Annotated in this window: 58 protein-coding genes (2 of these 58 only partly in view); 8 read left to right on the forward strand and 50 right to left on the reverse strand. The window is 41.4% G+C overall.

The features are described 5' to 3' along the window. A protein-coding gene (locus ACOSV2_RS08995) for a metal ABC transporter ATP-binding protein (protein ID WP_397552171.1) crosses the window boundary here: on the reverse strand, positions 1–116 show its start. It extends 661 nt beyond the left edge of the window; only the first 116 of its 777 coding nucleotides appear in the window; it begins with the start codon at positions 114–116; its stop codon lies off the left edge, out of view. 151 nt (positions 117–267) lie between these two features. Further along, positions 268–1,149 (reverse strand): YitT family protein, encoded by an 882-nt coding sequence (locus ACOSV2_RS09000; protein ID WP_113970599.1) that lies wholly within the window; start codon positions 1,147–1,149, stop codon positions 268–270. Positions 1,150–1,239: 90 nt separating this feature from the next. On the opposite strand from ACOSV2_RS09000, the gene ACOSV2_RS09005 reads away from it, so the two are divergent. Continuing rightward, on the forward strand, positions 1,240–1,494 hold the full coding sequence (locus ACOSV2_RS09005) for a DUF2624 domain-containing protein (protein ID WP_428974815.1): 255 nt from the start codon (positions 1,240–1,242) through the stop codon (positions 1,492–1,494). A gap of 55 nt (positions 1,495–1,549) precedes the next feature. On the opposite strand, the gene ACOSV2_RS09010 is transcribed toward ACOSV2_RS09005, so the two are convergent. Further along, positions 1,550–2,443, reverse strand: a complete 894-nt coding sequence (locus ACOSV2_RS09010; protein ID WP_428974816.1) for a deoxyribonuclease IV — start codon at positions 2,441–2,443, stop codon at positions 1,550–1,552. Positions 2,444–2,512: 69 nt separating this feature from the next. Next, entirely contained in the window at positions 2,513–3,820 is a 1,308-nt protein-coding gene (locus ACOSV2_RS09015) for a DEAD/DEAH box helicase (RefSeq protein WP_428974817.1), read from the reverse strand. A gap of 307 nt (positions 3,821–4,127) precedes the next feature. Between ACOSV2_RS09015 and vrrA the strand changes: the two genes are divergently transcribed. Continuing rightward, positions 4,128–4,844 carry a VrrA/YqfQ family protein gene (gene vrrA, locus ACOSV2_RS09020; RefSeq protein WP_428974818.1) on the forward strand — a complete coding sequence of 239 codons (717 nt, stop codon included), beginning with the start codon at positions 4,128–4,130 and terminating at the stop codon, positions 4,842–4,844. Positions 4,845–5,019: 175 nt separating this feature from the next. Beyond that, entirely contained in the window at positions 5,020–5,976 is a 957-nt protein-coding gene (locus ACOSV2_RS09025) for a 4-hydroxy-3-methylbut-2-enyl diphosphate reductase (protein ID WP_428974819.1), read from the forward strand. Positions 5,977–6,016: 40 nt separating this feature from the next. Here the strand turns inward: ACOSV2_RS09025 and ACOSV2_RS09030 are convergent, their stop codons facing one another. From ACOSV2_RS09030 to ACOSV2_RS09075, 10 genes are all read right to left on the reverse strand, one after another. Continuing rightward, complete coding sequence (locus ACOSV2_RS09030) at positions 6,017–7,135, reverse strand: Nif3-like dinuclear metal center hexameric protein (RefSeq protein ID WP_428974820.1); 1,119 nt, start codon at positions 7,133–7,135, stop codon at positions 6,017–6,019. Then, positions 7,132–7,839, reverse strand: a complete 708-nt coding sequence (locus ACOSV2_RS09035) for a tRNA (adenine(22)-N(1))-methyltransferase (protein WP_428975090.1) — start codon at positions 7,837–7,839, stop codon at positions 7,132–7,134. The genes ACOSV2_RS09030 and ACOSV2_RS09035 overlap by 4 nt, the downstream gene beginning before the upstream one ends. A gap of 119 nt (positions 7,840–7,958) precedes the next feature. Further along, positions 7,959–8,333, reverse strand: a complete 375-nt coding sequence (cccA, locus tag ACOSV2_RS09040) for a cytochrome c550 (protein WP_428974821.1) — start codon at positions 8,331–8,333, stop codon at positions 7,959–7,961. A 228-nt stretch (positions 8,334–8,561) separates the two neighbouring features. After that, a complete protein-coding gene (locus ACOSV2_RS09045; RefSeq protein ID WP_428974822.1) occupies positions 8,562–9,704 on the reverse strand; it encodes an acyl-CoA dehydrogenase in 1,143 nt (380 codons plus the stop codon). Positions 9,705–9,867: 163 nt separating this feature from the next. Then, positions 9,868–10,404 (reverse strand): hypothetical protein, encoded by a 537-nt coding sequence (locus ACOSV2_RS09050; RefSeq protein WP_428974823.1) that lies wholly within the window; start codon positions 10,402–10,404, stop codon positions 9,868–9,870. A gap of 118 nt (positions 10,405–10,522) precedes the next feature. Beyond that, positions 10,523–11,653, reverse strand: a complete 1,131-nt coding sequence (gene rpoD / locus ACOSV2_RS09055; RefSeq protein WP_428974824.1) for an RNA polymerase sigma factor RpoD — start codon at positions 11,651–11,653, stop codon at positions 10,523–10,525. Positions 11,654–11,686: 33 nt separating this feature from the next. After that, positions 11,687–13,498 (reverse strand): DNA primase, encoded by a 1,812-nt coding sequence (gene dnaG, locus ACOSV2_RS09060; protein ID WP_428974825.1) that lies wholly within the window; start codon positions 13,496–13,498, stop codon positions 11,687–11,689. Positions 13,499–13,542: 44 nt separating this feature from the next. Further along, positions 13,543–13,983 carry a YaiI/YqxD family protein gene (locus ACOSV2_RS09065; protein WP_428974826.1) on the reverse strand — a complete coding sequence of 147 codons (441 nt, stop codon included), beginning with the start codon at positions 13,981–13,983 and terminating at the stop codon, positions 13,543–13,545. A 336-nt stretch (positions 13,984–14,319) separates the two neighbouring features. Next, complete coding sequence (locus ACOSV2_RS09070) at positions 14,320–15,132, reverse strand: pyruvate, water dikinase regulatory protein (RefSeq protein WP_428975091.1); 813 nt, start codon at positions 15,130–15,132, stop codon at positions 14,320–14,322. Positions 15,133–15,145: 13 nt separating this feature from the next. Next, on the reverse strand, positions 15,146–15,772 hold the full coding sequence (locus ACOSV2_RS09075) for a helix-turn-helix transcriptional regulator (protein WP_113970613.1): 627 nt from the start codon (positions 15,770–15,772) through the stop codon (positions 15,146–15,148). Between the two features lie 466 nt (positions 15,773–16,238). Between ACOSV2_RS09075 and ACOSV2_RS09080 the strand changes: the two genes are divergently transcribed. Next, a complete protein-coding gene (locus ACOSV2_RS09080) occupies positions 16,239–17,612 on the forward strand; it encodes a glycine--tRNA ligase (RefSeq protein WP_428974827.1) in 1,374 nt (457 codons plus the stop codon). Between the two features lie 321 nt (positions 17,613–17,933). Here ACOSV2_RS09080 and recO read toward each other — a convergent pair whose 3' ends face one another. The 15 genes from recO to rpsU all read right to left on the reverse strand — a co-directional run bounded on the left by recO (position 17,934) and on the right by rpsU (position 30,054). Further along, positions 17,934–18,686 carry a DNA repair protein RecO gene (gene recO, locus ACOSV2_RS09085; protein ID WP_428974828.1) on the reverse strand — a complete coding sequence of 251 codons (753 nt, stop codon included), beginning with the start codon at positions 18,684–18,686 and terminating at the stop codon, positions 17,934–17,936. Between the two features lie 45 nt (positions 18,687–18,731). Continuing rightward, positions 18,732–18,875, reverse strand: coding sequence for a YqzL family protein (locus tag ACOSV2_RS09090; RefSeq protein ID WP_113970616.1), 144 nt, complete (start codon positions 18,873–18,875; stop codon positions 18,732–18,734). A gap of 111 nt (positions 18,876–18,986) precedes the next feature. Beyond that, positions 18,987–19,907 (reverse strand): GTPase Era, encoded by a 921-nt coding sequence (era, locus tag ACOSV2_RS09095; protein WP_428974829.1) that lies wholly within the window; start codon positions 19,905–19,907, stop codon positions 18,987–18,989. After that, a complete protein-coding gene (locus ACOSV2_RS09100; protein ID WP_034757514.1) occupies positions 19,900–20,298 on the reverse strand; it encodes a cytidine deaminase in 399 nt (132 codons plus the stop codon). The genes era and ACOSV2_RS09100 overlap by 8 nt, the downstream gene beginning before the upstream one ends. Positions 20,299–20,549: 251 nt before the next feature. Then, positions 20,550–20,948, reverse strand: a complete 399-nt coding sequence (locus tag ACOSV2_RS09105; RefSeq protein ID WP_428974830.1) for a diacylglycerol kinase — start codon at positions 20,946–20,948, stop codon at positions 20,550–20,552. Continuing rightward, entirely contained in the window at positions 20,923–21,396 is a 474-nt protein-coding gene (gene ybeY / locus ACOSV2_RS09110) for an rRNA maturation RNase YbeY (protein ID WP_428974831.1), read from the reverse strand. Before ybeY ends, ACOSV2_RS09105 begins: the two co-directional genes overlap by 26 nt. Further along, complete coding sequence (locus ACOSV2_RS09115; protein ID WP_428974832.1) at positions 21,393–23,558, reverse strand: HD family phosphohydrolase; 2,166 nt, start codon at positions 23,556–23,558, stop codon at positions 21,393–21,395. Before ACOSV2_RS09115 ends, ybeY begins: the two co-directional genes overlap by 4 nt. Before the next feature lie 213 nt (positions 23,559–23,771). Then, the gene (locus tag ACOSV2_RS09120; RefSeq protein WP_397552155.1) at positions 23,772–24,731 is read right to left on the reverse strand and encodes a PhoH family protein; all 960 of its coding nucleotides are present in this window, start codon (positions 24,729–24,731) and stop codon (positions 23,772–23,774) included. A gap of 3 nt (positions 24,732–24,734) precedes the next feature. Then, positions 24,735–25,922 (reverse strand): sporulation protein YqfD, encoded by a 1,188-nt coding sequence (gene yqfD / locus ACOSV2_RS09125; protein ID WP_428974833.1) that lies wholly within the window; start codon positions 25,920–25,922, stop codon positions 24,735–24,737. A gap of 11 nt (positions 25,923–25,933) precedes the next feature. Beyond that, positions 25,934–26,218 (reverse strand): sporulation protein YqfC, encoded by a 285-nt coding sequence (gene yqfC, locus ACOSV2_RS09130; protein WP_113970624.1) that lies wholly within the window; start codon positions 26,216–26,218, stop codon positions 25,934–25,936. Positions 26,219–26,280: 62 nt separating this feature from the next. Next, a complete protein-coding gene (locus tag ACOSV2_RS09135) occupies positions 26,281–26,733 on the reverse strand; it encodes a hypothetical protein (protein WP_428974834.1) in 453 nt (150 codons plus the stop codon). 29 nt (positions 26,734–26,762) lie between these two features. Continuing rightward, the gene (gene floA / locus ACOSV2_RS09140; protein ID WP_113970660.1) at positions 26,763–27,764 is read right to left on the reverse strand and encodes a flotillin-like protein FloA; all 1,002 of its coding nucleotides are present in this window, start codon (positions 27,762–27,764) and stop codon (positions 26,763–26,765) included. A 26-nt stretch (positions 27,765–27,790) separates the two neighbouring features. Further along, positions 27,791–29,101 carry an NfeD family protein gene (locus ACOSV2_RS09145; RefSeq protein WP_428974835.1) on the reverse strand — a complete coding sequence of 437 codons (1,311 nt, stop codon included), beginning with the start codon at positions 29,099–29,101 and terminating at the stop codon, positions 27,791–27,793. Positions 29,102–29,419: 318 nt separating this feature from the next. Next, positions 29,420–29,866, reverse strand: a complete 447-nt coding sequence (locus ACOSV2_RS09150; RefSeq protein ID WP_397552151.1) for a GatB/YqeY domain-containing protein — start codon at positions 29,864–29,866, stop codon at positions 29,420–29,422. A gap of 14 nt (positions 29,867–29,880) precedes the next feature. After that, entirely contained in the window at positions 29,881–30,054 is a 174-nt protein-coding gene (rpsU, locus tag ACOSV2_RS09155; protein WP_032087602.1) for a 30S ribosomal protein S21, read from the reverse strand. A gap of 335 nt (positions 30,055–30,389) precedes the next feature. Here rpsU and ACOSV2_RS09160 point away from each other — a divergent pair, with 335 nt between their 5' ends. Beyond that, entirely contained in the window at positions 30,390–31,322 is a 933-nt protein-coding gene (locus tag ACOSV2_RS09160) for a Na/Pi symporter (RefSeq protein WP_397552150.1), read from the forward strand. Between the two features lie 35 nt (positions 31,323–31,357). On the opposite strand, the gene deoC is transcribed toward ACOSV2_RS09160, so the two are convergent. The 14 genes from deoC to gpr form a co-directional block, all read right to left on the reverse strand. Then, on the reverse strand, positions 31,358–32,029 hold the full coding sequence (gene deoC, locus ACOSV2_RS09165) for a deoxyribose-phosphate aldolase (protein WP_428974836.1): 672 nt from the start codon (positions 32,027–32,029) through the stop codon (positions 31,358–31,360). A gap of 835 nt (positions 32,030–32,864) precedes the next feature. Further along, positions 32,865–34,529: a glycoside hydrolase family 13 protein gene (locus tag ACOSV2_RS09170; protein ID WP_428974837.1), complete on the reverse strand. Its 1,665-nt coding sequence runs from the start codon at positions 34,527–34,529 to the stop codon at positions 32,865–32,867. Between the two features lie 235 nt (positions 34,530–34,764). Continuing rightward, complete coding sequence (gene mtaB / locus ACOSV2_RS09175; protein WP_428974838.1) at positions 34,765–36,099, reverse strand: tRNA (N(6)-L-threonylcarbamoyladenosine(37)-C(2))-methylthiotransferase MtaB; 1,335 nt, start codon at positions 36,097–36,099, stop codon at positions 34,765–34,767. A 5-nt stretch (positions 36,100–36,104) separates the two neighbouring features. Next, positions 36,105–36,851: a 16S rRNA (uracil(1498)-N(3))-methyltransferase gene (locus ACOSV2_RS09180; RefSeq protein WP_428974839.1), complete on the reverse strand. Its 747-nt coding sequence runs from the start codon at positions 36,849–36,851 to the stop codon at positions 36,105–36,107. A gap of 31 nt (positions 36,852–36,882) precedes the next feature. Beyond that, positions 36,883–37,824, reverse strand: a complete 942-nt coding sequence (gene prmA, locus ACOSV2_RS09185) for a 50S ribosomal protein L11 methyltransferase (protein WP_428974840.1) — start codon at positions 37,822–37,824, stop codon at positions 36,883–36,885. Between the two features lie 24 nt (positions 37,825–37,848). Beyond that, on the reverse strand, positions 37,849–38,976 hold the full coding sequence (gene dnaJ, locus ACOSV2_RS09190; protein ID WP_113970634.1) for a molecular chaperone DnaJ: 1,128 nt from the start codon (positions 38,974–38,976) through the stop codon (positions 37,849–37,851). Positions 38,977–39,169: 193 nt separating this feature from the next. Continuing rightward, entirely contained in the window at positions 39,170–40,990 is a 1,821-nt protein-coding gene (gene dnaK, locus ACOSV2_RS09195; protein WP_428974841.1) for a molecular chaperone DnaK, read from the reverse strand. Between the two features lie 39 nt (positions 40,991–41,029). Beyond that, positions 41,030–41,596, reverse strand: a complete 567-nt coding sequence (grpE, locus tag ACOSV2_RS09200) for a nucleotide exchange factor GrpE (RefSeq protein WP_428974842.1) — start codon at positions 41,594–41,596, stop codon at positions 41,030–41,032. 96 nt (positions 41,597–41,692) lie between these two features. After that, positions 41,693–42,727 carry a heat-inducible transcriptional repressor HrcA gene (gene hrcA / locus ACOSV2_RS09205; RefSeq protein ID WP_428975092.1) on the reverse strand — a complete coding sequence of 345 codons (1,035 nt, stop codon included), beginning with the start codon at positions 42,725–42,727 and terminating at the stop codon, positions 41,693–41,695. A 456-nt stretch (positions 42,728–43,183) separates the two neighbouring features. Next, the gene (gene hemW, locus ACOSV2_RS09210; protein WP_428975093.1) at positions 43,184–44,341 is read right to left on the reverse strand and encodes a radical SAM family heme chaperone HemW; all 1,158 of its coding nucleotides are present in this window, start codon (positions 44,339–44,341) and stop codon (positions 43,184–43,186) included. 66 nt (positions 44,342–44,407) lie between these two features. Beyond that, a complete protein-coding gene (gene lepA / locus ACOSV2_RS09215) occupies positions 44,408–46,240 on the reverse strand; it encodes a translation elongation factor 4 (protein ID WP_428974843.1) in 1,833 nt (610 codons plus the stop codon). Between the two features lie 187 nt (positions 46,241–46,427). Then, on the reverse strand, positions 46,428–46,763 hold the full coding sequence (locus ACOSV2_RS09220) for a DUF3679 domain-containing protein (RefSeq protein WP_428974844.1): 336 nt from the start codon (positions 46,761–46,763) through the stop codon (positions 46,428–46,430). A 19-nt stretch (positions 46,764–46,782) separates the two neighbouring features. Next, a complete protein-coding gene (gene spoIIP, locus ACOSV2_RS09225; RefSeq protein WP_428974845.1) occupies positions 46,783–47,991 on the reverse strand; it encodes a stage II sporulation protein P in 1,209 nt (402 codons plus the stop codon). Positions 47,992–48,290: 299 nt separating this feature from the next. Next, the gene (gene gpr / locus ACOSV2_RS09230) at positions 48,291–49,400 is read right to left on the reverse strand and encodes a GPR endopeptidase (RefSeq protein WP_428974846.1); all 1,110 of its coding nucleotides are present in this window, start codon (positions 49,398–49,400) and stop codon (positions 48,291–48,293) included. 202 nt (positions 49,401–49,602) lie between these two features. Between gpr and rpsT the strand changes: the two genes are divergently transcribed. Further along, a complete protein-coding gene (gene rpsT / locus ACOSV2_RS09235; RefSeq protein WP_113970640.1) occupies positions 49,603–49,854 on the forward strand; it encodes a 30S ribosomal protein S20 in 252 nt (83 codons plus the stop codon). A gap of 58 nt (positions 49,855–49,912) precedes the next feature. On the opposite strand, the gene holA is transcribed toward rpsT, so the two are convergent. Beyond that, the gene (gene holA, locus ACOSV2_RS09240) at positions 49,913–50,941 is read right to left on the reverse strand and encodes a DNA polymerase III subunit delta (RefSeq protein WP_428974847.1); all 1,029 of its coding nucleotides are present in this window, start codon (positions 50,939–50,941) and stop codon (positions 49,913–49,915) included. A 293-nt stretch (positions 50,942–51,234) separates the two neighbouring features. On the opposite strand from holA, the gene ACOSV2_RS09245 reads away from it, so the two are divergent. Further along, positions 51,235–51,369 carry a YqzM family protein gene (locus ACOSV2_RS09245; protein WP_113970642.1) on the forward strand — a complete coding sequence of 45 codons (135 nt, stop codon included), beginning with the start codon at positions 51,235–51,237 and terminating at the stop codon, positions 51,367–51,369. 149 nt (positions 51,370–51,518) lie between these two features. On the opposite strand, the gene ACOSV2_RS09250 is transcribed toward ACOSV2_RS09245, so the two are convergent. The 3 genes from ACOSV2_RS09250 to ACOSV2_RS09260 form a co-directional block, all read right to left on the reverse strand. Continuing rightward, on the reverse strand, positions 51,519–53,786 hold the full coding sequence (locus ACOSV2_RS09250; protein WP_428974848.1) for a DNA internalization-related competence protein ComEC/Rec2: 2,268 nt from the start codon (positions 53,784–53,786) through the stop codon (positions 51,519–51,521). Continuing rightward, on the reverse strand, positions 53,779–54,342 hold the full coding sequence (locus ACOSV2_RS09255) for a ComE operon protein 2 (protein WP_428974849.1): 564 nt from the start codon (positions 54,340–54,342) through the stop codon (positions 53,779–53,781). The genes ACOSV2_RS09250 and ACOSV2_RS09255 overlap by 8 nt, the downstream gene beginning before the upstream one ends. Before the next feature lie 80 nt (positions 54,343–54,422). Beyond that, positions 54,423–55,028, reverse strand: a complete 606-nt coding sequence (locus tag ACOSV2_RS09260) for a helix-hairpin-helix domain-containing protein (RefSeq protein ID WP_428974850.1) — start codon at positions 55,026–55,028, stop codon at positions 54,423–54,425. Between the two features lie 80 nt (positions 55,029–55,108). On the opposite strand from ACOSV2_RS09260, the gene comER reads away from it, so the two are divergent. Further along, on the forward strand, positions 55,109–55,930 hold the full coding sequence (comER, locus tag ACOSV2_RS09265) for a late competence protein ComER (RefSeq protein ID WP_428974851.1): 822 nt from the start codon (positions 55,109–55,111) through the stop codon (positions 55,928–55,930). A gap of 126 nt (positions 55,931–56,056) precedes the next feature. Here the strand turns inward: comER and ACOSV2_RS09270 are convergent, their stop codons facing one another. The 3 genes in view from ACOSV2_RS09270 to yqeK are tightly spaced (at most 4 nt apart) and all read right to left on the reverse strand, a layout consistent with a single transcriptional unit that may run on beyond the window. Beyond that, on the reverse strand, positions 56,057–56,803 hold the full coding sequence (locus ACOSV2_RS09270; RefSeq protein WP_428974852.1) for a class I SAM-dependent DNA methyltransferase: 747 nt from the start codon (positions 56,801–56,803) through the stop codon (positions 56,057–56,059). Continuing rightward, positions 56,804–57,157, reverse strand: a complete 354-nt coding sequence (gene rsfS / locus ACOSV2_RS09275) for a ribosome silencing factor (protein WP_397552131.1) — start codon at positions 57,155–57,157, stop codon at positions 56,804–56,806. 4 nt (positions 57,158–57,161) lie between these two features. Next, a protein-coding gene (yqeK, locus tag ACOSV2_RS09280) for a bis(5'-nucleosyl)-tetraphosphatase (symmetrical) YqeK (RefSeq protein WP_428974853.1) crosses the window boundary here: on the reverse strand, positions 57,162–57,671 show its 3' portion. The gene runs 57 nt beyond the window's last position; the window shows 510 of its 567 coding nt (coding positions 58–567); its start codon lies beyond the right edge, outside the window; the stop codon is at positions 57,162–57,164.

Consider the following 57,671-nt stretch of genomic DNA (forward strand, 5'->3'; position numbering starts at 1 on the left):
ACGATCCCAAGGAAGGCCCCCCTGGGGATGCTAAGGTTAATATCCTCGAGCACTCTTTCCCGCTCATATCTGAAATTCACATCTTCTATTTTAATAATAGGATTTGTCGTATCCATTTTAATCATCTCTCTTTATAAGAATCATTACGATTTAAAAGTACATAGGGTAGTATACATGATGGGTGCACAATTGTAAATATTCATACCCAGATATCATAATAAAAGGACTGCTCAGTTTGAGTGAGCAGTCCTTCAGTCCAATGCTGCATTAATGAATGGCTGACTTGAATCGTGCACCCTTTGTTTCCTGTGTACTCATAATCGTAATGAATGCATTGGGATCTACATCAGAAACAATGGATTTCAATTTTGTTACTTCAAGTCTGGTGACCACGACATAAATGACCTCTTTATCATTATCTGTGTAGCCTCCACGCCCCTTTAACATGGTTGTTCCCCTGCCAAGTCTTTTTAGTATAGCGTCGGATACATCCAGGTAATGGTCAGAAACAATGATAACGGCCTTCGTTTCATCCATTCCCTGAATGACCGTATCAATCGTTTTAAAGGCTATATAGTATGTCATAACGGAATACATCGCTTCTTCAAGTCCGAAGACAAATGCTGCCCAGGCGAAAATGAAAATATTGATGAACATAACAAACTCCCCGACTGAAAACGGAAGCTTCTTCGTTAAAAGGATACCAAGGATTTCAGTTCCATCCAGAGATCCACCATGACGTATCACAAGGCCGACCCCAACCCCAAGGGTCAATCCTCCAAAAACAGTGGCTAACACTTTCTCTGTTACAAACGGTTCAATATGGTGTAAAAGGCTTTCAATACCTGCCAGCGCGATAATGGCAAACAGAGAAGAAACGACAAAGGTTTTCCCGATATGTTTATACCCGTAATACATGAATGGGAGGTTTAAAAAAACCAGCAGGGTTGCAAAGTTTACAAATGGAATGGTGTCTGAAACTAAATAATCCAAAATCAGCGAAACACCAATAATTCCACCATCGATGATATTATTCGGAACAAGGAACAACTCAATGGATATAGCAGCTAAGGCTGCTCCAATCGTAATAAAGATCAATCGGTAAATAAAATGAAGGGGACTTTCTTTTTTATGTACTCTTTGAGTCATCGTCAATTCCTTTCCTTTCACTTTATTTTCTTATAAAAATGTCACTTTCTGATCAGGAGTTACATATGTATCTGTTGAGGAGTGATAAACATGAAGCTATTACAAAACGTGATTAATCACAAAATCAACAATATCACAAATGATGAATTATTAAAGTACGCGAATCAATATAACATTTCATTGACGTCCCAGCAGGCAACAAGCATCGTCGCTAGTGTTAAAGGAAAGAACATCAATATTTTTGATGACAAGAAGCGCAGTAAATTGGTGAAGGACTTAGCCAGGATCATAGGACCTTCCAAGGCGAAGGAAATCAACCAACTCTTTTTGCAGCTCATCAGATAGTAAAAGAAGAGGAGGCGTCCCTATTGATGAGAGATGACCTCCTCTATTGCCTTTTTTATTGATTCAGTATTTTCGTTAATACATCTTCATCGAATGTTTGATTCTGAAGCATGTCAATTTCGAATTTGTAAGGAGGTTTTCTATTTTTCTTATCTTCCCCTACATATGGTGTTTCCAGAATCTTAGGGACCTCTTGCAGCTGTGGATGATGCACAATATAATTCAGTGCTTTGAATCCGATATGTCCGAATCCTATATTTTCATGGCGGTCTTTACTTGCTCCACGTGCATTCTTACTATCGTTAATGTGAAGAACCTTTAAGCGGTCAATCCCGACGATCTTATCGAATTCTTCCAGGACTCCATCAAAATCTTCCACAATATCATATCCTGCATCATGGGTGTGACAAGTATCGAAGCAAACAGAAAGGCGGTCATTCAGTTCTACTCCATTGATGATTTGAGCTAATTCCTCAAAAGATCTTCCACATTCTGAACCCTTCCCTGCCATTGTTTCCAATGCAATTTGCACTTTATGGTCTTTAGTCAGTACTTCATTCAGACCTTCAATGATCTTTTCAATCCCCTTATCTGCTCCTGCACCCACATGAGCACCCGGGTGAAGCACAATCTGCCCCGCTCCCAGAGCTTCTGTGCGCTCGATCTCAGAACGTAGGAAATTGACACCTAATTCAAATGTAGCAGGGTTCGTCGTATTTCCGATGTTAATGATATAGGGAGCATGAACAACGATATCCTCTATCCCATTTTCTTTCATGTGAGCGATACCCGCTTCAATATTTAAGTCTTCGATCTTTTTTCTTCTCGTATTTTGAGGTGCACCTGTATAAATCATAAATGTATTAGCTCCATAGGAAACGGCTTCTTCACTGGAAGCTAATAGCATTTTTTTACCACTCATTGAAACATGGGATCCAATCTTAACCATTCTTCTCAACTCCTAAGGAAATCTCTCTATATTGTATCGAATGTGTACAAATGAATCACGTTAAAACACTTATTTATTTCTGTTTTTCATTCTTCTCTCACGTTTCTTAATTTGGTCCATTTTGTATTGCATTTTCTTTTTATAGCCAGGCTTAACGGTTTTCGGTTTTCGAACCATTGATTTCGCTTTTTCATCAATCTCATTAACATTCGATTTTTGACGGTTCTTACGTTTGTTCAGGGGTGGTAACTCAGACCATTCCCCTTTCTTAATGTCGTGATGAGCAAAGCTGATTCCGAGCTTCTCAAGACGATTCAATGCATCTTCATCCGAAGGTGTATAAATGGTATAGGCAATTCCGCTATTACCTGCACGCGCTGTACGGCCGGAACGGTGAACATAGAAATCCAGATCTTGTGGCAATTCGAAGTTAATGATATGACTTACACCTTCTATATCAATCCCTCTTGCTGCTAAATCAGTCGCTACGATGTACTGATAATCCAGGTTTCTCGTTTGCTTCATCATTTTCTTACGCTCACGTGGGGAAAGGTCTCCGTGAATACGTCCAACCTTTAATCCTTTAGCAATCAAAGCATCTGCCACTTCATCTGCCTTTTGTTTTGTATTGGTGAAAACGATGCCTAAATATGGATTAATATCCACTAAAATATTGTACAATAAGTTAATTTTATCGCGACTCTTAAGAGGGACGATCACATGTTGGATATTCTTTGCCGATAGTTGCTCGGGCTCGACATGAGCATATTGTGGATTTTCCATATACTTTTTCAAGAATGGCTTCAGTTTCTCTGGAATCGTCGCAGAGAATACAAGCATTTGTAATTTTTCAGGCATCTTAGCGGCAATCTGATCCACGTCTTCAATGAATCCCATATCAAGCATCAGATCTGCTTCATCAATCACCAGCAGACTGGCAGTATGAACAAATAAGGCTTGATCTTTCACTAAATCATTGATCCGGCCAGGAGTACCAACCACAATATGAGGCTGGTGTTTTAATTTCTCAATCGTCCTCTGCTTGTCCGTCCCACCAATGTAGCAGCGCGAAACAATGTTGCTATCTTTCGTGATCTTTAGTACTTCTTGATAAATCTGTTGTGCCAGTTCACGGGTTGGAGCAGTAATGACTGCTTGAACCTGTTCAGAATCTGCATTCACCTTCTCAATGATCGGTAATAGATATGAATGTGTTTTTCCCGTTCCTGTCTGGGATTGACCTATCGCACTTTGCCCTTTTAAAATCAGTGGGATCATTTTCTTTTGAATTTCTGTTGGTTCATAGAAACCCAGTTCTTCTACAGCTTCATTAATGAAAGTCTGTAATCCGAATTTTAGAAATAAATTCTTTTTCATTCTTACATCTCCTTTTATCAAAATATCCTTTTATTTACGCTGTCATCGGGATGGATGACTTCTCGTACACATCATCACCATAGATATATATAAAATTTACGGGTCACTTTATCATCGCGAATGATTTTATCTTAACGTTAGCAAGCGTCATATTTAAAGAACATCTAACCATTATAATATTTTTTTGGCAAAACATCTAGTTCATACTTTATTTAATTTGAGATGATACTGTATGAATACCCTTTTTCCACCTATTGCATACTCTATACTGACGAGGAATTTATTCGAATGAAAGGAGGCTGTCATTATGCCGCCTAGAAGAATGAGGAATCAGGGCCAGGATATGCGAAATCCTTTCGGAATGAGACAGCAGCGGGGATTCAACGGGTTCGGAATGCAGCAGTCTGGGAGAAACAGCTTTGGACTGGGGCAGACGCAGCCACCTCCGTTTCAATTTGGAGGACAACGTCAAAATCAGGGATTCAATATGGGAATGAATCAGAGAGGAAGAAACCGTGGGGCAGGTAAAGGTGGTTTATTGTCTAAGCTTCTTAAAAAGGGTGATAATCAGAATGCCGGCGGAGGATTATTACAACAATTTTCCAGAGGGGATTCATCTTCCAACGCGTCTGGCTTTGAACGATCTCCCCAGGCAGCTGGCGGAATTCTCCAGAGCCTATTGAACCCCGGCAATGTGAATTCATTTTTATCCAATTCACAGCAACTGCTCCAGACCGCTCAACAGCTGGGTCCGATGTTCCAACAATATGGGCCTATGGTGAAAAATATCCCGGCACTATGGAAGTTATATCGTGGATTCAAAGATATGTCTGCCGATGATGCGTCCGACGACGGGAATAGCGAAGAAAAAGATGCGGATATCGACATCCCTGAAGTCGAATCCACCGTTAAGAAAAAAAAGAAAAAGAAACCACCCGTAGAAAGTTCTGTTGATAGTGAGCTTGACGATGATCAGGCACCATCAAAGTCTAAATCAGGATCAAAACCCAAACTGTATATTTAAAGCCAGGATCCCTAAAGGTACCGAATCACCTGTTTAGGGATTTTTTTATTTGACGGCCACTTAAAAGGCATTTCCATAGGAAAAGGTTCATATGATTATCGTTCTCTTTGTCAGGAAGACCATTCTCCTTTATAATGAAGACAAAACCTTTTCTCATGTAGGAGGATATTCATAGATGGAAATTATTAAGATTACTCCGAGAGGCTATTGTTACGGGGTTGTAGATGCAATGGTCATTGCAAGAAACGCCGCATTAGACAAATCGCTTCCTCGTCCAATTTATATTTTAGGCATGATCGTTCACAACAAGCATGTGACTGAAGCATTCGAAGAAGACGGGATCATTACCCTTGATGGCAGCAACAGAAAAGAAATCATCGAACAGGTGAATGAAGGAACGGTTATCTTCACGGCACATGGAGTCTCTCCCGAAGTGAAAGAAATAGCCAAACAAAAAGGACTTGTTACATTGGATGCAACGTGTCCCGATGTAACGAAAACCCATGATTTGATTCGCGCTAAAGAAGCGGAAGGCTATGACGTGATCTATATCGGAAAAAAAGGACATCCTGAGCCTGAAGGGGCTGTCGGGGTCGCACCTGAGATCGTACATCTCGTGGAAACAGCAGAAGATGTAGAAAAGCTTTCAATTGAAAACGAAAAAATCATTGTGACCAATCAAACGACGATGAGTCAGTGGGATGTATTGGACACGATGGATAAAGTGAAGGAAATGTATCCTCACGTTGAGCTGCACAAAGAAATATGCCTGGCTACCCAGGTTCGTCAAGAAGCAGTTGCCGAACAAGCTGGAGATGCAGATGTTCTCATCGTCGTTGGAGATCCTAAGAGTAATAACTCCAACCGGCTCGCTCAAGTATCAAAGGATATCGCAGGTACTCCTGCACATCGCATCTCAGACATTAGTGAATTGGATATAGAATGGATTAAAGATGCGGGCATCGTTGCTGTAACAGCGGGTGCGTCCACTCCTACTCCAATCGTAAAAGAAGTCATTAAATTCCTTGAAGCTTTTAACCCAAATGATGAATCCACTTGGACAAGAGAGCGAAATGTTCCAATAAATAAAATTCTCCCTAAAGTACGAAAATCTAAATTGGGAACAAAATAAAGTGAAAGGCCCCTTAGAATTTCTAAGGGGCCTTCCATCTTTACATATACGTAAATGGGTTGGTTTCAGCTTTTGACGCGAATATATTGACGATATACCCTTTTTCCGAGGATTTTTTCGCTAAATGACTGGCGACTCCATCCTTCATGACTTTTTCGATGTGATGTCCTGCATCAACGACATTCAGCCCCATCATCATAGCGTCGTGGGCGGTGTGGTAATAAATATCGCCTGAGACGAATACATCCGCTCCCTGTCTTTTCGCTTTCCCGATAAACTTATTTCCATCTCCGCCAAGCACTGCAACTTTCTTCACTTTCGCTTCCCCATCACCAATGACTCTGATTCCGTCCATACCAAATGTTTCTTTCACAACTAAAGCAAATTCCTTAAGACTCATCTCATTCTGTAAATGTCCGATTCTACCTAGGCCTAAAGCAGGCGATTCGTTTTTAAGGGAATAGATATCATAGGCAACTTCTTCATAAGGATGATGGGTAAACATCGCTTTCAACACTTTTTTCTCTAAAGAAACAGGATATACCGTTTCCACCTTCTCTTCTGCTACTTCCTCCAGGGAACCTTGCTTCCCGATATGAGGGTTCGTACCCTCTTCAGGGAGGAACCTTCCCTTTCCTTCAGCCGAGAAGCTGCAATGAGAATAGTTTCCGATGTGCCCGGCTCCTGAATTCCCAAGGGCTGTTCGAAGTTCCTTTGCGTTTTCTTTTGGCACATAAACGACTAATTTACGGAGCTCCTCATGGTGAGTAGGGACGAGTACAGACGTATCCTGCAAATGCAGCATGTCGGATAAAAGGTCATTCACTCCCCCCGTCGCCACATCAAGATTCGTATGAGCCGCATACACGGCTATATCATGCTTGATTAACTTCTCAATCATTCGTCCCTGATAGGTGTCCGTTTGCAGGGACTTTAATGGACGAAAGAGCGGTGGGTGGTGGGCTATGATTAATTTCACATTGTTTTTAATTGCTTCATCCACCACATTCTCCAATACATCAAGGGTGATCATCACATTCTCAACCTTTTCGTTCAGCTTACCAATTTGAAGACCAATCGGATCCCCTTCTTCTGCTAAATATTTTGGTGAAAATTGTTCAAACAGTTGAATGATCTCATGGCCGTTTACTGTCTTCATGGGATAAGAACCTCCTCCACCATTTGTATTTTTTGAATAAGTTCCCGTTTTCGTTCTTCCAACGCATCGGTTTTTTCCGCTTTTTCCATGTTATTCAATATATTCTTCCATTGATGAAGCTCCTGATTCCATTTTTTCAAAAATGCATCGTTGCGCTCCTTTATCAAAAAAGGACCGAGCAGCAACTCTTTTTCAAGCTCACCAGAGTAGTGGCGTCTCGGATTTCCTTTCTCCGCTACTAAAATTTCATATACCTTATCATCTTCTTCAAGAATTTCTTCCCCTACTAAGTCCCATTCATTGTCCATGAGCCACGTTCGGATGGACCTTGAACTCACATTCGGCTGAAGAATCAGTCGCTGATTGGTCAGCTTTTCTTTCCCTGCCTCTAAAATAGAAGCAATCAATGCGCCCCCCATTCCGGCGATCGTAATACAATCCACTTCGCCTGGAGCGATCACTTCCAAACCACTTCCAAATCTCACCTCTACCTCCTGAGTTAATTGGGCATCTTCCACTTGTTTCTTGGCAGAAAGATATGGCCCTTTCACTACTTCTCCTGCGATTGCAAAGGAAGCAATCCCTTTATTGACGGCATAGCACGGTAGGTATGCATGATCTGAACCGATATCAGCGATTTTCGATTGCTTGGGTATGTATGACACAACTGTTTCTAGTCGTTTTGATAATTGTTGAATATTCATTCGTTCACCTATAATCATTTTTTTATTGGGTAAATCATGTACGATAATCATTCTAACCAACTTTTCCCGATAAAAAAAGTCCTTTGCCCAAAAGACAAAGAACCTTTTTCAATCATTGATTATTTAAGTGACTTGATCCAGTCTGCCATAGCATCCAGATTTCCTTCTTCTACTAGACCAGCCGGCATCATACCTTTACCGTTTTTGATCGTTTCTTTGATCTCGTCTTTAGACAGCTTTGTTCCCTTTAGAGCAGGACCGGCGCCACCTTCATAGTTTCCACCATGACAAGATACACAAGACTCTTTGTACTTAGCTTCCGGATCGAATTCTCCGCTTGAAGCCTGTTCGCCTTCTTTACCTTCCATTTCCCCGTGACCTTCTTCTTTTGCTTTTTCGCCAGCGTTATTAAGGCCTTCTAAAGATAAGAAGAAAACAAGACCAATTCCAAGAGCCATGATCAGTACGAATGGAATGATTGGATTACGATTCATGATTTAACCTCCTTTATGTACAACATCCAAAATAGTGCTCTTTTCAACACTTTATATTTTACTGTAAAAAACGACAAAGTAAAAGTACTATCAATTAACTTTTCCATCTTTCTCACAAATTAGACACATTTCGTGTGAAATTTGGTAAGTTTTCATTAAAAGGAGGAGAGCCCTATTGCCCCGGAGAGGACCAATAGAGCTCCTGATTGATGTTATGGCGTTTCCACCTTATTGACATCCTATAAGCCTTGAAATGACCATTCTCTGGACTTCTGAGGTACCTTCTCCGATTTCAAGGAGTTTGGCATCCCGTAGATATCTTTCCACATGGTATTCTTTCATGTATCCGTATCCACCGTGAATCTGAATGGCTTCATCAGCTACTTCCATACTGATTTCAGAAGCATAAAGCTTACACATCGAAGCTTCTTTCGAAAATGGTCTTCCCTGATCTTTCAGCCATGCTGCCTTATGGACCATATTCCTTGCCAGTTCAATCTTCATTGCCATATCAGCAAGCTTAAATTGAGTGACTTGAAATTGTGATAAGGTTTTGCCAAATTGCTTTCTTTCCTTGGAATACTGCAGTGCTTTATCAAAAGCAGCCTGTGCCACACCGACAGCCATAGCACCGATTCCGATCCTTCCACCGTCAAGGGTGACAAGGAACTGCTTGAAACCTTCTCCTTCTTTACCTAATAGGTTTTCCTTCGGCACTTCTACATCTTCAAGAACCAACTCAGTCGTGTTTGATGAATGAAGCCCCATTTTTTCATAATTATCAATGACCGTAAATCCATCTGCCTTAGTCGGAACGATAATCGCACTAATTTCTTTGTTCCCATTGTTTCTACCTGTAATCGCTGTTAAAGCGAGATGATTCGCATAGCTTGCATTGGTAATATAGCACTTATTACCGTTAATAACCCATTTATCCCCTTTATCTTCTGCAGTGGTTTGGGTGCCGCCTGCATCAGAACCTGCATTGGGTTCAGTCAGACCGAAAGCTCCAAACGATTCCCCTGTACAGATTGGCGTCAAGTATTCCTGCTTTTGTTCATGAGAACCAAATAAGTTAATAGGTGCTCCTCCCAGTGAAATATGCGCAGAGTACGTAATACCTGTCGAAGCACAAGCCCGGCTAAGCTCTTCGGTTACGATTGCGAAACTGACCGTATCGGCACCTGCCCCTCCATATTCCTCGGGAAACGGAAGTCCCATCATCCCCAGATCAGAAAGCTTCTTGAAAATCTCTTTAGGAAATTCCTTTGTACGGTCCCGATCCAATGCACCAGGAGCCACTTCTTCTTCAGCAAATTCCCTGATTGTCTTTTTAATCATTGTTTGTTCTTGTGTTAAGTCAAAATTCATTCTTATCCCCCTTGTCTAACTTTGATGACTGAAAGCCCTAACTCCACTTCCATAATAGCGCTTTCAAGCATAATCACTGCACTCTATGAATGCGCTCTCATTCTTATTATAAAAGGGGATAGTGAATTTTCTCAACTTTAAAAAACTTTTAAATTTTCAGAAGTTATAGTAATATAAAAATAATTAGGAGGATTCCCCCTGCCAATCCCGAAAGAGAAAAATAACCCATCTTCCATTTCAAACCTGCACTGATCCAAAGGAAACAGTTCAGAAATAAGGTTATGTACATTCCGAAAGAACTCCCACCGAATAGCTCTTCTGTTATTTCCATGGAGGCTAGAAGAAGTATACAAGCGGCAGCCATATACAAGAGTATAGGTGATAATTGTTTTTTAGTATAATAAATTCCTGATACTACTAATAATCCGACAAAACTTGCCAAAATCGTTGTTTGCAAAACGATTGACAATTCAGTAAAATAAATGACAAATAATGAAATAAATATCGCACAAATTGAAGCTAAGTCTTTAAGCATGGTCTTCTTTTTGACACTCTTTTGATCACTGTGTTCCATACCATCTCCTTCGGTATATAATGCAAGGAGATAGTCACAATAGTGCTCTGGCAGCATATTGGCTTGCTTCCAAAGTTGTATTTCATTCACAATCAATTCTTTTCTTGAATTTTTCACTGTTTTCACAGCTGTCACACCTTTATCTGTTAAATCTTTTAGCTACATTCGTCAAAGGTGATGGAAAACCCTTTATTTCGAGCAAAAAAAACCACCTCTATCACAATAGAGGCAGTCAATGGGGTTTCTATTCTAAAAAGTCCTTTAGTCGTTTGCTTCTGCTTGGATGACGCAGTTTTCTAAGAGCTTTTGCTTCTATTTGACGGATACGTTCCCTTGTTACACCAAAGACTTTCCCTACTTCTTCAAGTGTGCGGGTTCTGCCATCGTCCAGACCAAATCGTAAACGAAGAACATTTTCTTCACGATCTGTTAAAGTATCCAGTACATCTTCAAGCTGTTCCTTTAATAGTTCGTAAGCAGCATGTTCTGAAGGAGATTGAGCTTCTGCGTCTTCAATGAAGTCACCAAGATGAGAGTCGTCTTCTTCACCGATTGGTGTTTCAAGAGATACTGGCTCTTGAGCAATCTTAAGGATTTCCCTAACCTTTTCAGGTGTCAGATCCATTTCTTCTGCAATTTCTTCCGGTGCCGGTTCACGCCCTAAGTCTTGCAATAACTGTCTTTGCACTCGAATAAGTTTGTTAATGGTTTCAACCATATGAACCGGAATACGAATCGTTCTGGCCTGGTCAGCGATTGCACGTGTGATGGCTTGGCGAATCCACCAAGTTGCATACGTACTGAATTTGTACCCTTTACGGTAATCAAACTTTTCTACCGCTTTAATCAGACCCATATTACCTTCCTGGATAAGGTCTAAGAATAACATACCGCGACCAACGTAACGTTTGGCAATACTGACAACAAGTCGCAGGTTCGCTTCAGCAAGACGTCGCTTAGCTTCCTCATCGCCTTCTTCAATTCTCTTGGCAAGATTTATCTCTTCCTCTGCAGATAAAAGATCAACTCTTCCAATTTCTTTCAGATACATACGAACAGGATCATTTATTTTAACTCCTGGAGGAACGCTTAAATCATTCAGATTGAATTCTTCTTCCTCTTCTTTCTCTAACTCAGTAGCACCCGGATCATCATCTTCATCATTTTCATTGATGATTTCTACATTTTGTTCACCTAAGTGTTCGTAGAATTCATCCATTTGATCGGAATCTAACTCAAACCCTGATAATTTATCGGCAATATCTTCGTATGTGAGGACCCCTCTTTTTTTACCTTGGTTAACTAAAAATTCTTTCACCTGATCAACTGTTAATTCTGACGCTATTTGTTTGGAACGCGCTGACTTTTCAGCCATTTGTTCCCCTCCTTCCAACTTCCTTACAAAACTTTATAGAGACTTACGCAGCTGTAAGATTTCCATTGCTATTTGTGCTTCTTTTCGGTAATCCTTTAGTCGTTCTGCTTCTTTTCTTTCCACTTCTTTTTCTTTTATTCTCAACATCTTTTGATGTTTTAACACCTGATTGACATAATCTACTAATTCCTGGTCCGTACTTTCTTCGCTTATTGACATCATTTCGATGTCCGTTACGATCCTTCTTAACCTCTCATCGGGAAGATACCCGATAAAGGCACTGGCACTTGGAGGTAGACCTTCTTCATAATAACCCAATAAATAAGTAATAATAGCCTGATGTTCATCAATATTAAGGTTGGTACCTGCAAGCCACTCCTGAATCTTATAAGCGATGTTCGGGTCCTTAAGCATATAGGCAATCAATCTTCTCTCAGCCGTTTGGTAAGCGGGTAATAGTTTAGACTGAGTCTGCCTGGAGAAATTACCTTGCATACCTACCTGTTTAGGCGGTTTAGAATTTCGTTTATCAGGGCCTTCCAGTTCAAAGAGCTGCTGTTGAAGAGCCTCAAGAGATAATTCGAACTCATCTGCCAAATACCTTAAATAATAATCCTTTTCAACCGCTTTACTCAGTTGGGTAATTTCCTTAAGTATGTCTTCTATATACTTAAGGCGATCTCCTTCATCATTTAAGTTTTTATTCAGCTTATAGTACCGAAGCTTAAATGCCATGAACGTTAAGCTTGCCCCTATTACATCTTGTTGAAACCTTGTTGGTCCATATTTTGAAATGTAGTCATCAGGGTCTAATTGTTCCGGTATTGTTGCGACACGAATGTTCAGCTGATGCTTGTGAAGAAGATTTCCTGCCCGGAATGCGGCTTCCACTCCAGCAGAATCACCGTCATAACAAATGATCACGGAATCAGTCAGCCGTTTAAGCAGTCCAATTTGCTGCTCTGTTAATGAAGTACCCATAGTGGCTACGCCATTTTCCACCTCTGCTTCACTGGCTGATATGACGTCGGCAAATCCTTCAAACAGAATCGCCTGCTGTTTTCTTCTAATCATTGAACGCGCGCCGTGATAGTTATAAAGAATGCTGCTTTTGTTAAAAATTTTCGTTTCCGGGCTGTTTAAGTACTTCGGTTCATCATTCGAATCGATGCTTCTTCCTGAAAAAGCGATCGTGTTTCCTTTCGTATCAACAATAGGAAACATGATCCTTCCCCTGAAGCGATCCAAGAAAGAATTGTCTCTTTCTCTTCTAACGAGTAAGCCCGCCGCTTCCATCAGCTCCAGGGAATAGCCTCGTTTCTGAAGAAACTTAACCGTGAAATCCCAGCTGGGAAGAGACCACCCAATCTGAAATTTAGTAATGCTTTCAGTCGTAAACCCCCGAGCCAATAAATATTCGAGGGCTTCCTGACCTTCTTTTGTGTTTAGAAGGAGATGATGGTAAAATTTACTTAATAACCCATGAGCTTCCATCATTTGCTTTTCATCTTCTTGAGGGGGAAGCTCCCTTTCAGACGAAGATGTCGGTATGGAGATTTCTTCTCCTACTTTAGAACCAAGCTTTTGCGCTGCTTCGAGGAAGCTTAAACCATCAACATCCATTAGAAACGTAAACGCATTTCCCCCGGCCCCACATCCGAAACAATGAAATATTTGTTTGTCAGGGGAAACAGAAAAAGATGGAGTATTTTCTCCATGAAACGGACACAAACCAAAATAATTGCGTCCCTGCTTTTTCAGTTGTACATAATCACTGACGACATCTACGATATCGGTTGACGATAATATTTTATTTAACTTATCTTCAGGGATTCTTTCAGACACAATTTATCACCTGTTTTTATTTACCCTCTTAATCCATTCTGTACTTATTCCGATTCTCCTGCAATTTCCGACAAGATTTTATCGAAGGAAATAGAAAATGTTTCTCTGTCTTCATTTGTAAAAGGTTTAGGACCTTTACCATAGTTTCCTCTACGGCGTTCTTTTGCTGCGACGTATCGATAATCGAGTGCCGTGACTATACTCTCTTCCCTGTAGGCTATTCCCCTGGGAGAGATGGCATAAACTTTTTTCGGCAAAACCAATGACGCGAGTCCAATATCCTGGGTAACCAGTACATCATGTACCCTGACATGGTTCATGATGTATAAGTCAGCCGCTTCTTTCGAACTATCGACATATACCCACCTGCCTTGATCAGGCGTGTTCTTTCTATGGGCATTAGAAGCAACAAATACAACGTCAAAGCCATATCCTCTGGTAATTTTAATGATTTCCTGCTTTACCGGACAAGCATCTGCATCCACAAATACGGTAGACTTATGTTCGCTAATACTAACTATTCTACATCACTCCGTATTATCCTTCTCTCTTTTGAACTTTCCTGGAGAATTGATTGAAATTGTCGAATTTTAATTGAGACGAGACTTGACATATCACAATAATTAGTTTATTCCTTAAGGGTTTAGTCTAAACCTATTTTAAATATTTTTATCACAATTTTTTATTATAGTATAATCGGACAAGTTTGACCACTATAAAAACTCAATTTATGAAACCTTTGATTGTTTCCGTTTCAATTCAATAAAAAAGAATGATTCTTTCCCCTTTTATTCAGGGAAAGAATCATTCTTTTTTAAATGTTAATTGCTTGAGTGCTGATAGATATTCGTGATGACATTGGCTGTTTCTTCTACTGCTTTGTTCGTTACGTCAATCACATGGCAACCGATGCGATTGGTTATTTTCTCGAAATATTTCAACTCATCTTCAATGCGTTTAATATTTGCATAGCTCGCCTGGTCATTCAATCCCAATGACTTCAATCTTTCCCGGCGAATCGTATTCAACTTCTCAGGACTGATCTTTAATCCAAAGCACTTCTTCGGAGAAACCATAAATAATTCCTCTGGTGGATCGACTTCCGGTACTAATGGTACATTGGCAACCTTAATCCTCTTCAGTGCAAGATATTGTGATAATGGTGTCTTTGATGTTCGGGAAACACCTACAAGCACAATATCCGCTCTAAGGATGCCCCGGGGGTCCCGCCCATCATCATACTTCACGGCAAACTCTATCGCTTCCACTTTCTTGAAGTAATCATCATCCAGCTTTCTTACCGTTCCCGGCTCGAACAACGGCTCCTTTTGGTAAGCTGATTGATATTTATCCATTAATGGACCGATAATATCAAACGCGTACAATTCTTCTCTTTCAGCTTCTTTTTTAATATACGCACGCATATCCGGCTTTACGAGAGTGTACACAATCAGTCCCTGGTTTAATTTCGCCAGGGAAATCACTTCATCGATATGCTCTAAGTCCTCTACATACGGAAAGCGTTTAATGACCGTATTGGAACCATTGAATTGGCTAATCGCCGCTTTTGTGACTAGTTCAGCAGTTTCACCCACCGAGTCGGATACAACATAGATGATCGGTTCTTTCACGATCGTTCACCACCTTCTAATATTCATCTGCTAACGCTACAAATGCTTTCGTGATATTGGTTTTCGTAATTCTGCCTATGACCTCTAAATCGCCTTTTTCTGTTTTCTTAATCACCGGAACAGAGTCGATTTGCTTATGAATCAAGTCTTTGGCCACGCCTATTAGCTGATCATCCTTTTCACAGACCGTAATATTAGGCATTCTCGTCATAATGATATTCACCGGCAAGGTACTAAGTTCCTGCTTCCCGATGCTCGCCCTTAAAAGATCCTTACGGGACAGGACGCCAACTAAGTACGTATTTCCATCCACTACAAATAATGTTCCTACGTCCTCCAGGAACATTGTCACTATGGCATCATACACAGAAACATTTTCGTTTACCACCACAGGAATCGATTGATAATCTTTAACATATATTTTGTTAAGGTTTTCTGTCAATAGCTGCGTTCCTGTTTTCCCTGTATAGAAATACCCCACTCTGGGACGTGCGTCCAGGTAACCCGCCATGGTTAAAATGGCTAGATCTGGCCTGAGAGTCGCCCTGGTCAAGTTTAATCGATCGGCGATTTGTTCACCAGTGATAGGTCCGTTGTCTTTAACTATTTGTAAGATATGTTCTTGACGCTTATTAAGTTCGATTGTTACTCACCACCTAACGGACAAACTATTTATGTTATACTTTATATGAAATATTATATACTATTTAAAAAAAATGAAAAGAGCATATTATCATTCATTTGTGTCAACACTAAATTTTAAATTTCACCTAACACAGAGTATCTTTTTTTAATACAAACATCAAATCTTTTCCCTTCTACTGTTCAGTAGTTGTTTTTATTTCTTTATCATGATAAAATGTCTTCATCTTATAATCAATAATGCTACGACGGATCAATAAGTACTTGCTGCACTCAAGCGACCAGGGACGGTGAAAGCCTGGAGAGCAGGGAAACGGCAATCCCGAGCTATTTAACATTTAAAAGTGGGTATACTTGACGTATATCAACTAGGGTGGAACCGCGAGTATCAAGCTCGTCCCTAGGCTATAAGCCTAGGGACGAGCTTTTTTATTTTATTACATACATGATGAAAAGGAGTGACTTTTATGTCAATGGAAAAAGTAGTGAATTTAGCGAAGCATCGCGGATTTGTTTTCCCGGGTTCTGAAATTTACGGAGGACTTGCTAACACGTGGGATTACGGTCCATTAGGTGTAGAGTTAAAAAACAATATTAAAAAAGCATGGTGGAAGAAATTCGTTCAGGAATCCCCTTACAACGTGGGTCTTGATGCAAGTATTTTAATGAACCCACAAACTTGGGTAGCTTCTGGTCACGTTGGAAACTTCAACGACCCAATGATCGACTGTAAGCAATGTAAAACACGCCATCGAGCAGACAAAATCATTGAAAATGCCCTTGAAGAAAAAGGCATCGAGATGATTGTTGATGGGCTTTCGTTTGAAAAAATGGAAGAAATCATCAAGGAGCACAGTATCGCGTGCCCTGATTGCGGTAGCCAGGATTTCACGGATATCCGCCAATTCGACTTAATGTTTAAGACTCATCAGGGTGTGACAGAGTCGTCTACAAATGAAATCTATTTACGCCCTGAAACAGCACAAGGTATCTTTGTAAACTTCAAAAATGTTCAGCGCTCCATGCGTAAGAAAATGCCATTCGGTATTGCTCAAGTCGGAAAAAGCTTCCGAAATGAAATTACACCTGGGAACTTCACATTCAGAACTCGTGAATTTGAACAAATGGAACTGGAGTTCTTCTGTAAACCTGGAGAAGACCTGGAATGGTTCTCTTACTGGCGTGAATTCTGTAAAAACTGGTTACTTAACCTGGGAATGAACGAAGAAAATATGCGTTTACGCGATCATGATCAAGATGAATTATCTCATTACAGTAATGCAACTACGGATATTGAATACAAATTCCCATTCGGTTGGGGAGAGCTTTGGGGTGTAGCAGATCGAACAGACTTTGACCTGAAGCGTCATATGGAACATTCAAATGAGGACTTCCACTACATGGATCCTCAAACAAATGAAAAGTATGTACCATACTGTATTGAACCATCCCTTGGTGCAGACCGTGTCACTCTTGCATTCCTATGTGACGCATTTGAAGAGGAAGAGCTTGAAAATGATTCACGTACAGTGCTGCGCTTCCATCCGGCACTGGCCCCATTTAAAGCAGCTGTCCTGCCACTTTCTAAGAAATTATCTGATGATGCATTCAAGGTGTATGAAGAATTATCACAGGATCTTATGATAGACTTCGACGAAACAGCATCAATCGGCAAACGCTACCGTCGTCAAGATGAAATCGGTACACCATTCTGTATCACATTTGACTTTGACTCGGTAGAAGATGGTCAAGTGACCGTACGTGACCGTGACACGATGGATCAGGTAAGAATGCCAATCAGCGATGTTAAAGCATTTTTGCAGGAAAAAGTTCAATTTTAAAACCTAAAGCGGAGGCGGCTCGTTCAGAGGCGACAAGCATAAGACAGCCCTGCCGGAAAGGCGTTTTTTGCCTTTTTGGCAGGGTTGACTTATGACCTCGAGCCTCTAGCCGCCGGAGCTAGCAGAAACCTAAAGCGGAGGGGCTTGCCCAGAGGCGACAAGCATAAGACGAACATACCAGAAAGGCGTTCTTTGCCTTTTTGGTATGTTTGACTTATAACCTCGAGCCTCTAAGCCCCGGAGCTAGCAGACACATAAAAAACAGGCCCATTCACACATCGTGAATGGGCCTTTCCGTATAATCACAAGCAGCATTATAAGCTAGAATAAGTCCTTCAGGTTATCCATTTGGTCTAAGAACCTCCTGGATTTTAATGTTAGACCTGAATTTTCATCGTAATAAGTCCTGATTACCCGCTTCAATTGACGTTTTGTTTCATCTTTCACCGATATATTTCCCAATCGATTGATATCGAAATAGTAAAATACCCTCAGAAGCTTCACAGTGCTCTGCGAGATCGGAAAATGATGAGGATCTTCATTTAAACAACGATGACAGATGAATCCATTTTCTTTAAAGGAGAAAGCGAATTCACCATCCGCTTCCCCGCATACACTACATCCATTCAGATGGGGATACAGCCCTAATACAGGAAGCATCTTCATTTCAAATATATGCATAAGAATTTCGGGGTCATAGTCTTCATTTAAATAGTGAATGGTCTTGTAAAGCAGTTCAAATAGAAATGGGTTCGGTTTCCGGTCCTCCGTCGCTTTATCGAGAAGCTCGACGATGTAAGTGGCATAAGCCGTCTTAAACAAATCTTCCCTCACATGCCTTAACGATTCAACCATCTCTCCCTGTTGAAGTGTACCTAGTCCACTTCCTTTAATAAAAAGGAAATAACCATATGTAAACAATTGTGAAATGGCGGATAGACGGCTATTAGGTTTCTTTGCCCCTCTAGCCATCAATCCAATCTTTCCGAATTCTCGTGTGTATATGGTAACAATCTTGTTCGACTCACCGTAATGATTCGTTCTGATCACGATTCCTTCACACTTCTGCAGCATATAGCCACCTCCCGACATCAATCCATCCGGGTGATGACAAGCTTATCACGTTAAAGGAAAATCAACTTCCGCTATTTCTTCTTCAAAGCTGTAAGGATCCTCAGTCGTCTCCTTTTCAAGCTCCTTAAAAAGTAAATAGGTGTCTATACTTCCTGTCTGCGAAAAAAATTTCCATGTTAAGTCTAACATAAAAAACCCACCTTTCTGGATTTAAACTAGCAAGACTTCATAAGCTTTCTTGTGATTAGAATGAGCATTTTCTCTCTAAAAGATGCGGCCTAAATATTGTTAATTCAGCCATCAATATTCGTCGTCACTGAATCCAAAGTCACGAAGGTTAGAAGATCGGTTTCTCCAGTCCTTCTGTACCTTCACCCATAGTTCAAGATATACCTTTGATCCCAACAGGTTCTCAATGTCTACACGGGAACGCTTCCCTACTTCCTTTAGCATCGACCCCTGTTTTCCGATGACAATCCCTTTTTGCGAGTCTCTCTCCACAATAATGGTTGCGATCACGTCAATAAGATCCTTCTCTTGCTTTCGCTCCATTTTATCGATCACGACTGCAATGCTGTGGGGAATCTCTTCCCTTGTCAGGTGCAGGACCTTCTCACGTATGAGTTCTGAAACGATAAAACGTTCAGGATGGTCTGTAATCTGATCAGCAGGATAAAATTGAGGTCCTTCCGGCAGTTGATCCTTTAATAATTGTAGAAGGCTATCTACATTATTTCCTTCAAGTGCTGAAATCGGAACAGTTGCCGCGAAAGGAAACAGGTCATTGTATTGTTGAATCATCGGCAATAACGCATCCGGGTGAATTTGATCAATCTTATTAAGAATAAGAAAAACAGGTGTTTTGACCCCTTTTAACTTCTCGATGATGAAGTGATCTCCTTTTCCTAACCCTTCTTCTACGTTGATCATAAACAAAATGACGTCCACTTCTTTTAAAGTGTTCTGAGCAATCTTCATCATGAAGTCTCCCAGTTTATGTTTCGGTTTGTGTATCCCTGGAGTATCGATGAATATCATTTGTGCATCATCTGTCGTGTAAACTCCCTGAACTTTGTTTCGTGTTGTTTGAGGCTTATCACTCATAATCGCTATCTTTTGACCGATTACATGGTTCAAGAAAGTGGACTTCCCAACGTTTGGACGTCCAATGATGGAGATGAAGCCTGATTTGTATCCTGTATTACTGCCTATATTACTCATTTAAATCCTCCGGTGAAAAAGCTCCTGGTAATAGTTCTGCAACGGTCAGTTCTTCCACATCGCCTTTAAGGTTTGTCAGTACGACCTTCATCTCTTTCGGACATAACTCTGAAATGACCTGACGACAGGCACCGCATGGCGGCACCGGTCTTGCCGTGTCTGCTACAACAGCAATCATTGAATAGTCTGTATCGCCCTCTGAGTAAGCTTTGAATAGTGCTGTTCTTTCGGCACAATTACACATACTGTAGGCTGCGTTCTCGATATTACAACCGTGATAGACCTTACCATCCTTTGACAGAAGGGCCGCTCCCACCTTAAATTTACTATAGGGTACGTATGCTTTTTCTCTCGCTAGTTTAGCTTCTTGTATCAATTGTTCTGCATTCATTCGTTTAACTCTCCTTTTAACCCTTACAAATTCATTTTACTACAATTTTCATAAAAGAAAATGGGCTGTTATCATTTTGTAATAAAATAGTTAGATAATTCAAACTATTTATCGATTTTGTCCTTTGCTCCACTTATTCTATACAAGTATAAGAACGTTTTCAAATGAATTAAAGGCTGCAGGAAAGAAATCGTTCAATTTCTCTCCCGCAGCCTTTGTTTTTCAGGTATTTGAATCTTCTTTGCATCCCATCATAGAGCCGTGATGAGTTCAAGCAGCTTTGGAATAAAGATAATGGCACCCACAATCGCCGTGCAGACGGCAAAGAGTAATACGGCAGCCGAAGCAAGGTCCTTTGCCGCTTTCGCCAAGGGATGGTAGTCTGAAATTGAAAGATCCACTGCCTTTTCGATCGCCGTATTCATGGTTTCAAGTGCCAGTACGGAAAACACCAATATGATCAGGATGATCCATTCCATGGCAGATACGGAAAGCAGATACGCTAGGATAAAAACAATGATCCCTACACATGAATGAATCCTGAAATTCTGCTCCGTGGACCACACAGATTTAATCCCATCTGCCGCATACCCAAAAGACTTCAAGAACCTGAACAGACCGAACTTAGTCCCTTTTGAGTCCATACTCATCTAAGATATCCTTTTGTCTCTGAAACATTTTCTTTTCATCCATTTCCTCCACATGATCATAGCCTAATAAATGCAGGAATCCGTGCAGAGCAAGAAAACCCAGTTCACGGGAAAATGAATGATTGTATTCTTCAGCCTGTTCTTTGGCCCGATCGATGGAAATGATGATATCACCGAGAACCCTGGGAAATTGTCCACCTACTATTTCGACTTCGTCCTCCCCCAGTTCTTCAAGGGCAAAGGAAATGACATCCGTCGGCTGGTCCTTATGGCGGTATTCACGATTAATTTCCTGAATTCTTTCGTTCGTCACAAACGTAACCGACACTTCGCTGTCATCTTCGACCTCTTCTTTATTTGCTGCAAAGTTTAAGATGTTTTGCACCAAATTTGTTTCCTCTTCGGATAATGTTTGAGTTTCATCAATAAAGTCGATCAATAATGTCATACTTCTTCTCCTTTTGCTTTAAGTTCCGGATATTCTATTCTTGGATGAAAGATTCCATTCAGAGTCTCACATAGAGACCTCTTGACTGTCTCTAATTGCTTCAATGAAAGATCGCATTCGTTAAACTGACCGTCCTGCAGGCGGTCTTGTACAATGGAATGAACGAGCTGTTGAATCTCTCCCTGAGTGGGAGATTTCTTGGATCTGACAGCCGCTTCCACACTATCTGCAATGCTAATAATGGCCGCTTCCCTTGTTTGTGGTTTAGGACCGGGATATCGATAATCTTCTTCCTTAACATCTTTCCCTTGTTCCTTTGCCTTATAATAAAAAAATTTCAACAAGGTTGTCCCATGATGCTGCTCGGCAATATCGACGATTTCCTTTGGAAGCTTATGTTTCCGAAGCATGTCAGCACCATCTGAAGCATGACTTATAATAACATCCCTGCTCGTCTCAGGCGAGACCCGATCATGAGGATTTCCCATATTAAGCTGATTTTCAATGAAAAAGTGTGGCCTTTTTGACTTTCCGACATCATGATAGTAGCAGCCGACTCTCGCTAATAGTCCATTTGCACCAATGGATTCACACGCGGATTCTGCAAGATTCGCTACCATGACACTGTGATGATAGGTACCGGGTGCATCGGTCAGCAGCTTCTTTAATAATGGTTGTGTAGGGCTTGAAAGCTCTACCAGCCTCATGGAAGAAAGTATGCCAAACCCCGCCTCGAAAAACGGCAGAAAACCGATTGTTAATATAGAGGAACTGATTCCTGACACCAGGGCAAACACGAGATAATACACATATTCACTATTGGAATAAGAAGTACCGCTTAACAGGACCAAAAACGCCAGGATCAATATATTTACAAGAGCTACGTAAATACCCGCTCTTAAAATATTCGAGCGCTGATTGCGGCTCACTAGGAAAAGAATCCCTGATACTCCACTGAATAACGTATAAATAGCGATCTCCATATCGATTGAACCTGAGAACTGCTGGTGAAAAACGATACTTGAACAAGCTGATAAAATAAACACCATCATCATGGCAATCCGCTCATTCAATAAAATCCTCAGGATCATTCCCGTGAATGCAGCAGGGAATATAAAGGCGATATCATTGATTTCCAGCTGTTCTATCAATCCTACAATCTTCATGATCAACAGTGAGATGACAAACACGATACTCGTGAGGATCAAATAGTTTTGTTTTCGTTCCTCGGTTACTTCCAATGTATAGAAGAAATAATAAAGTGAACTGATCACCACAATCACAAAAAGCGCCAATCCGATGTATGGGCGGAAGGAGAACGTATTTTCCACCATCCCCAATGATTTCATGATCCGGTATTCTTTAGGAGTAATCAATTCCCCATCTTCTACAATGACTCCGCCTTCAATGATTTCAACTGATTGAACATTCGCCACGGCAAGTCTCTTTAATTCATCCGTTTTTTCAGAGTCAAAATATTGTGTAGGTTCAAGTGCCACATTCCCAAGCTTTACGGCAGCATTGGATAGATCCCCCCTAAAGGTATAGTTTGTGATCCTTTGTTCTAAATTTAATCTCGCTTCACTCAATTCCTCTTCTTTCACACCATTTTCCATGATAATCTTCATTTGCGTAGAAACGATTGTCTCTACTCGTTCCAGATCTTCCTCTGACGCTTCCAATAGAGTTTTTAAAACCGTATCATTCAATTGGTTGGTTACATTATTATTCTTATCTTTAGGCAGCTTAGCTTTAAGCTGTTTTAGCTGCTCATTTATTTCCGCTTCAGCTGGAGGCTTCAGTTCCTCTGATCCAGGTTCTTGAGTTTCAGTTTCCTTCTTCACTTCTTTTACACTTTCCATAAGGGAACGAAGTAACGATATGGAGTTGTCGATCGCCCCTTCTTTAGGGGTATAGACATTCCCTACTTCTTCTTTAGCTTCCAGCTGCTTCTTCTCAGTAGCCTCATCATCAACAAATTTCTTCGGCGCCCTAATTGTAGTAGGAGCTTCTTCATACAAATTAATATCCAGTGTTTTCGGTTTTACATTTCCATATAAAACCCCGAAAACAATAATACCAAGTAACACAAATAAAAGATTAGTAAAGAGTCGGTAGCTAAGAAAGCTCCTTATTTTGAGTAAAAATGGGTGCGTTTGCATAAAGAACCCCCTGTTATGTAAGTACAATTTCAACCTGTTCAAGGTATAGAGCTCACGGAAAGAATGAGAAAAAACAATCTAGCAATTATGTAAAATGATAACAGTTTTTCACTTAATTATCCATGTTAAACCCTATAAAAAAAGATTGACCCCTGCATGCGCCGCTTGTATTAACAAGCGACATGAACACATTGGGTCAATCTCTTTATTGCATTACTTTTCGATTGTTTCATAGGCATCGATTATTTTAGCGACTAATGGGTGACGAACCACATCCGCTTGATCAAGATAAATAAACGATACGCCTTTTACATTTTTTAATATTTTTTCAGAGGAAATCAGTCCTGACTCGCTTCCTCTCGGTAAGTCCACTTGAGAGCGATCTCCTGTAATAATCATCTTTGAATCAAAGCCAAGCCTGGTTAAAAACATTTTCATTTGTGCTTTCGTTGTGTTTTGTGCCTCATCGAGGATGACAAACGCATCATCCAGTGTACGGCCTCTCATATAGGCAAGAGGAGCGATTTCAATGGTTCCTCTTTCTATTAACCGAGCTGTATGCTCAGCCCCCAACACATCATGCAGAGCGTCATATAAGGGGCGTAGATAAGGGTCCACTTTTTCCTTCAGGTCACCCGGAAGGAAGCCGAGACTCTCTCCCGCTTCAACAGCTGGCCTTGTGAGAATGATTTTCTTTACCTGCCCGTTTTTCAACGCATGTACCGCCATCACCACAGCAAGATAGGTTTTCCCTGTACCTGCCGGACCAATCCCAAACACCATATCGTGTTTTTTGATAGCCTGAATGTATTGACGCTGCCCAAGGGTTTTCACCCTGATGGATTTACCTTTTGCATTTTTCGTAATTTCTTCATTGTACAAGTCAGTAAAGTATTCAAGTGTCCCTTGCTTGCCCATTTCCAGTGCATAATGGACATCTCTTTGGCCAATATTGATCCCTTTACGTATTACAGCCACGAGTCGATCTGAAACATCTAGAGCGAGACTTACATCTTCTTCCTTACCTGAAACCAGCAATTCTTCGCCTCTTGTTACGATTGAAACGTGTAATTCCTGTTCGATTAATTTAAGGTGAGAATCTGAAACGCCAAACAAAGCGATGGCTTCATTAGGGTTTTCAAGTTGTAATTTCATTAAGATTTCATCTGACATTCGTTAGTCTCCTTGAATAATTGGTTGTCCTACTGCAATGTTTTCTAATACTTTGAAGTGAATTGTTACCCTAACTTTACCATTCTCAACCTTTTCTTGCAAAATTTTTTCACCTATGACTTCGGCATCCTCAGGGAGGGTGGACTCCAAATTACTCTTGGCCAGCTTCCTCGCCGCATCGATGGCTTCTGATTTCGTATAAGTTCTCTCTACATCCTCTTTCTCTTTAAAGCTTTTATCAATATAATATATCGGCAGCTCCCATTTCAAAAAACGCAGGTTCTTTTTATTCTCTTCCTCGATGGACTCTTCATACTCAACTTTTCCGAATCCCCAAATCGGAATATTAATAGAGCCGACTCCGACATAATGCTTTCTTTTTTCATCGCCGCTAAAAACCACAAATTGGGATTTCAAAGGTAAATCAACGTTAGATTTATACCATGTTTCCCCGAGGATTTTTGCTTTGGCCGGGACCCCTTTAGGATCCTTTTCATTCCCTATCAATCCTGATACGAGAAGCTGACCTTTGTTCACATAGTCATTGACGTTCACCTGGGGATCTCCTTCTTCTACGAACATTTGAGTGATGATCGCTTTCTTCTTCGCTACGATATGCTGCAGACCAGAGGATTCAGAAGGTTCAGGGGCGTTCTTCTCAACCACTTGGAAGTGAAAGGTTGTCCCTTGCAATTCCACCCCTACCCACGTAATATTATTCATTCTGTAGGATAGCTCCCGTTGGATATTTTCCACATCCGGCAGGGAGAATTGCAGCTTCCCTTTCGACACTCCCATTTCTTCCAGCTCTTTTCTGATGCTGTGCTCCGTTTGTGGGGATGCCCCTTTAATTTGAATGTCCCATACCATATTGGAAAGCAGGAAGACGATGACGAAGAAAGCAAGTCCACCTATCATGAACCCTGAGTTCTTCAGAGATCGCTTAAACAAAAATGGAACTCCCTGACCTCTTAGAAATGTCACTTTACACTCGGATGTCCGCACCGCTCTTCGGAAGTTATGTACATCCTCTAAGGATAAGTAAAAGGTGATGGTCTCCGTTCCAGCTCTCTTCACATTCCAAATCGTGATATTTGCACGAAGCAATTGATTGATGACCCTCTCAACTAATCTGCCTTCCATTTTCACAAATACCTTTCCCCTTAGAAAGGTGAACCATTGATTCTTCAAATCCGTCCCTCCTATTGTTCCAAATAGATCACTTCTACGATCTTCCCCTGAAGAAGAATTTCTTCCGGAAGAATCATCTTGATGACAAACTGTTCACCTTTTATTAAAAGTTGACCTTGTTTTAGCAGAAGTCGTACCTCTCGATCTGTGAACGTTAACAGACCACGATGGTTTTCTATATAGATGTGAATTTGTCCAATCATGGTGACGCGAGGAAGGTCCATCATGACATCTTCAGGTAAATCCATTTTCTGTGTCATCCATTTACGCGCATGCTGTAAAAAGCTTTTTGCCATAAAAAAGAACCCCCTTTCATCTCATATTTATGAAATGAAAAGGGGTTTCATCACTCTTATTTTTAATGATGACGTTTTTTTGATCTTGGAGGTCCAAATACCTCTGAAAAGATAAATCCTTTTACGATATCATCTTCCTTGTTGAAATCAATGTTGAGAGTTGAGCCTTTTTCCCGTATCTTCTCTGCCCTGGTTTGATGAGCTTCCAGTCTGCGGGAATAACGTTCTTCTTTCTTTTGTAAATCTGCATAGGTTGATTCCGTTTCCTTCTTCTTTTCTTCAAACCGGGTTTGAATAGAAGAGGCTGCGTCTTTCAATGGTTCTTTGTATTCTCTTGGCACTCTGTTCCGTGCCGTTCTCTCCCTTTCTCTTCCTCTTTCATGAGGTTCGGAAGGAGGGGGAGACGCCGTTTGAATCGGCTTTTGCCTTACCGGTTTATTAGAAGGAGACTCTTTCACTTTATTGAAAATCGTAGTGATAAGTCCGATCAGTATGGCAATGATTAACGGTTCCATGGAGAAAACTCCTTTCTCACAAGGGGAAATTACTTATCTTTAGAATTTTTCGGATCATTTTTATCCCCGGTTAGTTTCCCGATCGAGTCTCTCATTTCCGTATCAGCGTCGATATTCTTTAAGTTCATATAGTCCATCACACCGATATTTCCTGATCTGAGTGCTTCAGCCATGGCAAGAGGTACTTCTGCTTCTGCTTCCACAACTTTCGCTCTCATTTCTTCTACTCTTGCTTTCATTTCCTGCTCATTGGCCACGGCCATTGCTCTTCTTTCTTCAGCTTTCGCCTGTGCAATGTTTTTATCAGCTTCCGCTTGTTCTGTTTGCAGTTCTGCTCCGATATTCTTGCCGATATCAACGTCCGCGATATCAATCGAGAGGATTTCAAATGCTGTACCTGCATCCAGGCCTTTCGAAAGGACCGTTTGAGAAATCAAATCCGGATTTTCCAATACCTTCTTATGATTGCTGGATGAACCGATTGTTGATACAATCCCTTCCCCTACACGGGCAACGATTGTCTCTTCCCCGGCCCCCCCGACAAGGCGGTCAATGTTCGCACGAACCGTAATACGCGCTTTGGCTTTCACTTCAATTCCATCCATTGCAACACCGGCAATAAATGGCGTTTCGATTACTTTAGGGTTAACACTCATTTGAACCGCTTCAAGTACGTCACGACCAGCAAGGTCAATCGCCGCACAACGTTCAAAGGTCAGTTCAATGTTTGCACGATGGGCTGCAATCAGTGCATTGACCACTCTGTCTACATTACCACCAGCTAAATAGTGACTCTCCAGCTGATTGATCGTTACCGTGATGCCTGCTTTATGAGCTTTAATTAATGGGTTAATCACACGACTCGGGATAACACGTCTCAACCTCATCCCCACTAGTGTGAAAATACTGATTCTTACTCCTGCTGCGATGGCTGAAATCCACAGCATGACTGGTACAAATGTAAACAATACTGCTAATACAATCACTCCCACCACAATGGCAACGAGCAATAAAATCGTACTTGGTCCTATAACCATATTCTTTACCTCCTAAGTAATTATGAAATGTCTCTTACAACAATCCGCGAACCTTCTACTTTCACAATCTTAACTCTTTCACCTGCTTTAATAAAGCCACCCTCTGTCACTGCATCAATTCTTTCATCATCCACAATCACGGTTCCGGATGGTCTTAAAGGTGTTTTCGTTACACCTTCTTTACCGACCAATTCTAATCGATTGATGTTTGATACATATCCACTTTCTGTGCTTGTTGAATCTTTTAAAATGATTTTGTTAAAAAATTTCATTTTTTTACCAAACACCTTTACAAATATAATCATTGTCGCAACGGCAATAAGTAAAGCGATAAGAAGAGAAATGCCCATTTGCACTACATCGCCCCCTGCCAACATAATACTTGCGAGAATAGCCCCGATCCCAAGTCCGCCTGCAATGCCCCCAGGGAGGAAAAATTCCGCTACGATAAGAGCGACCCCAATGATAAAGAGGATTATGGTTTCGTAACCGGCAAGTCCCGCCACTAAGTGTCCATAAAAGAATAATACAAGGGAAATCAATCCGATAGAACCGGCAATCCCAAAGCCTGGTGAATACAATTCGACAATCAACCCAAGGCTTGCCAACGAAAGAAGGATTGGTACCACGACCGGATTGGTTATAAATCGTGCCAGCTTCTCTGCAAAGGTCTCTTCGACATTTACAACAGAAGATTTATCGACACCAAGGGTTTCATATAACTCATCCAGGTTCGCAACGGTTCCTTCAGAGTAGCCGACTTGCTTGGCTTCTTTTGAACCGAGAGTCAATAATTCCCCTTTTTCTATCCCCAATTCTTCGATCACTACCGATTCATCCGCCATGGCCAGGGCAACTTGAGGATCTCTCCCATTTGATTCAGCCGCACTCTTCATGGCAGAAAGCCAGTAACTCTGAGCTTTCTTATCAGCGGCATTTCCAGCTTGATCAATCACAGCCGCAGAACCGATTTGACCATTTGGAACCATATAGATCTCATCTGCATGAAGGGAGATGAAGGCACCTGCCGATAAAGCGTGATTATTCACAAAGGCAACCGTCTTCGTTTCTACGCCGTCAAGGAGCTGACCAATATCTCCAGCTGCAGTGACCAGACCTCCCGGCGTATCAATATCAAAAACAATCAGTTCAGCATTGTTTTCCTCTGCATCACTTATCGCTCTCTCCAGAAATGCATGAAGCCCTTTTTCAACTTCCTTGTGAATAGGTATGACGTATACTTTCTTTGTATTATCCGCGGAGCTTAACAAGGGCTGAAGAAAACTGAACCCAAGAATCATCATGAAAAATATTAGTAGACCTTTTTTCAACGCAACCCCCTCGTTTCAGGTAATATTCCTTGATACTCTATGTACGTTTGACCTTTAAAAAAGTTTCAACTTTTTTAAAAATAGTATGTGGTTGGGGCGGAATTTACTAATATAGTAAAAAAACTTGAAAAAGAAGGATATTTTTGATGGATTGAAGCTTGGTTATGACAATCTTTCACCTTTTATTATCGACTTCCTCAAACTTATTTTCAACCTCAAACTGTAATCTTAACTTCCCCTATAAATCTTCAAACCGCCTCCCTTCTTAACGCTATTAAAAAAACCGGAAAGCATGATGGCTTTCCGGTCTCTTTAATCTTATGATAAATGTTGAAGAACAAGTTTGTTGACGAGAGCTCCATCGGCTTTCCCTTTTAATTTAGGCATGATTGCTCCCATCACTTTGCCCATGTCAGCTTTAGAAGTAGCACCTACCTCCGCTACCGTCTGTTGGACAATGGCAGAGACTTCTTCTTCTGAAAGCTGCTTCGGCATATATATTTCGACGTAAGTCAGTTCTGTTTGAATTTTTTCAACGAGGTCTTCGCGACCAGCGTTTTGAAATTCATGGAGGGAGTCTTTCCGTTGCTTCACTTCTCGAGAAAGGACAGTCAACTCTTCGTCTTCAGAGAGTTCCTGTTTCCCATGTTTAATCGCTTCATTTTGAAGTGAAGCTTTAAGCATGCGGATAACAGAAAGCTTCTCTTTTTCTTTATTTTTCATCGCTTGTTTCATATCATCATTTAAACGATTGAGAAGACTCATGCTTACACCCTCTCTTAGAACTTACGCTTTCTTGCAGCTTCTGATTTCTTTTTGCGTTTTACGCTTGGCTTTTCATAAAATTCGCGCTTTCTAAACTCTTGTAAAGTTCCTGTTTTAGAAACTGAGCGTTTGAAGCGACGAAGAGCATCTTCAAGCGATTCGTTTTTACGAACAACTGTTTTTGACATCTCTCTTTCCCTCCCTCCGAACACACTACACTTACATGTTAAAGTCAAGAAATGGTTTGTACCAAATTCTTAAGACGCAGAGTTTCCTAGCGTCCTTTACTTCACCAATAGGTTATGGCTTTGCCCTTGGATTATTGTCACAAGGGGACAGAAAGTGTATGTCTTTCTTGGATGAACTCTTTATTAATATAAAGAAATCCATGTACTTTGCCATTATAATATATGATATGTAATAGGTCAACAATTTATCATAAAACACCTTATATAAATAGGCATGTCTCACTCAATTCTTCCATACATTTGTATAAAGCAGGCTGGTGTGTGGGAGGAATGTAATGATTTTACATGGAATCGCCTTTATTTTTTTCATCTTATGTTTTTTACTGGGGATGACTTGGCTGCGGTCAGGGCTTTTTAATATTGCCAATCAGAAAATTAAGAAATGGCTTCATTATTTAACGAGCACTCCTGCTAAGGGTGTCCTTACAGGAACGATTGTAACAGCCTTTATCCATAGCAGTTCTGCCGTTATGGTTCTCACTGTGGGACTGGCCTCTTCCGGCTTGATACCGTTCAGACAGACGATCGGAATCATGCTTGGGTCTAATATCGGAACAACCTTCACCCTTGAAATGTTCACACTGGATATGAATTATCTTATTGTCCCATCCATGATCATCGGATGCATTCTGTATTTCTTCCGCTCACCCTCCATCCGAAGTGCGGGAATGATATTTATCGGGTTTGGATTAATCTTTACGTCGATCCGGGCGATTCAGTGGTTAGCTACTCCATTAACGACTCACGAATCCTTGCGCACGTATATCATAGAAGTGAACGAGCATGTTGTACTCGCGCTGCTTATTGGTTGTATATTAACGGCGATCATCCAGTCCAGCACCGTTGTGACAGGAGTGACGATGGGATTTCTGGCTGCAGGTTCCATTGATCTTCATGCGGGAATCACCATTATGCTTGGCGCAAACGTCGGGACATGTATTACAGCTTTTATTGCAAGCATCGGTGGGGGTACTCAAGCAAAACTGACGGCGTACGCTCACATATGGCTTAACGTTATTGGGGTCGCTCTTTTTATCCCCTTCATCCCATTACTCGGATTGGTGGCTCAATCTTTAGCAGGCTCACCCGATTTACAATTGGCCCACGCCAGTGTCCTATTTAACCTTTTATGCTCGATCCTTGTGTTGCCATTTGCGAATCAATTCGCCCGTTTCATTGAAAGGATTCACCAGCCAAAAAAAAGCTGAACGAGGATTGAATTCCTCGTTCAGCTTTTTTCTTATTAATAATCAGAGTCGCTTGTCAAGCCTTGTACGATTTTCACACCAGAGCTTGCTCCCAGGCGGGTAGCCCCTGCATCAATCATAGCTTGTGCGTCTTCGGAAGAACGTACGCCTCCAGAAGCCTTCACACCGATATCAGGTCCAACTGTTTTTCTCATAAGAGCGATATCTTCTATAGTCGCTCCCCCAGTAGAGAATCCTGTAGATGTTTTCACATAATCTGCTCCAGCTTCTACAGCTAATTGGCAAGCTTTCACTTTTTCTTCATCCGTCAGCAGGCATGTTTCAATGATTACTTTTGAAAGTGCTTTACCTTTAGATGCTGCCACAACTGCTTCAATATCGCGTTTAACCAACTCATGATCGCCACTTTTCAATGCGCCGATATTGATGACCATATCCACTTCTGTAGCACCTTTTTCGATTGCATCTTTAGTTTCGAATGCTTTCGTTTCAGGCGTAGAAGCTCCAAGTGGGAACCCGATAACCGTACACACTTTTACTTCAGTGCCGCTTAATAATTCGCTTGAATATTGAACCCATGTCGGGTTAACGCACACAGAAGCAAATTTAAATTCTTTCGCTTCCTGGCAAAGTACTTCTACTTGGTCTTTCGTTGATTCTGGTTTAAGTAAAGTATGATCAATCATACTTGCAATGTTCGTAGTCATTCATTATCTCTCCTTTAACAGTTGTCCGTACCTCTCTTATCATAACAAAACAAAGAGAAAAAGACGAGCATTTCTTATTAGCATCTCCCAAAAAAGAAAACCTTTTCATTTTTTAATTCTCTTTTCACAAAGTTTGTTGTTTTCTAACATAAAGTCTGCCAAGGTGCTCCGTCAACCAGTGTGTGCTTAGATGGTGAGGGGAACCGCTTCGCTTTCCGCGGACGTACGGCCGAGCCTCCTCAGCTTCGCTTCCGGGGTCTCGGCACGCCCGTTCTTCCGCAGGAGTCTACGCAGTTCCCCTCACCATCTATAAGAAATATTCGTGACAGAGCTTATAGGGACAAAAAAATAATCTTAAGAAAACAGAATTACACAAGAGGAAATCGACCACTACTCTCTTTAAATGAGGTTGTTTTTCAAAGAAATTTATATTGATTTTATTAGAATTACTTCAAGTTGAAAAAGTTGATTAGATTTATCAGGGACCTTCTACTTACGTTTCGATGTCCTTCTTGGTTTTAATCCAAAGCAACCGTAAATTCAACCCAAGCCCGTCTATCTATATTATTAGGCATTCAGAATGTAGAAGAACAGAGTGGATTGTAGCGGAAGGCACTTGACTCCTGCGGGATATAGAGGAAAGGTCGAGACCCCACAGACGGAACGTCGAGGAGGCTCGACTTCCTCCCCGGGGAATCTTGTGCCTGGAGCGGAAAGGAACGGTCTAAGTTTTGATCACTCTACCTGTTTCCTTCTCTTAAATAACAACAATTTTTAAGAATAGTGCCAAATAAAAACAACCCCGGTATTCAAATACCAGGGTTGCAACCTTCAATTATTTTAAACGGTACACTCTCGCTTCGTATGGCTTAAGAGTTAACTTGCTTACATTTTCATGGCTGTCTGCATCATAGTTATTCAACAGAAGATTAGAAGAGGAGACTTCCAATTTACCAAGGTCACAAACGGCATTCTTAGTGGAAAGGTTTGTGATCACGATCATGGATCGATCTTCACCTGTGCGGGTATACGCATAGATTTGCTTGTCTTTTTCAAGAAGCAGGTCATAGATCCCGTACGTGAAGACATCTTCCTTTTTCTTTAGTTGAATCATTTTTTTATAGAAGTTCAGAATGGAGTTTTCATCCTTTTCCTGAGCTTTTACATTGATTGTTTTATAGTTTGGATTGACTTTCATCCAAGGCTTGCCGTTTGTAAATCCACTGTTTCCTTCATCCGTCCATTGCATCGGTGTTCTGCTGTTGTCACGGGAAGAAGCCCAGATGATGTCCATGATGTCTTGGTGAGGTACTCCTTCTTCACGCTTCAGACGATATAGATTCTTGACCGCTACATCATCATAATCTTCAATGGAAGGGAATTGAACATTAGTCATCCCGATTTCCTGGCCTTGATAAATAAAGGGAGTCCCCTGCATTAAGAAGTACATGGTTGCCATGGCAGTGGCACTTTCTTTCCAATATTCTTTATCATTGCCCCAAGTGGATACAACTCGTGGTTTATCATGGTTTTCGATGAATAGGGCATTCCAGCCGTTGCCTTCGAGGCCTTTTTGCCAGCGAGTGAGCACCTTCTTCAATTCGACGATATCAAGGTCCGGGTTAGTTTCGGCGTCCCAAAGACCGAGATGTTCAAATTGGAAAATCATATCCATCTTACCGTTTTCTTTTCCAACCCATAGTTCCGCTTCATCGGCTTTTACACCATTTGCTTCTCCAACGGACATGACATCATAGTTTGCATACGTCCGATCCTTGAATTCTTGCAGGAACGTGTGAATCCCTTTTTGATTCATATGCATATCGAAAGAAGAAACATACTTTTCCTTTTTAGGATTTGGCATATCAGGAAGTCCTGGACGTTTCTTAATATGGCTGATGGCATCGATCCTGAAACCATCAATTCCTTTATCAAGCCACCAGTTGACTGTGTCATACAGAGCGTCGCGGACTTCTTCATTTTCCCAGTTCAAATCCGGCTGCTTCGTAGAGAATACGTGAAGGAAATATTGATCTGTTTCTTCGTCATACTCCCAGGCTGATCCCCCAAAGATACTCTCCCAGTTATTCGGTTCCTTGCCTTTTACGCCATCTCTCCATATATACCAGTCACGCTTTGGATTTTCTTTAGAGCTTTTAGACTCAATGAACCAAGGGTGCTCGTCACTTGTATGATTAAGTACAAGGTCAATGATCAATTTCATATCTCTCTTGTGAACCTCATTAAGTAGCTGATCGAAGTCCTCCATCGTACCGAAGTCTTCCATAATATCCTGATAATCAGAAATATCATATCCATTATCATCATTAGGTGATTTATACATTGGACAAATCCAAATCACATCGATACCTAATTCTTTAATATAATCCAACCGCTGAATCACGCCCTGCAAGTCACCGATTCCGTCGCCGTTTGAATCCTGAAAACTCCTGGGATAGATTTGATAGCCTACCGCTTCTTTACGCCATGCCTTTTTCATCGTAACACCTCATCAAAGTATAGTAAGATACAAACGCTTACATTTAATGCAATCGTTTGCACTATTAGTTTAAAAAAAAACCTGTTTCTTTTATTATATTGACATTAATAGTTTACAACCTTCCTCTTCACTTATCAATAGATAAATTGATTCTGTACAAAAAAAGAAAGTGGTTACAAAGAATTATTGTGCAAAAACAAAAAAGCACCCAACCATTGTCAGGTGCCTTGATCTATTAAATTGCGGCTTTTTCGTCTTGCTCTTCAAGGACACGTACAAATTGACCTTCGTTTAAAGGATAACCGGCTTTCGTGATTTTCACTTTCACCAGTTTCCCTACCATATCTTCCGTTGCCGGGAATACTACTTTCAGGTAATTATCCGTATATCCAACATAGTGATCGTCTTTGTAAATTTCTTCAGGGATAACTTCTAATACTTCATTTTCAAACCGAGAAGCGTATTCTTTCGCTAATTGGTTTGAAAGTTCAATTAGACGATGAACTCTTTCGTTCTTGATATCTTCATCGATTTGGTCGTCCATCCGTGCGGCAGGAGTACCTGTCCGCTTAGAATATGGGAACACATGAAGCTCTGAGAATTTATGTTCATTGATGAAATGATAAGTTTCCATAAATTCTTCTTCCGTTTCACCGGGAAAACCGACAATGACATCAGAGGTAATGGCAAGTCCTGGTAAAGCCCTCTTAAGCTTTTCCAAGCGTTCTGCAAAGAATTCCATCGTATATTTTCTGCGCATTCTCTTAAGGACCGTATTGGATCCTGATTGAAGCGGAACGTGTAAGTGTCTGACAACGATATTCGATTGATCGATCACTTCAATGACTTCATCCGTCAGTTGACTGGCCTCGATGGAAGAGATACGAATTCTCTTCAGACCTTTCACTTTTTGCTCCAGATCTTTAAGAAGCATGGCAAGATTGTAGTCTTTCATGTCCTCTCCGTATCCACCTGTGTGAATGCCTGTCAGGACAATCTCTTTATAGCCTGCATCCACAAGCTGTTGAGCTTGATGAATGACTTCTTCAGGATCACGGGATCTCATCAGACCGCGTGCCCATGGAATGATACAGAACGTACAGAAATTATTGCAGCCTTCCTGGATCTTAAGAGAGGCACGTGTACGATCTGTAAACGCCGGGACATCCAGTTCTTCGTAGACACGGTTCTTCATGATGTTCGTGACGCCATTGATCGGTTGTCGTTCTGTTTTGTATTCTTCGATATACGTAAGCATTTTTCTTCGATCCTGCGTTCCCACCACGACATCGACGCCTGGTATCGCCATGATTTCAGCAGGGGATGTTTGAGCGTAGCATCCAGTTACACAAATCACTCCGTCAGGATTCTTACGGATGGCACGACGAATGACCTGTCTGCTTTTCTTATCTCCTGTATTCGTTACCGTGCACGTGTTAATGACATACACATCTGCAATCGAATCATATTCTACACGTTCGTATCCTTCTTCTTTAAATAGTTGCCAGATGGCTTCTGTTTCGTAGTGGTTCACTTTACACCCTAGAGTGTGAAACGCTACTGATGGCATTACAATCACCTCATAAGTTCTAATTGATAGCTGATGGCTGAGAGGACATACAATGGAGCAGTCTCCGTCCGTAAGATTCTTGGGCCAAGGCCACATGGGATAAAGCCCTCGTTCTTACACATCTCTACTTCTTTTTCTGTCAATCCACCTTCAGGACCGAATACGACCAGGACACTTTGTCCATGTTCAATCGTCGATAACACCTTTGAAAGATTTCCTTTTTCTCCGGCTCTTGCTTCTTCTTCATATGCAATCAGTTTGTAATCAAACTGTGCCTGTATTAATTGTTTCAATGAAATGGGGGCAGATACGTCGGGAACAAGGAGTCTATGAGACTGTTCCGCTGCTTCCTTGACGATTTTCTCCCATCGTTCAACCTTTTTCTTTGCTTTTTTATCGTCCCACTTCACAATGGAGCGATCCGCATTAAAAGGGATAAATTGAGTGGCTCCAAGCTCTGTTCCCTTTTGGAAAATCAACTCCAATTTATCCCCTTTCGGCAGTCCGCTCGCAATGGTTACTTTAATTGGTAATTCTTTCGTCGTTGTTTCCCATTTTACTATTGATAGTTCTACTGAGTCACTGGAAATCGTTTCAATTCGGGCAATTGCTGATGCTTGATCCTTAAAAACAGCATAGACTTCATCATCTTCCTTCATTCTCATGACACGAACGATATGATGATAGTCATCCCCTGTTATCGTAATCGGATCATTTTCTCGATATGTGTCATTAATAAAATATCGTTGCATACAGTTTCAACTCCACCGTTTTTACTTACATTCACATAGGCTTCTTGGCAATAATAGCGACCCAGTCTTCCATGACCATAATTTCTTCTATTATAAATCCGGCAGACTCCAATGCATCACGTACTTCTTGCTTCTTTGGCTGGATAATCCCAGAGGTGATAAAAGATCCACCCGGTTTCACAAGTTCGAAGGCATCAAGTGTAAAGCGTAAAATGATTTCAGCCAAAATGTTCGCTACAATCACATCCGCTTGCCCTGTAACTCCATTCAATAAATTGTTCTCGTCAACCGTCACAGTTTGTTGAACTTTGTTCAGCTTCACATTCAATCTTGCTGAACGAACAGCCACTTCATCCAGGTCATACGCTCTTACATTGTCTGCTGCCAACTGTGCAGCAGCAATGGATAATACACCTGAACCTGTTCCTACATCGATGACAGTATCATGTTCTTTCACGATTCGCTCGAGTGCCTGGATACACATGACCGTTGTAGGATGAGTTCCTGTCCCGAATGCCATGCCTGGATCGAGTTCAATGATGAGTTCGTCACTGTGAACCGGTGTATATTCTTCCCAAGTAGGGACGATCGTAAATTTATCGGAGATCTTCACAGGATGGTAGTATTTCTTCCACGCCGTTGCCCATTCTTCCTCATTCACTTCTGAAATCTCCACTTTGTTTTCACCAATGTCTATATCATAGGTAACCAGGTTCGTAATGCCCTGCTTGATCTCGTCAACGGTTTCACCAAGAAAGCTATTTACGGGTAAATACGCTTTGACTAAGACACCTTCACTCGGATAATCATCAGGATTGAGTTGGTAGATCTCTCCAAACATATCTTCTCTTTCCTTAATTAATTCGGCAGGGTCTTCAATGACCACACCGCTTGCTCCAGATTCATGAAGAATGTTTGAAATAGGTTCAATCGCTTCATTCGTAGTAAGAATACTGATTTCTGACCATTTCATTGATCTACCAACTCCGTCCTTTAGTTATTCGCCTTTAAAGGCTTTTTTTACTTTATCAAAAAAGCTTTCATGCTGTTCGTCTGGTACCTGTCCGCTAATATCCGCAAATTCTCTTAATAATTGCTTTTGCTTATCTGTTAATTTAGAAGGGGTAACCACCTTCACCTGAACATGCTGATCACCTGTACCGTATCCACGTACATTCGGTACTCCTTTACCTTTCAAACGGAATCTCGTGCTTGTTTGAGTTCCAGCAGGCACTTTCAGCTTAACTTTCCCGTGCAGGGTCGGTACTTCAATTTCATCACCTAATGCCGCTTGTGCAAACGTCACTGGCATTTCACAATAGATATCGTCTCCGTTACGCTCAAAGAAATCATGAGAGCGAACGTGGAATACAACGTACAAGTCACCGGCAGGTCCGCCATTTATACCTGGTTCACCTTGACCTGTCACACGCAGCTGCTGTCCATCATCGATACCAGCCGGGATTTTAACAGAGATTTTACGGCGCTTCTGTACTTTTCCTGCTCCTCCACAAGTTGAACATTTCTCCTTGATTTGTTTACCCGTACCGTTACAGTAGTGACAAACCCGTCTGTTCACAATGCGGCCAAACGGTGTATTCTGTTCTACATTCAATTGACCCGATCCATTACAGTGAGAACATGTATTGACCTTTGTTCCCGGCTTCGCACCTGAACCATGGCAAGTGTCACATTCTTCTTCTCTCGGAATCTCGATTTCTGTGTCTTTTCCAAAGACCGCTTCTTCAAATGTCAGTGACATCGTGTACTGAAGGTCGGCACCTTGTCTAGGTGCGTTCGGATCTCTTCTGCGGCCTCCGCCGCCTCCGAAGAATGTATTAAAGATATCTTCGAAACCACCGAAACCGCCACCGCCAAAGTCAGCTCCGCCGCCAAATCCCTGGTTAGGGTCAGTATGTCCAAAACGATCATATTGAGCACGCTTTTGATCATCACTCAATACTTCATAGGCTTCCGATATTTCTTTGAATTTTTCATCCGCATCCGCTTCTTTATTAATATCCGGATGATATTTTTTGGAGAGCTTGCGGTATGCTTTCTTCATTTCGTCTTTTGAGGCATCTTTTCCGACACCAAGAACCTCATAATAGTCCCGTTTACTCATTAAAACACCACTCCCGAATCCTTTGCATAAAGGTTATTTTAACATTGAGCTTTGACTATTATCAATAAAAACTCAACATTCCTTCTAATTGATTGTGTCTGATAGATGAATGTAACACATTCTGTTTCTTTCAATCATAGAAAAAGTCAAAGCCAAGAACCGCCCTGACTTTGACTTTTTCGTACATACTGGATTATTTCTTGTCGTCGTTTACTTCTTCGTATTCAGCATCGACTACATCGTCGTCTTTCGAAGCTTCGCCTTCTGCTGCTTGAGCTTCAGCTTGAGCCTGCTCATAAAGCTTCATCGTTAAGCTTTGAACGATTTCTTGTAATGCATCTTTCTTTTCACGGATAAGATCCAGATCATCTTTCTCGATTGCTTCTTTTAATTCAGCTTTCGCATCTTCCGCTTTTTTCACTTCATCTTCTTCTACTTTGCCTTCAAGGTCTTTTAACGTTTTTTCCGTTTGGAAAACAAGTTGGTCTGCTTCGTTGCGAAGTTCGACTTCCTCTTTACGTTGTTTATCCGCTTCGGCATTTTCTTCTGCTTCTTTCACCATGCGTTCTACTTCATCATCTGAAAGACCGGTAGAAGACTTGATTGTGATGTTTTGCTCTTTACCTGTTCCCAAGTCCTTCGCACTTACATTCACGATACCGTTCTTATCAATATCGAATTTCACTTCGATTTGTGGTACGCCACGTGGTGCAGGCGGAATGTCCGCTAATTGGAAACGACCAAGCGTTTTGTTATCAGCAGCCATTGGGCGCTCACCTTGTAATACGTGGATATCAACAGCTGTCTGGTTATCAGCGGCAGTTGAGAATGTTTGTGATTTAGACGTAGGGATCGTTGTGTTACGCTCGATCAGCTTAGTTGATACGCCACCCATTGTTTCGATACCAAGTGAAAGTGGTGTAACGTCAAGTAAGACAACATCTTTCACGTCTCCAGTCAGAACTCCACCTTGAATCGCTGCACCCATCGCTACCACTTCGTCAGGGTTAACGCCTTTAGATGGCTCTTTACCTGTTTCTTTTCTGATTGCTTCTTGTACAGCCGGGATACGAGTTGATCCACCAACAAGAATGATTTTATCGATTTCATTTGCAGAAAGACCAGCATCTTTCATCGCTTGACGAGTTGGTCCCATTGTACGTTCTACAAGATCTGAAGAGATTTCATCGAATTTCGCTCTTGAAAGGGTCACTTCCAAGTGAAGTGGACCAGCTTCTCCAGCCGTGATGAATGGAAGTGAGATCTGAGTCGAAGTCACTCCTGAAAGATCTTTCTTGGCTTTCTCAGCTGCGTCTTTAAGACGTTGAAGTGCCATTTTATCTTTAGAAAGGTCGATGCCGTTCTCTTTTTTGAATTCTGCTACAAGATAATCGATGATCACTTGGTCAAAGTCGTCTCCACCAAGACGGTTGTCACCGGCAGTAGAACGTACTTCGAATACACCGTCACCAAGTTCAAGGATGGATACGTCAAATGTACCGCCACCAAGGTCATATACCAGGATGGTTTGGTCTTGATCCATTTTATCCAGACCATATGCAAGTGCAGCAGCAGTTGGTTCGTTGATGATACGCTCAACTTCTAGACCCGCAATTTTACCAGCGTCTTTTGTTGCTTGACGTTCTGCATCATTGAAGTAAGCAGGTACTGTGATGACTGCTTTTTCAACTGTTTCTCCAAGATAGTCCTCTGCATATGATTTTAAGTGTTGAAGAATCATAGCTGAAATCTCTTGTGGAGTGTATTCTTTTCCTTCTGCTTCCACTTTGTGAGCTGTTCCCATATGACGTTTCACTGAGATGATCGTGTTTGGGTTTGTAATGGCTTGACGCTTTGCTACTTCCCCAACTTGCTTTTCTCCATTTTTGAACGCAACAACTGATGGAGTTGTGCGGTTTCCTTCTGCATTTGCAATAACCTTTGGCTCTCCGCCTTCAAGTACTGATACACATGAGTTTGTTGTACCTAAGTCAATACCGATAATTTTACTCATAGTAAGAAACCTCCCTGTTTTGTATATGTAATGTCTTTATTATTGATTGACCTTCACCATGGAAGGACGAATTACTCTGTCTTTCAGTTTGTATCCCTTTTGGAATTCTTCAACAACTACATTGCTATCGAAATTTTCATCTTCTGTTTGCATAACTGCTTGATGCAAATGTGGATCAAACTCTTGACCTACCGCTTCAATTGGCTCTACTCCCTCTTTCTTAAGGGCTTCAACAATACTTCTATGAACCATTTCCATTCCTTGAAGCAGTGTTTTTGTTTGATCATTATCAGCATCTATATTTAAAGCACGCTCGAAATTATCAAGTGCCGGCAATAGTTCAGTGATCAGTCCTTGAGCACGATATTTCTCCTTCGCTTCGCTTTCTACATTGACGCGTCGGCGGAAGTTATCAAAATCAGCTCTTAAACGAAGATAACGATTCTCAGACTCATTCAGCTTATCTTCCAATTGTGAAAGCTCATCTGATTCATGTTGTTCTTCTGCTACTTCCTCTGCTTGAGGTTCTTCAGCGAACACTTCTTCTACCGCTTCGCTGTTTTCTTCTTTCGCATCATGCTGCTCTTGTTTTGTTTTTTCAGACATAACATTCACCTCCTTAAAAATCTACGAACACTTGTAGGCTCCAGATGACGATAAAGACGGCATCAGAGCCTTATTTTCCTTTATACAATATGTCCACTAATCTTCACTTTGATACAGTTTCGTAAGTACCTTGGACATATCATTTGAAAAGAAATTAAGTAAACTCACGACACGGGAATACTCCATTCGAGTAGGTCCGATAATCGCAATGGATCCTAATTGTTCTTTACCAATAGAATAAGTAGCGGTTATGAGACTGCAATTCTCCATAGCAAGATGATCATTTTCTTTCCCGATTTTAATGTTCAATCCTGAAGCGGATGGACGAATCAAGTTGTAGACGCTCTCCTCTTGTTCAATCATTTCAAGGAGCATGCGAACTTTATGGACGTCATTAAACTCAGGCTGGTTGAGTATATTGGTTTTCCCACCAAAGAACAGCTTATCCGTGACCGTTGGATTAAAGGAATCCGTGATCGAGTGAAGGATAAAATCATAGTTCTGAATATGCTCTCTCAGCAAGAGAGCGACTTCCTTGAAAATTTTATCGTTTAACTCACTGATAGGAACACCCGATAATCGGTCATTTAAGATGTGCACAAGCTTCTCAAGCTCTGCTGCATCCATTGTCGGAGGGATATGGAACAGTTTATTTTCAACATGTCCGTTATCCGTCACGATGATGGCAATCGCTGTATCCTTGTTCAAAGGAATAAGTTGAATCTTCTTCAGCCTATTTTCCTTCAAATCGGGACCTAATACGATGGTCGTGTAATTCGTCAGCTCGGAAAGAATCTTTGCCGACTTCTGAACCACTTTCTCCAATTCATATATTCGCTCAGTGAAGATGGAGCGCATGGCATGCACGTCATTCTTCTCTAATTTCTGTGGAGAAAGCAAGTGATCCACATAATAGCGATAACCCTTTTCAGATGGAACACGTCCTGAAGAAGTATGCGTCTTTTCAATAAAACCCAAATCCTCCAAATCAGCCATTTCATTTCGAATCGTTGCTGAGCTGAAGGAAATTTCATCCTTCTTGGACAAGCTTCTCGAACCGACAGGCTGAGCTGACAGGATAAAATCATCAATAATCACTTGAAGAATTAGAAGTTGTCGATCTGTTAACAACATTCATCACCCCTGTTAGCACTCTATTGAGATGAGTGCTAAATCTAATTAATAAATTATCAAATCAGAAAAGGGATGTCAATATATTAGATTGGCTCTTTTCAGAAAGTCTGTTGCTTTTGAAATAGCCAGTAGTGGTTGATTTCCGCTCCAGGTGCTCGCTTTCCGCGGGGCGTGAGTTGAGCCTCCTCGGGCTTTGCCCTGCGGGGTCTCAACTGTCTAGCTCCGGCTGCTAGCCCCTCGAGGTCATAAGCTAAATGGCCCAAGAAGGCAAAAAACGCCTTCCCGGTCCATTCATCTTATGCTTGTCGGGGCTGGTCGAGCCGCCTCCGCTTTTCGTACTTTCCCGCTATTCCCGCAGGAGTCGAGCACCTTCCGCTCCAATCAACTTTCTAAGCTTGAGTTACTTGCTGTAGACTAATATAAACACCATACACCTTTAGTAGAATACAACCATTAGATTACACCCAGAAAAGATTGAAATACCTCGTTTCCTAGAAAGCGCCCCTGTTTCGTAAGTGCCACACGTTCCTCATCTACTAAAAGCAGTTCTCGCTTCTCCATTTCCGCGATGGAGGTACCAAAAACGGACTCCACGCTGCAATCAAATTTCTGTTGGAATATGGATTTACTCACGCCCTCTACCTTACGTAATCCGAGGAACATTTCTTCTTCCATTCTTTCTGCTTTCGTTACCTCATGTTGTTGGATGGTAGGCAGGGAACCTTCTGCAATCGGGTCCATATATTTTTTCAGGGGACCGTAATTGGAATAACGTACTCCGTTTATATATCCGTGAGCACCGGCTCCTAAACCATAATATTCATTATTGTCCCAATAAACGAGATTATGTTTGCTTTCGAATCCACGTTTAGCAAAATTACTGATTTCATATTGATTGATCCCGTATTTCTCCATCGTTTCGATCAGAATCTCGTACATAGCCGCTTCCTGGTCTTGAGAAGGTAATGACAGCTTCCCTTTCCTCATCAGGTTGTAGAAGACCGTTTTCGGCTCTACGATGAGTGAATAAGCCGAGTAATGAGGAAGATCAAGGTCCAGTGCTTTCTTCAATGTATCTTGAAAATCTTCCTCTGTTTGCTTAGGCAGGCTATAAATCAGATCAATGCTGATATTCGAGAATCCAACTTTTTGAGCCTTTTCAACGGACGTATACACATCCTCGCTTCTATGTGTCCGTCCGATTCCTTTTAGAAGCTCATCATTGAATGACTGAACACCAAAACTCAACCGGTTTACACCGTGGTCCTTTAACACTCGAAGTTTGTCTTCCGTCAAATCGCCGGGGTTTGCTTCAAAGGTGAATTCCCCCTGATCAAAGGGCAGATGAGTGTTGATCGATTCGCATAATAGATCAAGCTGGCTTGCATTCAATGATGTCGGAGTGCCGCCACCGACAAAAATCGTATCCAGTTTGTCAGGAGACATGACTCTTTGCTTCATTTCTTTGCCCAGGCTGATTAAATATTCATTTACGGGCTGTCCTTCTAAAAAAACTTTATTGAAATCACAATAGTGACAGATATGTTCACAGAAAGGTATATGAATATAAGCTGATTTTACCAAGTATATCCCTCCTTTTGGGGCATTCATAGAGAAAAGGGGGTAAGCAGCGCTTGTATGGTACAAGCCACTTTCCCCCCTTTATCATGAAGACAATTATTTTTTATCCGTATCGTCCATTTTCAGGACGGCCATGAATGCTTCTTGCGGAACTTCTACATTCCCTACGGACTTCATACGTTTTTTACCTTCTTTTTGTTTATCAAGAAGTTTACGTTTACGTGAAATATCTCCACCGTAACATTTTGCCAGAACGTTCTTCCGAATGGCTTTAATAGTCGATCTTGCGACAATCTTCTGCCCGATCGCTGCCTGGACGGGTACTTCGAATTGTTGTCTCGGAATTAATTCCTTCAATTTCTCTACAATCAACTTCCCGCGTTCATAAGCGAAGTCACGATGAACGATAAAGCTAAGGGCATCGACATTTTCAGCGTTCAACAGGATATCCATCTTCACAAGCTTGGATTCCTTGTATCCGATCAGCTCATAATCAAATGAAGCGTACCCCTTCGTATTCGATTTCAATTGATCGAAGAAGTCATATACGATTTCAGCAAGCGGGATTTCATAGACGATGTTCACTCGGGTATCATCCATATACTGCATATCGATGAAGTTCCCGCGCTTTCCTTGACAAAGTTCCATTACGGCACCTACGTAGTCGTTCGGAACCATGATCGTTGCTTTGACATAAGGTTCTTCAACATGATCGACCTTTTGAGGATCCGGCATCATGGATGGGTTATCCACTTTCACTTCTTCACCGTCCGTCAATTTCACATGATAGATAACGCTTGGTGCAGTCGTGATCAGGTCGATTTTGAATTCCCGTTCGATACGTTCCTGAATGATCTCCATATGCAGAAGACCGAGGAATCCACAACGGAATCCAAACCCTAATGCCTGTGAAGTTTCAGGCTCGAATTGAAGGGCAGAGTCATTTAATTCAAGCTTTTCAAGTGCTTCTCTCAAATCGTTATAACGATTTGAATCAATCGGATATAGACCGCAATAAACCATCGGGTTCATTCGGCGATAACCAGGCAATGCTTCCTGTGCAGGATTTTCGGCAAGTGTGATCGTATCCCCTACACGGGTGTCCCCGACGTTCTTGATCGCTGCAGTCAAATATCCAACATCCCCGACGGTCAATTCCTTCTGACCCGTCGCTTTCGGTGTGAAGACACCGATCTCGGTCACTTCAAACTCTTTCCCTGTCGCCATCATACGGACTTTATCCCCTACCTTGACGCTTCCATCCATTACACGGATGTAGGCAACGACTCCTCGGTAGGCGTCATATAATGAGTCAAAGATCAGGGCTTTCAATGGTGCATCGGGATCTCCTGTAGGGGCAGGCACCTTTTCAACTACCTGCTCAAGGATTTCCTCGATTCCGATTCCGGCCTTGGCTGATGCAAGGACCGCTTCAGATGCATCCAGACCGATGACATCTTCCACTTCCTGACGAACTCTCTCGGGATCGGCTGCCGGAAGATCAATTTTGTTGATGACGGGCAGGATTTCCAAGTTATTATCCAAGGCAAGATACACGTTTGCAAGCGTCTGGGCTTCAATACCCTGAGCGGCGTCCACTACAAGGACAGCTCCCTCACAAGCCGCTAAACTGCGGGATACTTCGTATGTAAAGTCTACGTGCCCCGGTGTATCAATAAGGTGGAAAATATATTCTTCCCCGTCCTTTGCCTGATACTTTAATTGCACAGAATTTAATTTGATGGTGATTCCACGCTCTCTCTCAAGGTCCATGGAATCCAGCAATTGGGCTTTCATTTCACGTGCCGTCAATGCTTTCGTCTTTTCTAATATACGATCGGCAAGGGTAGATTTCCCATGGTCGATATGAGCTATAATGGAAAAGTTTCTTATTCTCGATTGTCTCTCTAATTTCTCTTCACGGTTCATTATACGTTCAACTCCTGTTATTTCCACACATGTACACTATTTTGAATTATAGCAGTAGACTATATATTATTCAATGTAAACTAAAAGGGCTATACGGAATTGTCCATTTTAAAAAGCAAATCACTTAAGTTCTCAGAGAAAAAGCCTTAAAAAAAGAGAAGGCTGGAACATTCCCGAAAGCCTCCTCTTATATTAACGAAGCAATAAAGTTCACTATTTCATTGGTGATACTTTCAATTGTATTTGCAAGCGCCTTTCCGATCGAGGAAAACGCATTAAAGGCTTTCATGTCTTCTAATTTCTCTTTCTTTTCGCTTAACGTTTTCGATTCCACTTCATTCCCAAGGAAAGACGCTTCCACGTTTCCTTCCCCGTCCTGACTCACTCCCACCGGCGAAGTGAATTTTTGTTGTTCATGTCCCTTCATTTCCACGATGCCTTCATTCGCATACTGCATTCCGATCAGTACCCCGATAAATAAGGCAGATATAAGTAATGCACATTTAAAAAAGAATTTGGTCATTTCTCATCCATCCTTTTGATTACTGACTTGAAGCAGGAGTGACAGGTGTATGATTCACCTTTTCAGCCTGCCAATAATAATCTGCGAATACTTCAGCGAAAGCCTGTGCTGATCGCTCCAATTCTTCAAACGTATTATCGACTCCGCCAAACTCCAGTAACATGGCATTGCTTGAAAGATCCTGGTTGAACTTCCCGTTGGTCCCGCTTCCCTTTTTCGCAATCACTCCACGTGAGATCCCTTTATAGTTCGCTTCCAATAATTTATGAAGCTCTGTTGCCACCTTTAAATTCTGCTCGTAATTCGGATGCTCTTCCCCAACGACAAATGCGAGCTTGGCATAAGATTTCCCATTGATCGTCCCCGTCGTGATAGCCCTTCTTTGTGAATCACGATGGATGTCAACAAGATAAAGTAAGTCTTTATTACTCGTCATGGCAGCCTGCACTAATGGTCTCGACTCCTGGTAGGCAGCCCAATAATCCAATCCTTTATTGTTCAGGTTCGCTATCACATCGGTTTTATCGATGGTCGTTCCAATCCCAAGTCCCTCTAAGTTCCTCTTCACCATGTCACCCACTTTGGTGACATTTACTTCCGAATGCATGGCTGAATCCGGATTGGTCACCCCCTCCAAGTAGGGCAGATAGGATTCACGGGTGTGGGTGAAGTAAAGATGAACCGTCTTTTTATTTCCGGTTGATAACGGCGGGGCCACATCCCCACTCTTTTGATCCGATTCTTTTAAGTTCTCTACATTCTTGAGTGGAGCTTCATTTTCTGCCTCAAGTGCTTCGGGAGGCGGGACAGATTCGATCGGCATATTCGTAAAATCCGTTCCTTCCCCGGCCACGAGGATATCCCCATCGAAAATCGAGAATCCCGGAAGCTCTCTCCCCAGGAAACTTCGGGGGTCCTCAAAGCTCACATTGGTAGCCACCTGGAAAAGGAGGGAGGACAAATTCGGTAAATCCTGCTCTTCTTCAGTCAAAACTTGATTAAAAGACCGGTTTTCTAATGCTAGGATCTTATATAATGCTTCACCCTTCACATTGGAAGCTACTTGATTCAAGGAATTCGATGTAATTCTATACTCAGGGTTCAGGGAAGTGAGGATGCCCGTTATCGAAAAAATCGAGAGCAATCCTGCCACGAAGATCAACATCCCTTTCAGTATCGTTGACATATTAATCGCAACTACATAATTAGGCGCTTTATACGACCTCATTCTCCCACCCTTTCCTTTAATCTACTCTAGTACAACGTATGTCATTACTAGAGAAAGTAGAACAATATTTAGTAGTCATTATGAGGTTATTGGCGGAAAGTTAAACAGGGGAATCTATTATTTTTATAATGATTGGCAAGGTGGGGGAGAGGTTCGAAAGCTAGGATGAGATGAAGTGAGGTGAGTTGGAAGTTTCAATTTTTGGAGGGAGAACTGCGATTTTTAACGAATGAATCCACTACTAATAAAACGCCTCAAGGATCATTCCCTACCCCTAAGGCGCTATTTTCACCTGCTATCTATCTCGTCTGATATCCCGTATTTTCCTGATCGACCGCCTCATGAAGTGCAGCATTCAAGCCGCTTGCGATAAGGTTGGCCATGTCTTCCATGAACACGTCCACTTCTTTAGGTGTGACCATCAGATTATGGCCGATGGGAGCCAATACTTCATGAATCAGTTTTCGTTTTTCCTGATCATCGAGTGTTCCGACAATTCCCATGTAGGTTTGACGATGCTGCTCTTCCGGAAGATCTTCTTCGGTTAATTTCCTTCTCTCACCGAAGCTTAACCCTGCAGGGGCAAGGGATCTGGATGGACGGTCTCCTTCTCTCATTTCTTTGCCAAAATGCTTTAATAGAAAGTCGACAGTATCACTTACGATTGTGACAGCATCGAGTACGGTCGGAACGCCGATGGCAATAACCGGAACCCCTAATGTTTCCTGATCCAATCCTTTTCGTTTGTTTCCTACACCTGACCCTGGATGTATCCCTGTATCCGAAATCTGGATGGTTGAATTGACTCGCTCAATGGATCGGGAGGCCAGGGCATCGATGGCGATGATGAAGTCGGGTTTGGATTTCTCTACTACACCAAAAATGATATCGCTCGTTTCAATGCCCGTCAGCCCCATCACACCAGGCACGAGGGCACTGACCGGTCGATAGCCCTCCTCCACTGATTCCGGCTGCAGTTCAAAAAGATGTCTCGTCACAATGATATCTTCACAGACGCGTGGCCCTAATGAATCGGGGGTTACATTCCAGTTGCCAAGCCCAACAATTAAACAGCTTGCATTTTTACTGATTTTATTATTAATTAAAAATTGATTAAATTCATTGGCAAATACTTTTTCAACCCTTTGTTGCAGTTCTGCATCTTCCTGGCGAATTCCATGGGCCTCGATGGTTAAGTAATTACCAGGTTTTTTACCGATTTTCTCTTCTCCTTCAGGTGTAACGGTGACAAGGGAAACTTTTACTCCATCTTCTTCTTTCTCTTTAATCATGACTCCTTGGATGGATGACGTATCTTCCGCTTTATCAGTGACGACCATTTCTCTTGCTTCAACGGCAAGATCGGTACGAATGGAATATTTACTATAATCGATTTCTTCGTTTTTCATTTCGACTCTACCTCCAGGCTTGGGATGTTATCTACTATTTTTTTATGTTTACCTTTTTCGTATGTGTTCATTCACTCGTTTAATTTCACTACATAGTATTGCAATATCACTGTTCGTTTGATAAAATATCATTTGTTCTTATTGTTTAGGAATTTAAATCGAGTCACATAGAATCTCGATCCTTTTATAGGAGGTGACAGGAATGCCAAATATCAAATCAGCTATCAAACGTGTAAAAACTAACAACGAGCGCAACGCTCAAAACGCTGCTGTAAAATCTACAATGCGTACTGCTATCAAGAAAGCAGAAGCTGCAGCTGCTAACAGCGCAGATAACGCTAAAGATCTAGCAACAGAAGCGGTTCGTCAATTAGACAAAGCAGCTCAAAAAGGTCTTATCCACAAAAACGCTGCGGATCGTCAAAAGTCTCGCCTTATGAAAAAAGCGAACTAATTGAAAAAAACCACCCAGCCTTATGGCTGGGTGGTTTTCTTTTGATTTAGGGGTATCTTCAAGTAAAACTCTGATCATGAAGTTTAAAGAGAAACATTTCAATCATCAGCTCTTTTTTGATTTTTCCTGTTTTGATTTCATAATCTCCTTGAGACAGCAATTCGATGATATGGGCAAGTTGTTTATCGTTGAAGTGCTTTGCCTGACCTGCTGCAAGTTTCACTCTGAAAGGGTGTACTTTTAGGTAGGAAGCAATCTTTTGCTGACCGTATCCTCTTCGTGATAGTTCCTTCGTTCCGTATATCAATCTGAACTGTCCTGCCAGGATCGATAGAATCTTCAACGGTTCTTCGTTTTGTTTGAGAAGATCGTAATAAATTCTTAATGCCTCATCAATTCTTCGGTGAACAACCTTATCCACTAATGTGAAAATGTTTTGTTCCAGGGACCGGGCTGTTAATCGTTCCACCACTTCCACATCGATTCTGTTTGTATCGCTTGCGTACAAAGAAAGCTTGTCCAGCTCCTGTGTCAGCATCATGAGGTTTGTTCCAGCAAGGGTCAGCAATAATTCAATGGCATCTTCATCTATCTGAACACTATTAGAGGCAGCCCGTTCTCTTACCCACGACTTTAATTCAGGCTCGTTCAGCTTTTTGGCTTCTACGACTTCTGCCAGTTTCTTTAAGGACTTCGTAATCTTCTTACGTTCGTCCAGTTTTTCGTAATTCGCTGTAATGACCAAAATCGTATAGGGAGCAGGGGATTGTATGTATTGTTCCAGTCGTTTAATATTGTGCTCTACCTTCTCTTTTGTTTTTTCAGCTGTCAAGAACACAGGGTTTTGTAGGATGACGACCCTTTTCTCCCCCATAAATGGAAAGGTTTCTGCATCTTCTATCGCCACTTCCACAGGAGTTTCCTCCAGGTCATAACTGGAAAAATTAAAATCCATTTCTTCCTCTGAAAGGGCACTTGATACAATTCTTTGTTTCGTTTCATTAATAATAAATGACTCATTTCCGTAAACTAAATATATAGCTGCGAATTGAGATTTCTCTATTTTCTTCCAAATATCAATAACCAAGTCAGCACTCTCCATTAATTCTTTTCTCTACTCTATGGTAAAAAAGCTTTTTGGTTTTGACAAGGGGTAAAGGGGACATCCGTCAAATGGGACACCCCCTATATCTATATTAACGTTAACGGAGAAGACCTAGGAACCTTTTCCGAAAACGGTATTTCCTTTGTAATGATTAGTGTCACCCCCTTTCAGGATCTTATAGGTGACAACTCTTGTCAGTAAAGGAAAAAGTAAAGTGAAGTATAGATTTTTCAGTAGCGATGTTCTATACTAGAATAGAAATAGGAGGGGTAGTTGTGAACCAATTTGAAAAGAATGTACAATCAAAAAGAAATGATGCAGTAGATTCAGGCGTTGGGTTTATTGTTTCTTTTGGATTCTTTGCGACAATGTTCGTTATTGCAACTGTTATTAAGTTTATCGGCTCTTAATGAATATAGGAGGCAGACCTTAAAGATTCCGGTTTCTTCAACTTCCATATATGGTACTGGTGTATCATACAGATGGCTTGAAGGTGCCTGACTTCTTGTAGCAGGTCTGCCCCTTTTTCATTAGCGCTTAATTTGTTTTGTCATACATCCTATGGCAGGTGGGCTGAAAACGTTCCTTTTTTATCCCAAAATCGATAGGTGATCGCCCCATTTTCTCCCGTGCTATATATAGTTATTCCTCTTCTCTTCAATCGTTCCACTACTTCAGGATGAGGATGGCCAAAGCGATTGGTTTCACCCGCAGAAATCACCGCCACAGACGGTTTCGTGTCAACGAGGAACTCTTCGGTTGTACTCGTATTACTTCCATGATGACCCACTTTTAACACATCAATCGGCAGATCGAAGTTTCGGATGAACTCATTCTCCCCTTGCTCTTCTAAATCTCCAGTAAATAACCATTTCAATGACCCGATTTCTCCATATAACACAATGGAATCATTATTTCCTTCATACTCTTCATCCTGCGGGGAAACAATATGCAATCCATCTTTATCACCAGCCCAGCTATATGGATACCAGGCATCTTTAACAGGAACTCTCTTTTGTCCGGCGATTTTCATGATTTTCTTCATTTCGCCTTTCTCGTCGCTGTTAGGGCTAATCAGCACTTCCTTCACTTTCATTTCCTCAAGAACCGCTTCTGATCCCCCAATATGATCGAGATCTCCGTGTGTTAAAATCAAGGTGTCAATGGACGTGATGCCTTTACTTTTCAAAAAAGGAACGACGATATCTTCCCCTACAGAAAAACGATTCTTCCTCTCTTCCCATTCTTCTTTCGAAAACTGAACTTCCCCACCTGTATCGATCAGATAGGTTCCTCGATTGTACGGCAGCTTGATCAATGTAGCATCACCTTGCCCAACATCCACAAATACAATCTCTCCATAAGGATTATAGGTATTGATGAGCACGTGAGTGGATACCCAGAAAATCAAAAGAAGACCGGAAAGCATATATTTCCTCTTTTCAAACCAAACAAACACAATATAAATAGCGATGAGGTAACCAATCATTAACAGAAATGGAGGCTTCCCCATCACAATGGTGCTAAATGGAAAAGAAGCGATAAAGGTAGATACCCATTGTATTCCATCCATAAGATGTTTATGGAGCAATATCAACCACTCAACTGACAGAATATAGACGATGATGGTCATGGGAAGAACAATGAATGAGAAGAGGGGTACATAAAGAAGATTCGTGAGAAAGCCCAGTAAAGAAAATTCATAGAAATGATAAAGGATGATCGGTAACGAAGACAGCTGGGCAACGACAGTTACTTTCACCAATTGTGCAATGGATGAGGAAGTATTTAGAATAACGGCTGAAGAAACTACAATAGAAAAACTCACCATAAATGATAGCTGAAACCCAACATTGAATACAGAATATGGATCATATAAAACCAACATTCCAAATACAATGGACAAACTGTCGATCGTACTTAACTTACGTGCCACTTTTCTACTGAGGAGAATCACGATCAGCATGGAGGATGCCCTCATCACGGAAGGTGATACCCCCGTCAATACAACATAACATAGGAGAAAAACAATCCCGATCCATGTCACCGATTCCTTTGTGACGCCGATCCTCAATAGACAATAGTAAAGAATCGCAAAGACCAACCCAACGTGCAGACCTGAAATTGCCAGTAAATGAACGACACCCAACTCTCTGAATGCCTTCATCGTGTCTTCTGCAATCATCTCTGTTTCTCCAAACAGTAACGCTTGGGTCACTCCTACTGTTGAAGATGGAAATTCCCTTTCGATTTTTTTCAATCCATTGAATCTCAGATTAATGAGGGCATGCTTCCATGTTCTTTCATCTGCACACTTCTCGAATACGTTTACGCCAAGAACCCAATACACTCCTCGATGGGCCAAATAATTTTTATAATGAAACAGGTTTGGATTTTTATTCGGTTTGGGTTCAGTCAGCTGCCCCTTCACCTTACACACAAATCCGGGTTTCATATATTGGAATTTTTGTTTTTCTTCCTCTGAAGAGAAATAATAGCGAATGAGAACCTTCTCTTTCTTTATTTGAGCGAGGGTGACAAAAGAATTCCCATCGATGGCTGGAATATCATTGATCACAATTTGTAAATCGACCGGTTGGGGTTGTGACGTCAGAACGGTTTTCTGTCTCTTTTCTTGAATAGTGGTGTTGAGAAAGGAAATAAAGAGGAATACGAAGCAGAGAAAAAGGATGGTGAAGGTCATTTTTCTGAGGAAAAGGGATGCCAGAAGCAGAGCAAGAACGACGGCACCCCAATGGAATTGAAGTGCCAGTAATGTTCCTGAAAGTACTGAAATCGCGGGATAGAGGTATAATCCTCTATTCATTAAATAATTTTATGTATTCTTGTTCATAGTAAGCGAGCTTCTCGTCTTCGGCACCTTGTTTTCTCAAGTCTTCGATTAATTGAAGCATCATGGAGGCTTTTTCTTTGTGCTTTACGTCAATGCTGCTTTCTTGAAAGGGCACTTTCTCTACATGGACGTTTGCCTTTTGAAAAAGTTCAATGGCATAAGGATGATTTTTATAATCCTTTGCATAATAAACCGTTTTGATTCCTGCCTGGATAAGAGCCTTACAGCATTGAAGACAGGGGAAGTGTGTAACATAAATATCCGCATTCTCCGTTCCGACCCCAAACTTTGAACATTGCAGCAAGGCATTCATTTCAGCATGTATGGTTCTCACGCAGTGATTGTCAATCACATAACACCCTTCATCTATGCAATGATCCCCTCCTGCAATGGAGCCGTTATAGCCTCCTGCAATGATTCGTTTTTCACGAACGATGGTTGCCCCCACCGCCAGTCTTGTACACGTGCTGCGCAGGGCAAGGAGCTGACTTTGGGCCATAAAATATTGATGCCAAGCGATTCTTTCCATCACCATTCCCCCTTCTATGTTTTTAGGTGCATTATCATTTGCTTGTTTAAGTGTATAAAGACTTTCTATGTTTCGTCAATTCATTGAACATAAATATATTCTTTTAATTTCTCAAACGTTTTTTCTCCGACTCCAGAGATGTTTTGAATCTCTTCTATAGCCGCAAACGGACCATGTTCTTCGCGGTATTGGATAAAGGTTGAAGCTTTCGCTGGGCCAATTCCGGGCAGTGTTTCGAATTCCTGTTGAGTGGCTGTATTAATGTTGATTCTATCCTTTGCTGAATCGATTCCAGGCATGGAAGGAGCAAACCCGTGCATTTCTATTTCTCCGACTTTAGGGACATAAATCATCATTTCGTCTGATACCTTTACCGCTAAATTGATCACTTTCTTATCTGCTTCCGGGGTGAAACCACCGGCTCGATCGATCACAAACTTCAACCTGTCTCCTTGCCTGACTTCATATAATCCAGGATTAACTACCTCTCCTTTTACGTCTACAAATACTTTTTCGACTATTTTCAATTCTTCAGGCTCCTTTTCTTTCTTAACGGGAGCCGCTGTAAAAGAAGCCTCTTTTACAGGAGCGGCGGAAGCACTTTTTAAAATATATGCAATCAGGACAATGGCACATATGACAAGAATCACAAGAACCGTTCTGTATTTTTCAATTAGGGATTGCACAGGAAATCACCTCTGATGGAATATTCATTGAAAGGAATTCATAAGTTTTAGGAGAGAGTGTGATAGAAGGAGGGCTGCACATGAAAGTGGGTATCATTGGAACGGGGAACATGGGGAAAATCATTATTGAAGCTCTCATTGAATCTAAGGCGATTTCTCCTTCACATCTTCATATTACGAATCGTTCACTAAAAAAAGCCGAGGATATAAAGGAAAAATGGAATAAAGTGAATGTCAGCCATTCAAATGGAGAAGTAATCAAATCATCTGACTTAATCTTCATATGCGTGAAACCTCATGATGTTTATGATGTGATTCAGGAGAATAAAAAAAGTTTTACCAGGGATAAATGCGTAGTTTCAATAACCAGTCCAGTAAGTGTGAAACAATTAGAATCGATCCTGACCAGTTCCTGTGCCCGATTCATTCCAAGCATTACGAATCGTGCATTAAGCGGAGTGTCACTTTTAACGTATGGAAGTCATTGTTCAGATAAATGGAGGCAGGATTTAATGACATTGGTTGAGCATATCTCCACACCGGTGGTCATTGATGAAAATGTGACACGAGTCGCTTCAGACATTGTCAGCTGTGGACCTGCTTTTTTCAGTTATGTTACACAGAGGTTTATTAACGCTGCTGCAGAAGTGACAGAAATTGATAGGGAAACGGCCACTGTTTTAGCTTCTGAAATGCTTGTTGGTCTTGGGGACTTATTGAAGAAAAACATCTATACATTACCGACACTTCAAGAGAAAGTTTGTGTAAAGGGCGGAGTGACTGGAATAGGAATTTCCGTAATGGAAAGAGAGCTGGGAGATGTTTTCGAGAAATTATTTGAAGCCACACAGGAAAAGTTCGTGGATGATATGGAAGGAACGAAATCACAATTTGGAGTCTAGTAAGGCTCCTTTTTTTATATTTCGACACGAATTGATTTTTTCCTTCTTTTTTTATAAAAAGCTTTTATATAAAATCATAAATAAAAGCCGGATCATTCTCTATTAAAGAGACGATCCGGCTTTTTATCATTTCTTCTTACACGTAAAGAAAATTCTTTCGCTATGGTCTGTAGGAGCTTCTTCTGTGAAGTCTGCAGAGACGTTCAACACTTCGAACCCTGCATCCTTCAACCATTCCGTTAAGGTCAGAATGGGGTATGTGCGCTGTTTATGAAGCTCTTCTACTCTTTCGTACTGATTCGTTTCCTCATCTTTCACGAAAAAAGTCAGCTCATGCTCTACACTATTGGGAACTTCTCCAGGGAAGCAATCCCAAATGTACGAGACATGTTCATCGGTCAGGGTAAACGTCTGGTTTATAAATGTTTGCGTCATTTTATAAATGGAATGCACATCAAATAAGAATAAGCCATCCTGCTTAAGATGAGCATATACACTTTTGAACGTATTTTCCACGTCTTTTTCGTCTTCCAGGTAATTCAGGGAATCACAAAAAATCGTAATAAGGTCGTATTCACCAAGTGAATCAAGCTTTGACATATCCTGTTGAAACAGATTAAGCTTTACGTTCATTTCTAAAGCCTTTTCCTGAGCTACCATCAGCATATCCTGGGAGAGATCGACGCCTGTCACATCGTAGCCATCCCGGACAAGGCGAAGCGATAGTTCCCCGGTGCCACAAGCAATGTCAAGGACGCTTTCCCCTTGGATTGAATAGGCTTTAGCTTGTTTATTGACAAACTCCAACCAGCCGTCGTATGGGACGTCCTGCATTAAATAATCGTACACATAAGCAAAACGTTCATAACTCATTTAGCGACTCTCACCTTGTCCTACTTCGACGAAGGATGCATCTCCCCATAAACGCTCTAGATTATAGTAGCCTCTTTCCTCTTTATGGAACACGTGAGCAACGACATCACCTAAGTCAACTAAAATCCAACGTGCTTGATCAAAGCCTTCCAACCGTTTGACCGTATAGCCGTTTTCCTCTGCTCTGTCCTTTAATTCCCGTGCAATGGCCTGCACCTGTTTGTCTGAGTTCCCGTGACAGATCAGAAAATAATCCGCAATTAAAGAAACACCTTTCATATCTAATACAACAATATCTTCAGCACGTTTATCATCAGCGGCATTAAACGCTAATTCTACTAAATTTTGTTCCATTCCTTCATCTCCTCTTGTTTAAAATTAATCCGTTATAAAAACGAAATGTATCCGGGTAGATCGCTTGATTTTTTTTCATAAGAAACGTCATTGTATTTTGAAGTGCCTTCAACAGCCCTTGATCTAATGACTCTTTGGCCAGTTCCCTCACTTCTTCCACCCCGGGAAATTGACGATTTGGCTCGATGTAATCAGCTAAATAGATCACTTTGTCAAGGATGGTCATCTCTTCTTTACCTGAAGTATGGTACCGGATGGCATTTAAAATATCTTCATCCCGTATACCGACTTCACGCTCTACCAGTAACGCTCCTACCGGTGCATGCCAAAGCTCGCTATTATATAGCAAAAGATCCTGATCCAGCTTCTCTTCTACAATGATTGTTTGCATTTCTTCTTTATCGCGGAACTTCGCATAGTCATGGAAAATCGCCGCTATTTCCGCCTTTTCCTCATCGGCTCCATATCGTTTTGCAAGCTCTATGCTTGTTTCCATGACTCCACAAGTGTGTAT

It is taken from the genome of Rossellomorea sp. DUT-2 (assembly GCF_052665285.1).

What these genes read in the sequence shown, in the direction of transcription:
- ACOSV2_RS09000 (WP_113970599.1), bottom strand. Translation starts at nt 1,149, where the DNA reads ATGACTCAAAGAGTACATAAAAAAGAAAGTCCCCTTCATTTTATTTAC.
- ACOSV2_RS09005 (WP_428974815.1), top strand. Translation starts at nt 1,240, where the DNA reads ATGAAGCTATTACAAAACGTGATTAATCACAAAATCAACAATATCACA.
- ACOSV2_RS09010 (WP_428974816.1), bottom strand. Translation starts at nt 2,443, where the DNA reads ATGGTTAAGATTGGATCCCATGTTTCAATGAGTGGTAAAAAAATGCTA.
- ACOSV2_RS09015 (WP_428974817.1), bottom strand. Translation starts at nt 3,820, where the DNA reads ATGAAAAAGAATTTATTTCTAAAATTCGGATTACAGACTTTCATTAAT.
- vrrA (WP_428974818.1), top strand. Translation starts at nt 4,128, where the DNA reads ATGCCGCCTAGAAGAATGAGGAATCAGGGCCAGGATATGCGAAATCCT.
- ACOSV2_RS09025 (WP_428974819.1), top strand. Translation starts at nt 5,020, where the DNA reads ATGGAAATTATTAAGATTACTCCGAGAGGCTATTGTTACGGGGTTGTA.
- ACOSV2_RS09030 (WP_428974820.1), bottom strand. Translation starts at nt 7,135, where the DNA reads ATGAAGACAGTAAACGGCCATGAGATCATTCAACTGTTTGAACAATTT.
- ACOSV2_RS09035 (WP_428975090.1), bottom strand. Translation starts at nt 7,839, where the DNA reads ATGAATATTCAACAATTATCAAAACGACTAGAAACAGTTGTGTCATAC.
- cccA (WP_428974821.1), bottom strand. Translation starts at nt 8,333, where the DNA reads ATGAATCGTAATCCAATCATTCCATTCGTACTGATCATGGCTCTTGGA.
- ACOSV2_RS09045 (WP_428974822.1), bottom strand. Translation starts at nt 9,704, where the DNA reads ATGAATTTTGACTTAACACAAGAACAAACAATGATTAAAAAGACAATC.
- rpoD (WP_428974824.1), bottom strand. Translation starts at nt 11,653, where the DNA reads ATGGCTGAAAAGTCAGCGCGTTCCAAACAAATAGCGTCAGAATTAACA.
- ACOSV2_RS09080 (WP_428974827.1), top strand. Translation starts at nt 16,239, where the DNA reads ATGTCAATGGAAAAAGTAGTGAATTTAGCGAAGCATCGCGGATTTGTT.
- recO (WP_428974828.1), bottom strand. Translation starts at nt 18,686, where the DNA reads ATGCTGCAGAAGTGTGAAGGAATCGTGATCAGAACGAATCATTACGGT.
- ACOSV2_RS09090 (WP_113970616.1), bottom strand. Translation starts at nt 18,875, where the DNA reads ATGTTAGACTTAACATGGAAATTTTTTTCGCAGACAGGAAGTATAGAC.
- era (WP_428974829.1), bottom strand. Translation starts at nt 19,907, where the DNA reads ATGAGTAATATAGGCAGTAATACAGGATACAAATCAGGCTTCATCTCC.
- ACOSV2_RS09100 (WP_034757514.1), bottom strand. Translation starts at nt 20,298, where the DNA reads ATGAATGCAGAACAATTGATACAAGAAGCTAAACTAGCGAGAGAAAAA.
- ACOSV2_RS09105 (WP_428974830.1), bottom strand. Translation starts at nt 20,948, where the DNA reads ATGAGTATGGACTCAAAAGGGACTAAGTTCGGTCTGTTCAGGTTCTTG.
- ybeY (WP_428974831.1), bottom strand. Translation starts at nt 21,396, where the DNA reads ATGACATTATTGATCGACTTTATTGATGAAACTCAAACATTATCCGAA.
- ACOSV2_RS09115 (WP_428974832.1), bottom strand. Translation starts at nt 23,558, where the DNA reads ATGCAAACGCACCCATTTTTACTCAAAATAAGGAGCTTTCTTAGCTAC.
- ACOSV2_RS09120 (WP_397552155.1), bottom strand. Translation starts at nt 24,731, where the DNA reads ATGTCAGATGAAATCTTAATGAAATTACAACTTGAAAACCCTAATGAA.
- yqfC (WP_113970624.1), bottom strand. Translation starts at nt 26,218, where the DNA reads ATGGCAAAAAGCTTTTTACAGCATGCGCGTAAATGGATGACACAGAAA.
- ACOSV2_RS09135 (WP_428974834.1), bottom strand. Translation starts at nt 26,733, where the DNA reads ATGGAACCGTTAATCATTGCCATACTGATCGGACTTATCACTACGATT.
- ACOSV2_RS09150 (WP_397552151.1), bottom strand. Translation starts at nt 29,866, where the DNA reads ATGAGTCTTCTCAATCGTTTAAATGATGATATGAAACAAGCGATGAAA.
- rpsU (WP_032087602.1), bottom strand. Translation starts at nt 30,054, where the DNA reads ATGTCAAAAACAGTTGTTCGTAAAAACGAATCGCTTGAAGATGCTCTT.
- ACOSV2_RS09160 (WP_397552150.1), top strand. Translation starts at nt 30,390, where the DNA reads ATGATTTTACATGGAATCGCCTTTATTTTTTTCATCTTATGTTTTTTA.
- deoC (WP_428974836.1), bottom strand. Translation starts at nt 32,029, where the DNA reads ATGACTACGAACATTGCAAGTATGATTGATCATACTTTACTTAAACCA.
- ACOSV2_RS09170 (WP_428974837.1), bottom strand. Translation starts at nt 34,529, where the DNA reads ATGAAAAAGGCATGGCGTAAAGAAGCGGTAGGCTATCAAATCTATCCC.
- mtaB (WP_428974838.1), bottom strand. Translation starts at nt 36,099, where the DNA reads ATGCCATCAGTAGCGTTTCACACTCTAGGGTGTAAAGTGAACCACTAC.
- ACOSV2_RS09180 (WP_428974839.1), bottom strand. Translation starts at nt 36,851, where the DNA reads ATGCAACGATATTTTATTAATGACACATATCGAGAAAATGATCCGATT.
- prmA (WP_428974840.1), bottom strand. Translation starts at nt 37,824, where the DNA reads ATGAAATGGTCAGAAATCAGTATTCTTACTACGAATGAAGCGATTGAA.
- dnaJ (WP_113970634.1), bottom strand. Translation starts at nt 38,976, where the DNA reads ATGAGTAAACGGGACTATTATGAGGTTCTTGGTGTCGGAAAAGATGCC.
- dnaK (WP_428974841.1), bottom strand. Translation starts at nt 40,990, where the DNA reads ATGAGTAAAATTATCGGTATTGACTTAGGTACAACAAACTCATGTGTA.
- grpE (WP_428974842.1), bottom strand. Translation starts at nt 41,596, where the DNA reads ATGTCTGAAAAAACAAAACAAGAGCAGCATGATGCGAAAGAAGAAAAC.
- hemW (WP_428975093.1), bottom strand. Translation starts at nt 44,341, where the DNA reads ATGAATGCCCCAAAAGGAGGGATATACTTGGTAAAATCAGCTTATATT.
- lepA (WP_428974843.1), bottom strand. Translation starts at nt 46,240, where the DNA reads ATGAACCGTGAAGAGAAATTAGAGAGACAATCGAGAATAAGAAACTTT.
- ACOSV2_RS09220 (WP_428974844.1), bottom strand. Translation starts at nt 46,763, where the DNA reads ATGACCAAATTCTTTTTTAAATGTGCATTACTTATATCTGCCTTATTT.
- spoIIP (WP_428974845.1), bottom strand. Translation starts at nt 47,991, where the DNA reads ATGAGGTCGTATAAAGCGCCTAATTATGTAGTTGCGATTAATATGTCA.
- gpr (WP_428974846.1), bottom strand. Translation starts at nt 49,400, where the DNA reads ATGAAAAACGAAGAAATCGATTATAGTAAATATTCCATTCGTACCGAT.
- rpsT (WP_113970640.1), top strand. Translation starts at nt 49,603, where the DNA reads ATGCCAAATATCAAATCAGCTATCAAACGTGTAAAAACTAACAACGAG.
- ACOSV2_RS09250 (WP_428974848.1), bottom strand. Translation starts at nt 53,786, where the DNA reads ATGAATAGAGGATTATACCTCTATCCCGCGATTTCAGTACTTTCAGGA.
- ACOSV2_RS09255 (WP_428974849.1), bottom strand. Translation starts at nt 54,342, where the DNA reads ATGGAAAGAATCGCTTGGCATCAATATTTTATGGCCCAAAGTCAGCTC.
- comER (WP_428974851.1), top strand. Translation starts at nt 55,109, where the DNA reads ATGAAAGTGGGTATCATTGGAACGGGGAACATGGGGAAAATCATTATT.
- ACOSV2_RS09270 (WP_428974852.1), bottom strand. Translation starts at nt 56,803, where the DNA reads ATGAGTTATGAACGTTTTGCTTATGTGTACGATTATTTAATGCAGGAC.
- rsfS (WP_397552131.1), bottom strand. Translation starts at nt 57,157, where the DNA reads ATGGAACAAAATTTAGTAGAATTAGCGTTTAATGCCGCTGATGATAAA.